We start from the raw sequence: 57,671 nt of genomic DNA on the forward strand, positions 1-57,671 counted from the left end.
TATTGTTTAAAGAAATGTGCTGTCTCTTCTATGGCTCCAGTGATGACACCCCAAAGATTTGGCTACCTGTATCTAGAACCGACATGCGCCTACCCCTCAGAGATAATCGAGAAGCCGTCGGTACGTTGCCGTACTGATTTCGTCGTGCTCGACCGCCTCGTAGACGGCACGTTCGCACTCGGTCCGGGTCGCAATCAGTGCCGAACCGTCGCAAACCTCCGGCAAGAGGTTGAGGACGGCAGCCGTAGTGTTGGGATCAACCCGGAGCGAGGCGGCAACAAGCTCACGCATCGATCCCTGAAACCTGTCGGAGCCCACCAGCGTCGAGAGGTCGCCGTGAGCCTCCCCGAGTGCCCGCAGATCAGAGAGGTAGTCGTCGACCTCGTCCACGCAGCCGGCCTTGAGGCTCGCTTCGGTTGCATACAAGAGTCCCCCAACCAGATCCTCACGGACCGACTCCGTCGGGTGTGAGGTGTGCAAGTCGTCGAGTTCGGTGAGTGTCTCGTCGACTTGTTCCCATTCGGTCGTCTTTGCGTAGCTCGCAATCGCGGCCAGCAGGGCCCGCGAGAGTATGCGCGCAATCTCCGTATTTGGGAAGTCGCCATAGAGTCTCCGGACGTCGTCGAGTGCCGCGTTGAGGTTGTCCCACTGTTCAGTGCGGCGATACACTTCAATCGTGTTGGCTATCGCCTTGGCTGTCGCCTCGGCAACGGCTCCATCCGACGTCGCGTCGTACAGCTCTTGGAGCTTGGAACATACGTGCTCGGCTCTCGTACGGTGATCTGTGCCCACGTAGGCCGTGAGCTCCGCGAGTGCGTCCGCCAACTCGTCGCGGACGGTAGCCTCGTCCGACGAGGCATACAGGTCCTCGAGTTCGGACACCACCTCAGTAGCCTGCTCGAAGTTCTCGTCTCGAGCATAGTGCGAGACCGCGTTGTACAGCCCGATTGCATACTCCCGGCGAAGGGCTGGCGTGGACTCGGACTCCGCCAACGAATCAAGCTCCGAACGATACCGCGTGACGGAGTCGAATTGGTCGCGGTTGCCGTAGTCGGCAATGGCGTTAGCTAACAGCATGCCATAGTATCTCGCGGTATCGGTCTCCGGTCGAGCCCGATAGAGTGTATCGACTTCAGAGCGAATTCGCTCGACCTGTTCGAACTCGCCAACCGCGCCGTAGCCGCCGGCAGCGTTCATCAACCCCATCGCGAGCGCGTCGCATGTCTTGTCGTCGTGGTAGTGATCGTCGAGTACTCGTAGTTCTGCAAGCGTCGTCTCCACCCGATCGAAGGCCCTAGCTCGAGCGTAGATGTTAGCCGCGTTTCCCAGTGCGACCGCGAACTCTGGAGACGTATTCTCGCGTGGCAAGTTCTGGATCGTCGCAACAACGTCGTCGACGGCCTCTAGCGCACCTATGGCACCGTAGTTACGAACCGCATGGGAGAGAACCTGTCCGTACTCGGCGGTGGAAAGTTCTCCCTCGTCGGCGAGGATGCCCATATGCGTCACCCACTCGGTCGCCTCGTCGACGGAGACTCCGTCGCCGACCTCGTGAAGGAGCCGCCCGGCGAACCGGAACGCGTGGTCCCCAAGCGAATCGCTCCGTAGTCCGCCGACTACCTTGGCACGAAGTTCTGCAATGGGTACTGCCGACGGAGCGACGGCCATTAGGTACCGTTCGGCATCCAAAATGGTATTAAGCGGGAGGTCGGCATTTGCGATCTCGCTCGCTAGTTGCCCTGAGACCGCGTGGATCGTCTCTCGAACCTCAGGGTAGAGGTCCAGCAACGGGCTTGATTCGAGGTCGGCGATGCCGCGCGCGACTTCGGTCGCCTTCCGCTGGACAGTGTCGGAGCGAGCGTACGTCCGAAATTGCTGTGCATCGAGCACCTTGATCCGGAGGAAATCGGCGACCACGTCGTACCGGTGGGTGTACGTAAACTCGGGATCTGTCGCCTTACCCTTCCGATCGAGATACCCAGCGTCGGTGAGTGAATCCAGTTGATCGCGACGAGCCAGCCCGCTATCGAGAGCCGGTAGGTCGTCCGTGAGGAGGCTCTCATCGGACGGTTCAACGTACTCGTAGTGGACCGCAATCCACTTGAGTAGTCGTTCAACGACCTGTGCTGGATCGACCTCCGCGACGCGTTGTAAGTCTCCCTCGGTACTCGTCATCTCGCCCACGACGTTGGACAACGCCCGCTCCAGGGTCAGAGGGTCGGCTTCGGTGTCGGCGGCGAGTTTCGCGAGCAGGAGCACGAAGAAGGGGTTACCGTCGGCTTGCTGGACGATCTGGGCGGCGATCTCCTCGTCGGTGTCGTACGGCTCTAGGAGTTGGACAAGCGATCGCTCGGTCGGCGGGTTCACCCAGAGTGTGCGGGTGGTCACGGATCCGAGTCCATCGACGAACCGGGAGACAGATCTCTCGTAGGCAGAGCGGGTCGCGGCGACGACCTGCACGTCAACGTCACGCGTCGACTCGTCGCGGTGCTCCTCGACGGCCTGCCGGATGAAGTAGTCCATGTCGAGTCGGCCAGCGTCGTCAATAAACAGGACGACGTCCCGGTCGGCGGGGAGTGGCTCAGGTTCCGGCGTGTTTACGAAGAACACCTCGCAGTCCGACTGAGCGTCGAGCATCTGACCCGTGGCAGCGAGGAGCCTGCTCTTGCCAGCTCCACCGTCGCCCGAGACGGTGACCACGTCCGTCCCCCCTTCGAGTAACCGAAGCAGTTCCGCCCGAGCGTCCGCAACGCGATCGGGCAAGCGCTCCCGACGCGGGGGTTCCGACTCACGAACGGCCGGCATAGGGACGTACTCCGGTCGGGTGTCGAACAGTGCCGTCACGCGCTCAAACTCGCTCAAGGACTTGTAGACGTTCAGTCCGGCTCGATCATTGGGGAGCGACGCGAGTCGCTCGCGTAGGTCCCGAACGGACGCAAGGAGGGCTTCGTCGGCGAGGTCGGTCCCGGCCACCGCGGTCTCGTACTCTCGCATCGCCGTCCGGTACGCGTCGACCAAGGCGGAGCGCATATGCTTCCTTGGCACCGGCTCGGTTATCTGTGAGTCGACCCTCGCAACCCAAGTGTCCAAGATTGCTTCGATCGCTTCCCTTTCCGTCTGGGTCGTCATCCACTCATGCTCGGCGGAAGCCAACTCGTCGGGCTCCGTGACGGCAGTCTCTAATCCGTACAGGTCGTGGACGAACGAGTCCCACGGCTCGAGCGCATTCGTCAGCGGCTCGGCTCGTTCGTCGTCGACCCGGTCGATGAGCTGGGTTTCGAGTGCTCGCTGGAACTCGGTTTCCACGTCCTCGAGGTCCACCGAGTATTCTGCCAACCGGTCGAGGTCGTTGATCCAACTGTGCGCCCACTCGGACCCCCGCTCTGCTCCAACGAGGATTAACCCAGCGATGAACGAAACGGCAAACGCGCTCACTGCATACGCGGTTTTCTCGGTTACTTTATAACCGTTCCGGAGGTGATGACGACTGCTCCCCGTGCTCGTGCGTCAGTTCGACGAGGGAAAACTCCACAAGCGCGACGAGCGACGCGTGATCACGCGCGCCGGGATTCCAGCTCCGTCTGAATCGCGCAGTCGACACAGATCGGGTGGGTGACCCGCTCATCCTGGCCCCAGGTGTGGGCCTCGCCAGTCTCGGTACCGGGCGGGCATCACAGAACGCACAGCCAGTGAGCGTCTGCTGCATCACTCGCCCTCCGCGTCGGCGTTGCGGCCAGCCGTCCAGCCACGGTGGAAGACGGCCAGCTGCGTCGATGAGTCGAACGTGGTGCCGCTCGGCTCGTGAACCAGAACGTGGTCGTCAGGAACCGGAGTGACGACGGCCGCGTCGACGAGATCGTTGACCAGACGCTGGGCCGTCGCGTCGTCGATGTCCGCCGTGTCGACGCTGGTGGCGTCGCGGTCCTGGGCGAGCTGTTCTTTCTCGAACTGTTCGTAATCGGCACTCGTGTCGTCGTGAGGATCGGGACCAGCCATAATGGGTCACGCAGCACTCATGGTCGCGCGCTGCACGCCCCCTGGCGCCGATAAACAGTCAGCAGCGACAGCGTCAGTCAGGTCGTGGATCTCGATAGCCGATGACGGCGATGTCGTCGATGAACAGGACGCCCTTCATGAAGTCGAGCTTGGTCAGACTGTGCTGGTAGAGGTTATGCCGGTCAAGGTAGTTCACCAACACCACCAGACAGCCGAACTCGATCTTCGGTCGGCCGTCCTTCTGGGTACGGTACCCTTTCTGGAACTTGAGGAGGTCGTCGCTGACGTTCTTCCGCTCGCTTTTTTCGACCTCGATGGCGATGCAGGCGTCGGCGTCGTAGAGGTCGACGCTGTAGTGAAATCCCTGATGCGACCAGAGCTTGCAGTTCGGGTTGTAGCCGCCAGCGGCATCCCCCTCGTACTGCGAGAGCCCGTCGGAGATCGTAGCATCGAATCCGCCGACCTTCGTGTGTTTCGTCGAGCCGTCGAAAATACTGGCCGGGACAGCTTCGACGGCCGCCCGAATCGACGCCAGCGCATCGTCCGGAAACGCTTCGGACGAGGTTTGGGTGCGGCGCTCGCTCAGTTTGGTGACCTCCTCGACGACGACCATACTCGCTCTCGAGGGGTAGCGGCCCGATAAAACCCGTCGCGACGGCCATTCGAGCTGGCCGACGCTAGGATTCACTCACTCAAGGAGTAGGGCGATGGGTGGGGGCGAGGGAGTGGATCCAGACCCAGTATTAACCAACACTGTGTCGGTATTGGTTCAGAATGTTGGTTAATCCCGGCCGCTACGGCGTTCGGAGATCTCGAACTGGCTTCACGACGAAAGTGTCTGGCTCGCTGGCTGCTTCTTCACCTGGCCGCTCCGCCGGCGACGGTTGATACCCCGCCTACCGGGCGCTTATACAGTCTTCTCGAGGAGAGCATCAACTCACGTCTCCCCTATCTCGAGTACATCGATGGCCTCGGCAGGCCCGATGTCGTACTCGACAAGGCGGTTCGCTGCAAGCTGCCACGCCTGTTTAGCGAGTTCGGGATCAGCGTTCTCATAGTGAACACTGAACTCGGTCAGTGCGACTGCGACGAGGAGATCCTCTTGTCGATCGGTGAGAGACATCGCCGATGTTGGGTGCGGCTTTTTGATAAACCTCAGGACTATCGGTGCTTGACTGGTGCATTTGTAGAAGAGAGGGATGGGACACGCTGCCAGGACCGACTCGTGAATATCGTCGAGAGGAACCCGCTTGTCATCGCTGACACTCTGTTCTAGCCTATCCTCTGATTACATCCTCCTGAGCGGCGTCTCGAGCGTCTGCTTGGAGGTACTCATAGCGGACCTCACACCGCTTTGAACAGAACCGGCCAGCGTACCCTGCGTGATCACGGGAGAGTCTCGTACAGGTCAGTATTCGTCATTCGTCGCGGTTAGTCATCTGGCGATACCTCGTTTCAGGAACCGAATCGTCTCAGCGCTGCCGGACGCTATTGCTGTGAATCTGGATTCCATGCATTGTACAGTGGACTGTGTTCGCGTCCCCTGTATCCCTCCCGGGGGCGAGAAACTGTCTCAAATGAGGTGTCCCTTCCTCTTATCGAACGAATGTCCCATCCGGAGCCGGAACGAGCCCGGTTCGAATCTCGAGATCGACACGCCGAAGATGCTTGCAGCCGTCATCTGGCTGGCGCTGCTCGAAATCTGGACAGCTACACGTCTCTTTCTCGATGTCGATCTCGTAGGTATGTCCACTCTCACTCACGACCTCATAGAGAGCACCCACCGTGGCAAAGCGGACGTCCATGTCCTCACTCAATGCACGGCGAGTTCGTGGGTCGTTGATTGAGTAGCTACCTTCCTCGAGTGGGGTCGGTGGTGCTGGTGTTTCACACTGGTCTCTGAACTCGTCGCGACGATTGCGTTCTTGGCCACAATTCCGGCAGCGCCAGTAGCGTGTGCGATACTCGTAACTATCGGTGAGATCGAGATCGTATTGTGTCGGTTCCCTTCCTGGGAGCCACTCATCGATTGCGATGAGTTCATGCCCGTTTAGTCGAGCAACGTCTCCGGAATACCTTTGCTCTCGGTCACTTGTGTTACTGCGGTCATGGTGGGGTTGCTGCTGCTCGCGATGGATCGGTTGATCTGTACTCATGGGTACTCTCGAGGCACAGGTGAAAGCGCCTCACCCGTCAGGCGCGAAAAATACTTGTAGACCGGCACGTAGTGGAGGAGTCAGTCTGATTCGAATGTCCAAGAAGGAGTCAGAGAACGGCTCGCAGATCTATTCTGTGACTACCCGACGAGCGGTAAGTACAGGACAAGCAGTTACCGAATCAGCCATTTATCCATCCGAAATATATCGAAAGTCACCTGCTGAATATAGAGAATGTACCTTGCACGTGACTCCTGACAGAGCTTGGGGACGTAGAGAGTGAGAAGCTTTCTTTGACACGTATAGAGTTCTTGTACAGGAGGAATCGCCAGTTTTCACCGTTCTGAATTCTATCGATACATTGTATTTTTATCATTCGAGTGTGGCATGTCTTGATATGGATGGTGAAGAAGACAGAAATCGTTATCTCTCTGATTCTCCTATCGAAAATGTTGATGAGGACGAGTTCCGGCACCAGGAGTATGTTGATACTTTGGAGCGGATGGTTGAAGACGCAGATCCGCCGTGGAACATCGGAGTGTTCGGAGAATGGGGATCCGGAAAGACCTCAATCATCCGGATGCTGTACTCCCGTCTTCAAGACGCGGAGACCGATTACGTCTGCGTAGAATTCGATGCGTGGAAGCACGCTGAAGAATCGATACGAACTGACCTACTACTGAATCTGGACCAAGCGATCGGAAATAGGACCGGTCAGACTGACGAAGAAGGCAATGATGCCGTACTTGGCGAGGATAAGATTACGCAGAAACTCTACGATATTGAGGAGGAACAACGTGGGGAAGATTTGTCTGCTTGGGAAGAGGCAGAGCGAATCATTACGGAGTCTCCACTTATTGGCGGTACTACTCTCCTCATATTGGGTATCATCATAGTTGGGGCTGTGGTGAATCTACTAAACATTGTAGGTCTTGTTGAGATCGCAGATCCAACGATTTCCTCGATAAACAGTATTCTAAGTGCATTTCTCTTCCCGTTATTCGTCTCCGTGTTCGTCTTTATGGCGGGAGAAGTACGACAGGCGACCACTGCTCTTCGACAAAAACATCCCCGTAAGGAATGGTCGGGGGCGTACGAACAACTGTTTGATGATATTCTTGAGGAGACGGATGCGGATAAGGTCCTGATCTCAATTGATAACCTGGATCGGTGTGAGAGCGATACAGTCTACGATGTCCTAGTTTCATTGAAAACCTTCCTACAGAGCAAAGACTGTATCTACATTGTTCCGTGTGATGACCAGGCGCTTCAGAGCCACATCGAATCGATCGATACTGAAGGAGATTACTTCGAGGTGCAACTTAACGAGCGCGAGTTTCTGCGTAAGTTCTTCCAGACCCACATCCGGATTCCAGACTTCATGGATGAAGATATCGAGGAATATGCCAAATCTCAAAACCGGGAACTAGCGGAGCCATTTGACGACGCCGTCTTAGATGTAATTACGAAGGCGTATGTCCGGAATCCGCGCAGGATCAATCAGTCTTTGAATCGGCTGACAACGCTCCGAATCCTCTCTGAACAGATGGAGGAGGCTAACCACTTGACTAAGGGAAGACTCACCGATAATTTGGACTTCCTAGCCAAGATAATGGTTCTTGAGGAGGACTACCCCTCATTCCACAGAGAGCTACAGGATGATCCACGCCTCTTGGAAGACGTGAATGACTACTTCCGAGGAGATCTACCGAATGGAGATCGGAAGGATCGTATTGAGAAACTATTGGGGAACGGTGAAGAAGGGATGGAAAGTGAGACAGAGTTAGAGCGGTTTCTGCGTTCGACTCTTCGTTGTACGGTGGATAATCCGAAGCCGTTCCTCCAGCTGGGAGAGCCATCGTTCGCAAGCGCGCTTTCCGATAGGGATGCACTGATCCAGAACCTTCGGACCAACCAGGAGGACGAGGTCCGTGAAGAGCTTCAAACCGTAAAAATGGACAACCAACCGTTCACCCCGTATCTTGACGCGATTGAGACTACCTTGGACGATTACACGCGGGAAGGTCGAGAAGGTCCGATCTTCTCTACGATAAACACCTTGGTAGCTGTCTTTGACGAACTCGGGGAAGAAGGTCAAGAGAATGTTGCCGGGGTTCTGGGAGCATATCTTGTTCTTGATCAGGTGCGGGACTTCTACACTGATTTTGATCCAGAGGAGTTCTTCCCAGTGGTCCTCCACATCCCAGATCCGGATCAGAAGATGGTATTCGAACGATTTGCTGCAACTGTAGCCACGAATAGTAAATTGCGGGAAAACGTCTTGGAGGTGTTCGTTGAAAATGCTGAGGATGTCCCGCGAACGGCTGCCAGAAGTTTGTGTTCGTCCCTCCTAAACTTGAGTGATAATGAACTTGAGGGTGCGCTTGATACCTTGAGTCGTGGGGAGGAGTCGAAGAAATTGGCTACGCCGAAGTTGTTGGAGCGTGCCGCAACATTTGTAACGTGGGATGGGAGGCGGAACCGGTTCAATGGAACCGATCACTACAAACAGTTCGATAGTCAGGCCCAGCCGCGTGGACGGCAGTACTTCGTCGAAGAACTTCTCAATCTGGAAGGTGACGTGGATAACGAGAATGAGGATCAGTATTATAACCAGCTCCGGCAGAAACTGAGTCAGTTAGAGGGGCAGGTCACCTTAGCTACCGGTTCGCGTTTGTTCCGTGAGTTGGAACAGAGGGTGTCCTCTTCGGGCCAAGATGTGAATATGGTGAAGGTGGCTATCAATTTCTATGAGTCATATGATGCAGGTACCCGTGAGGACTTTGGTGATTTGGTTGCTGACCTACTTAGTCGATGGAACCAGCGGAACACCCAGCAGATCATCAACCATGCTTCGAATCAAGAAGTGGATATTCTCGACGATAAGCAAGCTGTGGGGAGTGTTCTAGACCGAGTTCCGGAGCCTCTTAGCAATGCTAATTGGGTGGCGGAGACTCTGATCCCTGCTATCCCCGAAGAGTATGATGACCAGCTCTTCGAAATGGTGAAACGGCTTACAGAGGATAATGACCATACGCAGAATCTGATAGCTGCACAGATTTTTTCGGAGTATCCGGACCGATTTGAGGAGGTCCAAGATCCAGTCTTGGAATGCTGTCAGCGCCGGATTAGTAGCGCCAACACCAATCAGACTAAGACTTATCTTCGGGCTGAGGCAGCAGCGTATAACCGGTTGGAGGATCCAGACAAGGAAGGATTCATCAAACGATTGGATTCGCTCTTGTCTGGCGATCAGAATGACCACCAGGCCTTCGAAGATATTTGGAATCAGATTGAGGGTGAGATCGAGCCGGACCGGAAGATGACTGTAGCCAGAAATCTTCGGAGTCAATTGCGGTCGGAGCTTTCAGGGAACCCTCAGCATAACCGACTCTTCCCGTTGGTTGATGTCCTCAGTTCGCTTGTCCAGACGGGAGATGTTGATGAGGATGATGGCGAGTGGGTGGTTGAACGTCTTTCCGATACATTCGAAGGGAGCAATTTGCACAACAACCATGTTTCGACCCTTATCGACAAGCTGGCAGAGTTCCCCGAATACTACGGTAGAGAGGAGCAGACCTTGACACGGCTTGAGAGCCTGATCGGGAACAATAATAACAACCGGATCCACCAAAGCGCTAAGAATCTAATCGACGCCTTGGAGAAAACCGGGGAAGTTGATGGAAATAGGTTGGAAGAGGCCCGAGAACGTCTGAGATCATAGACATAACCATCCAATTGTATAACTACTTCTGCATCTGCCGTTCAGTGGACCCCGTGACGGAAACCGACCGATAGCCGATTTGCGCCCTGTATTCAGCACGACGCTATGAAACTCACTCAAACCTGATAGAGCGCTTGCTGGTCAATAAGCATCTGTAGTTACCGAATCACCCAATTCATACTCACCCAGATATCTGAATAAAGAAACCGCGCTACCAACTACTGGTTGCAAGCGTCCCTCTAGGTTGCTGTATCTGGCTCAGGTATCGATCTCGAGTAACTCGTCTCGCCGACTGCGGAGCGTGTTTGGTGAGGTGCTTGCGATATCGGCGATCCGCTGTTGCGAGAGACACAAGCCGACTCGCTGGGCAGCGAGATAGAGACAGCCCGCTGCGACGCCACTCGGCCGGCAGCCGATCGTCAGTCCGCGTTCGCATGCCCGCTGTGCGAGTTCGAGCGCTCGTCGACGAACATGATCTGGGACCTCAAGTTCTGTCGCAAGCCTCAGAATCCGATCCGTTGCTGCAATCGGCTGTGCCGGTAACTCGAGTTCGACGTTCATCGCGTTGTAGGTAGTGGTGAGTCTCTCCTGATTACAGCGTGCACAGGCTGTGACTTCGGCCCATGATCGTCCGAGCCTATTACACCGAGACGTAGCGTAGACACTGGCTGCGGCCACCGCCTCGAGCGATCGTCCGCGACAGAGTTGTTCGGACTGTGCCGTTCGGAACAGCGAACACGCCTGATCCCGGATACTCTGTGCGAGGCCAAGACTCGCGACGATCCACCGGATTTCACCGAGTCCATAGGCGAGGTTCCGTTCGGCTTTCGACTGCCACTAGGCACGGGACTGTTCGCGACGCAGTCGATTCAATTGTCGGCGCTTCGTACTCGAGAGGGTGTTTCCATTTCCGTCTTGCTTGTAGCCGATCTCGGTGGAGAGGCCTCGATCGTGGCGTGTCGGTGTCAGCGGAGTACCGATCCGTCTCTTGGAACCCTGCTCATCATGTCGACCCCAGTCTAGTCCTCGGTCTAGTTTGGTATCCTCAAGGATACGTCCACAGTCCCCACAGATTGTCTCCCGGTCAGCTGTTCGAACGCTGCCGCCACAGTCTGGACAGTCAGTTGCAGTCGTCTGGACGCCGTCGTCAAACGCAGTCGTGTAGATGTCTCTCGTTGCCATCGATAACTCCGAAGAGGACAACTGATCAGCCCCTTCGCCGCTTCTGGGGGCGATAAACACCACTCTAACACCGGTCAGAGACCGGTGTTTCTCGAGACACCAGATCTCTTTGCGACACTTACTCAGATCCCGCAACCAGTTCTGAGAGGAAGTTCTCACTCAGTCTCGGTGCCGATCTTGGTATTGCCTCGACGGTCTTCGTGTCGACAGCTCTCAGCGATCTCCCGGCACTGCTCGAAGTATGAGCGTCCTATTTGGAGGACACGTCACAGTGGTCGCTGACAATTTTCACGGGAACGTCCTCGCGGAGCTGGTGTCTCGCGGAACTTGTCCCCTTTCCTGTGCTAGACGTGGAGCATCGTTTCGGCACCGGTACCGACAATGTCCTTGGGCGCAACGTCGAGGATCTCGTGTGAACGGAGGCCGCATTGTGCCCCGAGTGCGAACGTGATCCGCTACTGGGTTCTGTTGGCAGAACTCGATTCGTCTCCGGCCGATCTCGAACGTCTCAACCGTGAACTCGAGGAGTCTTCACGTGGAATCTCCTCATGATTGGGGTCGAAGCCGACACTCCGGAGCGCGTTACTCCAGCTTCCGAAGTGTTTGCTGGCTGCTTTTCTCGAATACTGCCCGTACTCGTTCATCTCTTCGACTGTCGGTGGGTGCCCGAGCTGCTCGCTCAGTGATTGAATGGCTTTGACAACCTCCGCTTTCGAGACGGGTGATGGTTTGTTGATTTCTAGACTTGCCTCCCGGAGTGCATCGTTCCAGGTCCCAAATTCGGTGATGTACGCTTTCCGTGTGTACCGCCCCTTTTCGTCTATCTCGCTCATGGTCGGTGAATGGCCCAGGTCTGTTGCGAGTCGCTGTAGTGCGTGTATGAATTCATTCCGCTGCTGGTCTTCTCGATGGTTCTGGGAAATGTGGCCTGCTTTCTTTGGACCTGATTCGAACTCGGTGCCGCAGGACTCGCATTTGTAGCTGTCTGTCTCGTTAGACATACTGGTTCAGCGAACGCGAATTGAAGGCGCTTGCACCCCTTGGTGCGCCAATAAACTCTCAGTGACTCGCGGGTTGACCTGTTGTCAAGGTCGTGGCTGCGCGCGCAGCGTAGCGAGCACGGTGCGGAGGGTGGGGAGGAGGGGTCTGGGTTGGTCTGGCCCGTCCTAAAAAAGAAGGCCGCGTTAGCCAGCTACTCCCACCATCGACCGCGTTCTGGGAACTGAAGGGTCGACCAGCCGGTGACGGCCAGTGAGACACGTCCCTCGTACCAGTTCCGTGCCGCCCCATGAATGCGCACTCGTTCGCCTTCCTCGATCCACGGCGCTCCTGATTTCTCCCAGATCGTCACTCGAGTCTGGCCACTCTCGTCTGCGATGAGCCCGACTTGAGCGATGCTTGGATGCGATGGATCCCAGAGCGTCTCGACACGCCCCTCGATGCTTACCTTCTGTCGGCTCACATCCTCGAGTTTCTCGATCGGGACGATCTGTCCTGGCGCTGTCTGCAACTCCTCGAATACACTGACGACCGCACTCGTGAGATCCTGTCCGTCGACAACCGCCTCGGCCAACCGCCGACTGATCGCCGCTCGAGACCAGCCATCGAGCCGTTCGGCTAACCGCATTGACTGCTCGTTCACAGCCGCCAGTTGCGATCGTGTGAGGCTCGTCCGGGGATCCGGCCGCTCTGGATCCGCCATCCGATCCACGCTCGCTGCCCGCTTCTGGAACCGCTTGCGCCGCTCCGCACTTTGTCGTGCAGCAATCTCTCGCGCTCGCTTCGCTCGTCCCTGCTGTTGTCCGAACGCGGCCTGGGCACTGATCCGCTCGAGTTCTTCCTCTCGAGCCCGAATCCGCTCTTCCTGATCGAGGGTCGCACCGTGAATCCGGTCGTCGTTTGTATCGACGATCCCGTCCGGGTGGTTCGCATCGACCTTTGCTTGGACCTCTTGCTCGACCGTTGCCTCGAATGCTGGCGTCTCGTCGACGACCGGGAAGCTGTTTTCATTGACTTCCTGCTCGTCCGCCTGTTTGAGTGCCTGTTCATCGACCGTAACGACCTTGCTACTCGAGTTGTTACTAGACATTGGAACTCACTAGTTCCGAAGGCGCTCATGCGCCTGCCACCGCGATGCGAGGACATCGCGGTTTTCCGACGACACTGACCGACTAGATCCATCTGCGCGCTCTCGCTCGCGCCTTCGCGAGCGCCCTACTGGGCGCGAGCGAGAGCGCGCCTCAGGGAGGCTACCCAACCAGCACCGCGCGCCGTCCGCCCGGAGCAAGCGGCCAGCACACAAGCCGGTTTCGCGTCCGTCGAGCGAGCGACGTCAGGAGCGAGAGAGACGCAACCGAAAGCGCGCTTGGTGCTGGCGCCGAGGGCACATGCATTTTAGCCCGGCAGCCCGCCCGCGACTGCAGGCAGGCAGCCCGGAATGGTCGGTCGCGAGCGACGCGGAGGTCTCGTGAGCGAAGCGAACGAGACATCGGTGAGCTTTGCTCACCGGCAGGCGGCAGCGGCGAGCGGGGCGGGCCGTTGGGAAACACCGTCTATCCGGATTCGACGCTCGGTCACACAACCGATGCCTAGCGGACTCAGAGAGGGCGAGGCCATCTTGATCACCGGGAAAGCTCTTCTCCCACGGGAACTCGTCAGCCGGAAATCCGTTAATATCGAGAGTCTAGTAGCGACGCACGGGTCTTGATAAACCGCTTGTACTTGCTGCGGAGCGTTTCCCAGCCCTTGGCAGAGCAGTTCATGTGGTTCCGGTACGACCATTGATGGCAGCAAGTTTCCTTAGGAGGAGATGTAGCCGATCAATTGTGTCACGATATCTTCAGTGCGTTCCTCGATAAGAGACGTCATATGAAGTTCGACCTCTGTGGCACTGTTGAGTGTCGCAAGCGACCACGGAAGTACGTGACTCTGTTCTCCGAGTGGATCGCCCTCGTAGTCGTCGTCGCGGAGCGTGAGTGATTCTTCATGATACGCCTTTGTGGAGATTAGGACGGTGATGAGCTGTACACCGTGGTTTGGGAACTGAGGTGTTCCCAGAACGAGCATTGGACGTCCTTTGTCCGAGAGCGGGTCGGTCCCCCAGATAATGTCACCACGTTTCAGTTCATCGAACGCCGTCACCGTACTTCCTCCATCTCGTCAGTTTTCAACTCCTCGAGATGCTCTTCGCCGTACTGTTCGTCTGCAGTCTGGTGGTGCTGGTGAAGTCGGTAGGCGGTTCGGAGCCGTTCCTCGTTGTCTGTGATCGCCCAGTACGGGCGCTTGTGCCGCACAAGACCTCGTTCCTTCAGTCGCGAGAGAATCGCACTGACAGCGTCTGTATCCAGCTCAAGTTGTTCAGCGATCGTCGCCGCCTTCCACGCTCGGTCGTCGTTCTCGTCCAGGAACAGCACGATTTGCTTGGTGTCATTTCGGCCCTCGAATTCGTCGTCGTCGGCGTTCTCGAACTCGTCGATATCGATGGTGCCGCTCGACATAGATTGATGTTGGTGCCGTTGATCCATATCTGTTTGGGATGTTTGTTACAGCGATAGCGAGGAGAAACACTCAGTGTCAAATACATGTTACAACAAAACTCGAGACGGGAAAATCTGTTCGATTCGACCAAGCGCGGCACCCGAGGAAACGGCGTATTCGTACGAGGGAGGCTCCGTCCTCCGATACCCGGTCGAACTAGTTACCCGTCGCTCGAAGTGAATCCACCGACGTACTGGTCTTCCCATTCGCGACGGGCCTCGAGTTCGCGCCGCCCGCGGGCCGTGATCGTGTAGTAGTTCGTTCGCTTGTCGAGTTGGCCTTTCTCAACGAGACCCTTGTCGACGACCTCGTCGAGATTGGGATACAGCCGACCGTGATGGATCTCCGTTTCGTAGTAATTCTCGAGTTCGTCTTTGATCGCAAGCCCGTGGGGCTCGTCTTGGCCGGCAATCGCATACAGGACATCACGCTGAAAGCCAGTCAAATCGTACATATCGAAATTATTGAGGACAGGGTTATAAGCGTTCCGAGAAATGGTGAAAGAAAGCGCGATTCAAGGACAGCATGTGTGGAATGAAATAGTATATACTGACAAAACCATAGCGGACGACTCGCTCATTCGATGTCGAGCGCTGTCTCGACCTTGTCCTCGAGATCGTCCATGGTCTGTGGGCCACATCGAATCTCAACACCGGCCTCAGTGAGAATCTCTGTCATCTCCCAGCGGGTGACATCAGCCCGCTCTGCAGCCTTCCCTAGGGAGATTTCACCGAGTACGTAGAGCCCGATAGTAGTGGCGAACTCCTCAGTATGGTCGATATGGGGGCTGCAACGATCAGTTGTCATGGGTTATAGGTGTGTACTCGAGCGGCAGCGTCATTAGTGTGTCCTCGTCTGACGTCGTCGATTTGAGTTGACTGGCAATTCCTGAATATGCCAGTAACGAGTGTGTTTCGAGAGGCTGCCACTCCATACTACGAGTGCCCAACTCAGCTATCGATCCAAGAAGCGAGGACTATAGTAGCCATTAGAACGTTTCATTCAGGTATTATCGTTGAACTCTCCACACTATGAGTCTCAACAACTTATCAATCATCCGCTGAATATGCTCCGTCTCGCTTCCGAACGCTCTCCACGCGTAAGATGCGTTCTTCCGATCGAAGCCGACACCCCAGTCGATAGGTCCCAACTCGTAACTTCTTGTACGGCGAATTAGTCAATGGCTCAAGGAAGTCAGCTGGCTCGCGCCACTCTGAGGACACGACATCATCGAGTTTCGTGATGATTCGGTCCTGTGTTTCTGTAGGTAACTGCGCAAGTTGGTTTTCTGCTCGAGACGAAAATGCCCACTCCCAATCGTCGTCATTCGTCGTCGGACCCATATGCTGCTTTGATTTCCTCGCTCGAGCGGCTCTCACCGTCATCAAACTGTGCTTCACTAATTGCAAGGTCCTTCCAGAACCCAGCACCCTCCGGATGATTCACTGACTCTCGCAGTGCGTAGCGAATAAACTCACTTCGGCTATTGAATCCCCGCTCGCGCCACGTCTCATCAACGACCTCGCGGAAAGACTGGGAAATCCGAAGGTTGATTCGTTCAATCTCAGGATCACCATTGTTGGTTTCAGCTTCGGACATACGCTTGTACGTTCGTAGTACATACACAAAACAGTACCGTCGAGATTGCTGAAATCAGATTATGGCCACACCTCACAACCGGTCCGTACAACCACGCAATGCGTTGTTCGTCTCCCTGGTTGATTACAGTCATCGTTGAACTCCTCACCCCTCCGGGAGTCAATAAACCCGGCGGGGAGCGATGAATCGGGTTTCAGTCGCCGTCCCCAACGAATTGCTTTGCACGGCCCCAGATCGAGTCGCCTTCATTAGCACTGGCCTCATCCATCTCGGGGTTCGAAGCCTGATCACGACGCTCGAGTGTCTCCTGACAGTCTCTGAGTTGTTCTCGAAGCGCTTCGTTGGTCGCCTCGAGTGCATCGATGCGTTCGTTTTTCTCCTCAAGCGTTGTCTCGAGGTCGTCGACGCGGTCAGTCAACAGTCGATTCTTCTCGACCAGATATGCATGATTTTCCGCTGGTTCGTCACGACTGCCGGTGATCGCCGACTCGTTCTGTCTGGAACTCGCTTCACTCGAGTCGTCTCGAGCGTCCGGATCGTAGAACTCAGACGTGCTTGTAATCGCTCGTTCGATGGTCTTTTCGCCGTACGTCGATCCATCGGCATAGTGGACGTCGTCCCATTTTTCGCGGAGAAGCCCTGACTGCCGGAAGAGTCGATCCATTCGAGTGTGGTCGCCGCCGGTCCAGAACGCCAGCAGACAGCACAGTGCCATATCGGCCTCTGACTGGCTTTCGTACCCAGCAGTCGAGCCACGCCATAATCGCTCGAATTTCTCACCGTTCGACGCATTTCGAGCCTTCTCGAGCAGTTCCTCGTCCTCGAGGTCAACATCAACATCGCCTGCTGTGTCCGTCGAAGCCTGCTCGTCAGTCACACCACGGTACCCTGACTCGGACGCTCCATCGCTCTCACTGTCTTTGACGTATTCACGATGAATCGCCTCGAGTGCATCCTGCCGACGAGCAACGCGACTAGGAGACTCCTCGAGGGTGTCACCAGTCACGGTGAAAAACCGGGCTGTGTCGTACAGTTCAATGCTTCCACGTCGATTCCGTCCGTCCGGGAGTTCACCCTCAATGAGTACATGGAAGCCAGTTCCCGACGGAGAAATCTCCGTATAGGAATCAAGCCGCTCGATAATGTCCACTGCTAGGTCGTCGATGTCCCTAGTCTCCGGATTTCGGCAGTCATCGAGATCCACACCAACGATAGGATCATCGTCGGTAAACACGAACCCGACGCCATCTGCATCCCCCGAATCAGCGTACTCGAGCGCGGTTTCGATCGACACCCATGTTTCGGGATCCGTTGAGGAGGCGAACTCACCACTGCCTGGTGTTACCGGGATTTTTGTTGGCTTCCCATCTCGAGGTTCTTCTCGCCAGCAGACCCACTGGTCACGCTCACGTAACTGCTTGGGGAGTACCGAAACCGTCTGTTCAGACATCGCCGATCCGCCTCGTACTTCGCGTCCATCTGGTCGCATACCACCCATCAGTGTGCTGATAAACATGCCGTAGGCTGGTAGACTGTCCGTGACCCTGTCCAACGGGTGCAACCCGTTGTATACTAGTTGGTTTTGAGCGACGATTTGCCCTGAACACCGCCACCGTACTGCGGTTTTGCCCTGAACAGGTGCCAATTCCGTGACCTGAACGGGAAATTTGCCCTGAACAAATCCAGCTATATGGCGGATCCTGGCAGATATACCAGATACTAATCGGATTTTGGAATTTTGGTTGTGGGGGAGAGATTTTCAGTAGTCCAAGTGCCTGAATTATATTCATTGCTCTGATATTATCTCTCACTCAAGGAACTCTGATCCATCACTGGTCAGATCGATACCGGTGTAGACCGTCACGAGATCGTCACCGTCTCTGACTCGGGTATCCCCATAGTCGACGACATTCGAAAGCTTCCGACCGAACCAGCTCGCGTTTGTTCCATCAATATCGTGCTGGTCGGTCCATCTCGAGTAGGCTTGAAACAGTGCTGCCTTTGGAATCTGTGCCCCATCTGCCTCTCTGATATACATCGCTGCGAACGCCTCAATGCCGTCGCCGTCTGGGTCAACCTCAACTGGCACCGATACTGCTGAACCAGACTTTACTGATGGGGATGACTCCGTTACTCGAGAGTGATTACCTGAAGAGATCCTCGGCCATAGTTCCTCATCGCTTGGCGAATCCGACAAACCGTATGTCTCGCCCTGCTGGAAGAGTACAGGACGCTCATCGTCGGGGAGTATCAGAATGAGGTAGCTCTCCCGTGAATAATCCGAGTTTGGTAGATCAACAGCAGGTCGGAATGGCCGTTTGATCGGCGTCCATTCATCCTCAAAATCCTCTCTCGAGTCATAGACATGGGTTTCGCCAGCTTCGTAGACAGTATACTGCCCGGCTTCACGATCATGGCTATAGTAGGCTGGTACACTGTCTTTCGAGAGTGGACCTTCATCTGGAACACGGGCAAACGCTGTTTCACCGTCTGAAAGGACGATCTCACCATTCTCTCGTATCCAAACAGTTCGATTCGTCTCAAATGTCTTGGGACGAACGGCAGTAACGCCACCGTGAGCGGTCGCACCACCACCGAAGGTCATGACCTCGTCGCAGTTGTAGAACTGTTCAGTGCCATCAGCCCGCTCTTGCAGCGGTGGTGAGATAATATTCTCAACTCGAGTCGCCCACTCCGTCTTGGAGTCACCAGGTCGAACGACGAAGATCGGAATCCGATCTGCTTCGTGGGCTCGCTTGAGATTCTGCAAGACCTTGACGGGTCGCTCTGGCGTCGTTGTCTCAGCCTCGATGTTGAACACGACATCGTGATCTGGATGCGTCGCGATGGCGTCCGGTTGCTCGCTTCCATCCTGCTCGAGGATTTCGACACTGAATCCACGTTCGATGAGTGCTGTTTCCGTCTCGAGGAGGACTGCATCGTGTGTAGAGCCACCGGCAGATCTGACAGTGCCTGTCTCAGGTTCGACCACTGTTTCTCCGTCGTCAGTGAGCCGAGCTACGATGTCGTCGTTTTGCAGCGTCACCTCGAGTAACCGGGATTCCTCACGAACGTCAGGCAACTCTTCGGGTGCAACGTCGATCTCAGGCTCAGTATCCTCGAGGCGGGCTGCAAGTTCCTCGTCGACGGTAGTGACATCGACCCAGCCGTTTTCCGCTCGCACGCGTTCTCGAATCTGAACTGCACGAACGGCTTCCGCCATCGTCTCCTCGAGAATCTGCGTGGGGTTCGCTGCTTCGTTCGAATCGCTATAGATGAGATCCTGCAGGATTTCAGCGTCCGTTAGCGGATCAGTCCCATACCGCTCGAGACTCTGTTTGATGATTCGATCGACAGCATCTGGTTCCCGAAGGGGTGGGTATGGCGGAAACGTCCGGATCAAGACCGGTTCAGAGTAGCGCCCACCCGAGAGCGGGATCCGTGTCCAGACTTTGAACTGGTCGGTCGTGATGAGGTCCTCTGCCGTATAGTCACGGAAGCGTTTCATCAACAGTTCGGCATCGTCACTGTCGTTGACTGAGAACGTGAGCAGGTTATCGCAGTTGTTCTGCATCGCCTTCAGCGTGTCCTCGTCGAACTGAGAGGGATACTGCGAAGCCAGAGTCACCGACAACCGCATCGACCGAGCACGGGCGAGCATTGACTCGATATCGAGATTGTCGCTCGCGATATCGTCGAACTCATCACAGAGAACGAAGTAAGGTTCTGGCTCGGTATCGAGTTCGTATGAGCGCCGCTGAATCGCACTCCACAAATTCCGCATGACGCCGAGGGTAACCATCTTCTTGATGTCCGTATTCTCGACCGGCGTTCGAACGATAACGATCCGATCGTTGTCGATGATATCGCGGAAGTTGATTGTACTCTCGCGATGGGCGATAATCCGGCGAATCACCGAGTTCTCGACCCAGGACTTGATCCGTTTCAAGAGTGGGCGGACCGTCTCCTCTTCCATATTCGCAATCTCGAGACAGAATTCTCGGATATAGGGATCCTCGACATCGAGTGCGAAGTCTTCGCGACGGTCGGCATTCAGTAAGATGAAATACATATCGATGACCGAAAACGGCTGCTCGGATTTCATCATCGCCCGAGCCATCGACTCGGTGATCGCTTCCATGTTGATGCCCCAGTAGTCGGAGGTATCGAAGACCGCTTTCAGGTTCTCGACCCGGTTTTCGATCTCGTTCTCGAGTTCCTCAGTCGTCTCGCAGTCGGGCACCTCGAGGAAATTCATCCCGACCGTGTTCTCGTGGGTGGTCGACCCGGGCTCGATCCAGACCACGTCCTCGAGACGGTGTTTGGGAAGCATCCGGAGGAGTTCTCGAGAATCACGGCCCTTCGGGTCGAAGTACGTGAAGCCGTAGCCCGAATACGCCCACTGCACCATCATATTCAAGAGTTGAGTCGTCTTTCCGTAGCCGGTCGTCCCTGCAATCCAGTTGTGCCGGAAGAGCGAGTCAAATCGGAGCGGAGCCTCACGAAAGCCAGTCTGGGGATCCTCCGTATAGCCGACCCAGAGTGGGGTCGGTGCGTCGTACATTCCAGCTTCAAACATTTCGCGAACGAACGGGCCAGCAACCGTGCCTTCGTCGACCGTTTCGGTGAGGATCGGCTTGCCACCGACACGGGTCGTGTCTTGGTCGACGACATGATATTCCTCACCAGCCATTGATTGCTGGTCAGTGGACGACTCAGTGCCAGCATTCATGGATTTATCGTCTACTGGCTCGGACTCATTGCTTTGATCGCCGCTCGAGGCCTCCCCACCGTGTCCGAAGAACCGATCAAATACCATCGTACCCCTCCTGATCGTGAGTAGGGCCATCAACGGGAACTGCTGCCTCGTCGGGGACACTGGATGTCTGTCCACCAACCGGTGACTCCTCAGCATCGTATCGAGCCCCATCCGATGGAAGCCGGTCACCACGCTGCGTGTATCGCCAGTCGATCTTCGGCGTCTCAATTTCCGCATTGGGAATATGTGCGACGCCGGCGAGTTCGTCGACGGTCATGATCATACGGCGATCGATCCACTCGCGGTCGCGCATTCGAGAGAGGAATTGTCGGAGTCGTTTAGCTCGTTTCCGCTCTTTGCGATGCCAGACTGGAGTATCATCGAGTCCCTGCTCCGTAACCGCGTTGTAGTACTTCCTGAACATCCCCGCAACGCCGCGGGCTCGAGCCTCGGCTTCAGCCTTCTCTGATGACGCAGCGAGTACGCGGATATTCACGTGGAACGCCTGTTGCCCGCGTTGCTGTTCGATCGTCTTTGCGGCCTGCTTGTCCTTGGCGCTCGCTGGTCGTGTTCGGGGGCTGAGCCACCCCACGGATGTCCCTTGGCGAAGTGCGTGAGCGAGTTCATCGACGCTGTTGTGCTTGAAGCGGTCGCCATCAGTCCACGACTGCTTTGCAGGCCGGAAAATAACCTGTGTGACGACTGTATTCTCGTCGAGTGACAGCATTTCGCTCGTTATCTCGCCGTAGGGATCCGTCTCGAAGCCTTCGCTGTTGTGATGGCGAATCGGATAGTACGGAATTTTCTCCATCTCGAGCCACGCACCGGCAACGTACTGGTCAGAATCGATGACCGGGAACGTATGGCCCTTTTCGACAGGGAAAATCTCACTGTTCGCGTAGTTGTTCCCGACACGCCGTCGGAACTTGTCTGCGGCTGCCTCGGTAGCAGCGTGCATATAGAACGAAATTTTGCCCTCATCGAACCAGACCTCGAACGAATGGTGATCACTCGTATTCTTCCCGCGGAAGTTCGTCGTCACGTCGTGAACTGATTGCAGGACGCCGGCCCCATCCACGACACCATTGTTCTCCTTGTAGGGGCGGATCCGAAGGAGCAGTCCTGGCGTATCTGCTTGCTGCTGGACGAACGATCCCTTCTCTCCAAACTCGAGTTGCGTCGCCTCGTACTGGGGCGACGAACCGACCAGTTTCGTGAAACGATTGAGCGTCGTCATGGTCTTAATTGTCACATTCGGGGTCGGTTGTGCGCTGGTCGGGAGCTGACGCTCCGCCATCGGTCTGGATCGGTGCCTCTTCGGTGTCCGTCTCTGTCTCAAGAGCCTGTTCGACGACTGCATCGAGGATTTCCGTTTTGCTGAAATCTTCTTCGAGGAGTTTGCTCGCCGTCTCAGCAGTGATATCGAGGCGGGTCGCAAGCGCGTTTTGTTGTGCTTCGGTTTCGACGAATTCCTCGAACGCGAGCAGTTCCGCTGAATCGTCGTTCATCGCCTGCTGGATGAAGGCCTGATCCGCTGGCTCGTAATCGATAACCCGCTTCTCGAACTCATCTGCGACCACGTGCAAGGGATAGGTGCCGTGTTCCTCAACGCGAACGAGTGCCTGACTGTAGCCGAGGTCCGCTTTCCCGGCGTCGGCACCTCTGACGTACTGGCGCTGTTCTTTCGTCAACCCGATTTTGTCGGCTGTCCGATCGTCAAGTTCAGGGAGTTTGTGGAAGACTTTGATCGGACACATCCCAATGATCTTCTCGGCCTGCTCGGTCTCATAGAACTCCTGGGCCGTCTGAGAGAGCAAGACCATCCGGAGGCCAGCGTGGCGTTGGTGGCGGAACGCCGTCTCGAGGAAGTCGAGATTGGCCTGATCCTCGAAGAGGTAGTGTGCCTCGTCGATCGCGAGTTCGACGTTCCGTTGGGTGTTCTTCGCCTGCTGGTAGATCGTCGATAGCAGTAGTTGCATTAGGAACGTCTGGCGGTCAATCCCCGAGGCGCTCCCCTCGATCTGACCAAGATCGATGTAGACGACCTTGTTGTCGCCCTCGAGGATATCGATCTCCGAGCGGTGGGAGAGGTTTTCGTAGGAGCCACCTTCGCGGAACGGCTGGAACGCAATCGCGAGTTCGTCCGCGTACTGTGCGGCACGTTCGCGAGCGGATTCGGATGCTGCAATGTTGTGTTCGTCCGGGTTCTCAGCGATATCACAGAGGATCCGGTGGATGTCCTGCATCGTCGGCGAGTTCTCTGATGTGTGCGTCGAGACGTCGTCCTCAACGATCCCTTCCTGTCGGTAGGCTTCGTCGATCACATACGAGAGGACACCAGTTTCGGCCCCGAGTTCGATATCACGAGCGTCGAGGAAGTTCTCGAGAACGGCGTAGACCTCGTCTTTCTTCGCCGAAAGGGGAGAGACCCCATCGCTGGACTCGAACACGTTCTGGGGCGTCTGACGGATCTCGAGGGGATTCAATTTCGTATCGCCCCCGACGGTGATTGTCTTCGCGTTCAGGGCATCTGCGATACCACGGAAGCCGCCGACTGGATCGACGAGGACAAGCATCGTGTCGGTGCGCCGCTTCATCATCCGCAGGTGGCGCATAATCCCACCGAACGTCTTTCCAGCGCCGGGCATCCCGACGACGAGTTCGCTGTGGCCCGTCTCGAGATTCCACGGATTGATGCGGATTGGAGAGCCATTGTGGCCGTGATAGCCGTACTCGATTCCGTCGTCCATCATCTGGTAGTTCGACGAGAACGGAAACATCGCGCCAATGGCCTGATTGGTCAGCGTCGACATTCGATCGCGACCGAGTTCGTTCCGACCGAGCGGTGAGACCGTTGCGAGTCCTCTCTCCTGCCATCGACTCGCGACTTTCAGCGTACAGTTGGCTGGTGCGTCTTTGATGATCGAGCGTAATCGAGTCGTCTGATTCTCGAGTTCCTGCTGACTCTCGGCAGCGAGGCGAATGAACACACCACCCCGATAGAATGACGCTTTGTTCGCTCGGACGAGCGACCGCATGTACTTCGCCTGGTCGATATCGTCCTGCAGATCTTCGGCTTTGAGACTGTTCGAATCATGCTGGTTGATCTTCAAATCCGAAATCCAATCTGCCATCATGTCTTGGGCCGACTGACTATCGAACGGATCGAGATGGATGCTGAGATCTGTCTGCAGATCTGTCTCGAGTAAGAGTCGCTCGAGAAGCCCATCGGATGGTTCCTCAGGGAACTGTTCGATCCAGAAGGTGCGAACGAACGTCTCGTCGTTGATCACGGCGTAGGTCGTCTCCCAATCGATCGACGACGGAGCAACCACTGACTGGTGCATCGTCGACGTGTCCGGCAGACAATCGGCGTCGGAAACCGACGGTTCGTCAGCAGTGTCTTCTTCATCGAGATCCTCGAGGGAGTACTCCCAGTCCGCAGTTTCGTCACTGCTGTCGTCCATCGCATCGATGACATCCTCTGGATCTGGCGTTGCTGGCACACCATCGCTGATGCCGTGAGAGACGACTGGGAACGTTCCGAGTGCGTTCGTGATATCGGCGTAGTCTTGCGATTGGCACGTCCAGTACTCCTTCGTGACTCGAGCGAGGTCATACGCGTCGACGGGGCTGATCGAACACCGATAGAGCGACGATCCACCTCGGCGGAGTTGTGCGAGTCGCGATTCGAGTTTCTCTTCTTTGAGTTGGTCGCGCTTGGACTCACTCAATTCCTCAGACTGAAAGCGACCGAAGAGTCGCCCGAGAACTGGTACATCTACGAGATAGGACAGTACACTATCACCGGTTTCATCGAACTGTTCGATGTCGCTGTCGGTCACCGAAGTGATGAGATAGTACTCTCGGATTGTCGTCTTTTCAGAGTCGATATCCCCATTTTCAGTCGTGTTGGAGGAGACGTACTCCTCGAGGAGGCGCTTCAGGACTGGCCGCGAGCGAACGTCAGTATCGCCAAGTCGATTCTGGTGTTCGCGAACGACGTCGTCTTCGTCGATTTCGCGGCTAGTGATGTAGATCTTCACGGGGAAGTCGACAGTCGAATTGACGAACTCTGAAAATGACTGCACGGCATTCGCCCAAGCCTCGTCGTCCTCGAGGGCCATATTCGCCGGTTCGACTTTCATCGCTCCGACGAGTGCGCCATCGGTTCGTTCGATGGCGTGTGGATACACCCGATTGAGACGGGTCAAATAGCGAACTTCGCTGTTGTCCTCGCCACCATGTGTGTACTCCTTGTTCTTGATCGCCCAGCCGAATCGAGCGATGAGCCATTCGGTGAGCCAGAGGTAGTCGGGTTTGACTTTGTGGAGGAGGAAGAGAAGGATAATGAGCATGATCCCGAACCCGAGAATAGGAATCGTCAGTGCAGAGGGGACGAACGTTGCTGCGATGACGGTGACGAACGCCACCGTGAGAAACAACATGAGTTCGCCGATCGTGTAGCCTTGGAAGAACGCTGTCGTGCCACCCAGTGATTGATGAATTTTCCGTGCATTGTACTCGCTGTCTGCTGTATTCGAACTCATCTGAATCACCACCTCGAGACCTTTTCTTTGGTGTTTCTGAGTCCTTGCTTGGCTTTGATCGACGTTTTTCGTGTGACCTGTTTGGCGTCGTCTTTGGCTTTGTCGCGCATCCGGCCCGAATCCGATTTCCGGAGAGTGTTATACTGGCGTGCATGGGCTTTCGTCGAGTTCGCTGATTGACCCAGCTTGTACGCTTTCGAACTGCCGCTCTCGAGTTTCGTCTGGCCGGTTTTGGTCACCGGACCGTACTTTCCGTTTGCGTAGCCCCGGTGGACGTTTCGGGCACCACGCACAGCACTCCCAGAGGCAGCTTTTGCTTTGCTAGCTCCAGCAGCAGCCGATGCCGGATTCGTGGCGGTAACACTCTTCTGGGCGATCGTCCGGACAGCAGGGCTGCTCCAGTAGACGGTCATGATCATCGCAATGATCGCGGCAGGAATCAGCGTCAACCCAATGAATAGCGCGAAAAGCTCATTTTGGCCGAGTGTCTCAATCCCACCGACTTCCCATCCAATTCGGAAGAGAAGCGCCGCTGGAACCCCAGCAAGTATGAGTCCGGGGTAAATCCCTGCTACTCGACGGGCCATATTCGCTGCTGGCGTGAATGGCCAGACTTCAAGAGCCCAGATAACGCCTAGGAGCGGCATAGTGACCGTCAGCACGAAAATTCCGATCCACCGGAGAGCAACGACGAATCCAGCAACAACTAGGAAGAAATTCGAGATGACAACCATTGCGAGAATCACAAACGTACCTCCAAGAGTCGCTTGAATAAGCCCACCAAGGCCTGCAGACATATCATCAACCGGAGCAATAGTCGTACCAATTGCGTCGACAAATTGCAACGGGATCGACACCAACGGGAACCAAACGAAGGTTCCCATAAATACGATCCCTAGCCGCCTCAGAAGGCGTTTTCGACGGTAATCACTCATCGAACCTGCTCGAAGGCCAATGAACGAGAAACAGATAATTACCATCATAATCGCTAAGGGCATGATATACGCCAGATACACATCCTGATACAAACTTGCCCAAGGCTCCCCACTTGGAGTCCCAACAACAATATACTGCGAGTCAGATTCCGGTGCCGGAACGCCGATAATAGGCTCTAAGAGTGCTCCGTAGATATCGTTTACCAGCCCAAGAATTGCGTCAGTGAACCTCTCAATAACGTTTTCAATCCCATCTTCGACTTGGTCCTGCAGCCATGGCATTTAGTTCTCACCACTAGTAGAATCCGAGTCAGTTGGACTGCCCTTGACAATCGTAAGGTCACAAGATTGGTCATCACCATACTCGATTTGCTGTGTGTACGACGGATCTGGTCCCACCTGAACGACAGCTGTCACTGTCATCGGTTCAGTACCTAACCTGCTACAGTCCACCGAACCTCCTGCACCACTCGTCTGGTAGATTTGGCCAAACGAATAGACAGTCGTCTCTCCGGGTGGCAAACGTATCTCATGATGATACGAGACTGTGTCGTCTCGACCTAACTTGGCGGCTGGTGCGCCTTTCCACTGAAGTTCGGTGAGTAGGGATGGAATCGTTCCCTTGTTCTCTATGACAACTGCCGCATACTCATCCCAGACTGGTGAGTTCTTGTCCCAGTCCATGTCTGGATTCTCTGCCGCCCAGAACACGTCGGTGATTCTGCACTCTGCATCGATCGAAATCGTCGTCGAGTCGAGTGGATCCTCGCTCTCGAGACTCTTGAGAGCGATGAGTTCGTACTCGCCAGTCGGAAGGTCGTCTTCATATCTGCCGAGAATCTCGAATGAGGCTTCAGTATCGTCTTCCTCGAGACGGGATTGGTCGAATAACTCGCCATTCGGATCGACGAGGTTGATGAATTCGGTTGCACTCTCCCCAGTGACTTCGACCTCGAGATTCTTCCCGTTCATCTCGACGTTCGCGAAGACATCACTGTCCTCGGTGTCGAGTCCAGAGCTATCCTCTGTACTATTGTTCGACGGACTCGTGGAGGAGTTTGACGTACAGCCAGCAAGTGCGGCGGTACTCAATCCGATACTGACAAGCACTGATCGGCGAGCGATACAACTCTCGTAAGTTGGATTGTTATCTGTCATCGGTATCTGTGAGTCCAAGGAACGTGCCGCCAGTCAGGTAGTCAAACCCGTAGACGGCTAGGACAACTGGGAGGAACCAGAGCAGCGTTACGAGCGCTAACTGGACGAGTTGAGCGAACTTCGGATACTTCGGTGGGATCTTCGCCCGATCCTCTGCAGTAGCGTACATCGTCTCTGCACGCCACCAATCCTCAGCAACGTATGTTCCGTCGACTACGAGCGATGGCCGTTCTTCGAGGTGGAGTCGAGCCATGCCACTGGCGTTGAGGGGAGCCGACTGGTTGCCGACTTCCACACGCCCAGTCGTCACTGGCTCTCCAGTTGCATTTTCCGTCACTGTTGCTTCGACGACTGCTCCCGAGGAATCGGCCTCGAGTACGGTCAGATTGAGATTGGTTTCGCGAACGATGCCGTCGTCCGCGAGCGAGACTGTTTGTGACTGGCCGCGAACAATGCCGTGAACGGTGACCGTGTCAAACGAATCGGCTGTAATCGATTCTGACTGCAGCGCCACGGACGATGAGTTTACGTACTGATCGACAGGGGTAACGTCGATTGCCTCAGCAAGGGACGGCCCAGCATGTTCACTCCCCCAGGCGTCTTCGATCTCGAGCGGTGGTTCGACCGTCTCCGTCGAGCCGCTCGAGACGTCCGGCTCCGCCTGCATGGGGACCGCGTAGAGCTGTGCCGGACGCACTGTGGAATTTGCTCGCGTCGTCTCGGTCTCTGTCCGTGAGACCATCGTGTGCCAGCCGGCGTCGCCGGCGGAATAGAAGCGCCAGTTCCCGCGAACTCGTATGTCATCGTTGGTCTCAATTGCCGACCAGACAGTACCTGGGTGAACGACAGCGCCCGTCTGCTCATCATCGGTTTCGAATGTCGTCTGGGTTCCAGTGGCAGTGTCGAATCGGTTGACAGTGGTGTTGCGCGAGTCGGTTACTGTGAGTTGTTCGAACGGATGGGTGAGTTCTGTCTCCCACGAGCCATCACAGGAGTCTGTACTCTGATTATACTCGTCACACGTCCGCCGTTCGTGGCGGAGTTGAGCAGAGATATCCACTTCAACTGTCAGCGTTGGGTCGCCTGACAGGCCGCTATACTCGAGGGTTGACTGGTGGCTGGTGTTGGAATCCAGTTGCTGACCAGCGGCCCGAAGCTCAACCTCTTCGAGTTCCGCTTCCTCGAGGGACCACTCCTCACGCACTGGGCCGCTCTCACGATCGTCTGGAACCGCGACTCGATAATCAGCTGTCGCAAGTACCTCGCCTTTCGGTGCGATATATGTAGTCGACTCGGTACCCGACTGGAGGACCGTCGATGGCTGAACAGCGAAGATGCTGGTGTGTGCGTCTTTGATGTACTGGCCATCCTCGAGGTCAGCCGACTCCGGATGAACTGACGTTGCTGCATCACCAGCAGCATACTCACCGAAATCGCCACGGTTCCACTGCTCGACATCCTCGATCGGGTCGTCGAACAGGTAGTCCGTCGACCTCGAAAGGCGCTGTGTGAATTCTGCAGACGACGACGCGTTTACATCGAAATCGTCACTCGAGAGGTTTTCCTGCTCTGTATCTTCTGACCACAGCAAATAGAACCGCGACTCGTTGACGCCGTTATCAGGCCCACTTGTAGGGACTGCTGTACTCGAGTGTGAATCCGCTGCGAGAATTGTGGTACTCGCAAGGCCAGCCACGAGACTACTCGTGCCGAGGAGGGCGACCACAACGAGCATCGAACGGGACGGGGCCATATGTGAAGGGGTCAGAATGGCTGCACGCAACTCGAGAACTCGAATCCCATCTGACTTCCAACATTGTCGATGAGTTCGGGCGAGATGAGCGCAAGGACGATGATGCCAAATCCAACACCCGACATCACCAGTCGCTCTTTGGCGGTGTTCTTTTTCTCAGGATTGCCGCCCGCACGCATGTACGAGAGCCCCGCTCGACAGACGTAGAAACCCGTTGCAGGGAGTCCAAGCCCGGCAATCGCCCCAAAGACGATCGTGATCCCTGTTTCGACGCCAGTTCCACAGTAGACATCACCGACATCCGACTGGGCAGCCGCTGAGCCAGTCATAATGACGAGGAATGAGATCCACATGGCGACTGGGGGAGCCTTCGACGTTGCTCGGGCAGACAGGGTTCGGAGTTGACCCGAAAACATGGATTGCTCATCAGGGCGTTTGGCAGACTGTTCAACGGAATCGGGAGTGGGACCATTATTCATACGGGGAAATATTTGCGTGGGGTGCGTCAGGCTGTGGCTGGTAGGCCTCATCGTTGGATAGCGATGCAATCAGGTCCTCGAGGTCGTACGTTGTATCACGACTCACATCGGCAACCAGTACGTCCCAGTCTCGAGGGGTGCTCTTGCACCCGATCAATCGTGTAGTCAGTGTGTCTCGAACCGACCTGGAGGCAGTAGTACTGCTACCCAACCTGAGGAACACTGCGTTGACGGATATGATTGGAATTCGTGTGTGGGAAGTCTTGCACAGCATTATTTTGCGTCTTAATGTAAGCACCAAAAACTCCTTATCGGTGCTACATAATAGTTACTATTGGGTCGTATTATTAGTAATTAAAGTATGAATGGCGTTCATCTATAGACATCGACTATTGTATTTGGGGTGAGCGATCTTTCCAATACAGCGGTCACCGTGGGGGAAGGGTGATCTACTATCCAATCAAATTAGAAGAAATAATATGATACAATACAAATATGGTGTTTTGATATGAGGTCTTGGACTTCAACCGCACAGCGAAACGATGGAAGATGGTGAAACGATTCCAGAAGATGTGAAAGCAGATCTGAAAGAAGTGATCGACGAGGCGGCTCGCTGCGAGCTGCCACGCTGCTCGCGAGAGTTCGGGATCGGCGTTGTCGTAGTGGACGCTGAACTCGGCCAGTGCGACTGCGACCAAGAGATCCTCCTATCGTTCAGTGAGCGCCGCCGGCGTTGGCCGCGGCTCCGTATTTAAAGAACAGTATGTGAAAAGTGCCGTGTGGCCCTCTCGTGGGTGCGTGACGATGACTGTGCCTCGAAGGCGTTGGGTCCACAACGACCATTACGCCGGCGCAACATCAGGCGAGTGCTGGCCGATTGGAATGTCGACATCGATCTCATCGTACCAGACGACCGGCCGCTTTGCACGGCCATTCTCCTCAAGGTCGACAAGGCCGCAATCGGCGAGTTCAGTGACGTTATCAGTCACTTCCGGCGGGTGACGGTCAACGGTCCGGGCGAGTTCACAAATGCTCTCAGGCTCATGGTCCGCGATTTCCTCGAGCAGTTCAAGGTTCGTCGGCCGGAAGATCCGGCCGAACGTCTCGAGGTCCGCAACGGAGAGCGTCGACGGCTTCGGGTCGACACCCTCATCGGCATCGAGAGCTGCAAGCGTGTCCTCGGGGTCGCTGCGGTCGGACGACGAATTGATTCGGATATGGAGTGTTTGGTCATGGCTTGGGATAGGGTTAGGTCGGTCACCAATCGGTTCGCTTGTCGAACAGAAGCGCCGACGCTAAGCATGATACAGTATCTGTAATCCCGGATAGTCGGCTTCGAATGTCCGTGAGCCGAGGTGCAGGTAGACACCGGGGTCATTGTTGAACCGGATTGATCACAGCAAGACGACATTCGGAATTGAAATTTAATTTAAGCAGAATCTATCTCGTTAAGGGCTTCCGTAGCAACATCGCCCAATTCGCCGGCCTCAATATGCGAATACCGTTCCCGCACCATTTCCTCGGAGTTATCAAGGTACCGGGCGGCAGCAGTGTATCCGAATGCCCGGACAAGAACTTCACCCATCCCACGGCGGCCGCCGTGGGGTGCGAGATAGTCGTGTTTCGGATGATCAATGTCGATCTCTGCGATATCTGAGAGTCGTTGGAGAATCGACCGTGCGCCATCCGTCGTAATCGACGGTGGCCGAATATCCTCGTCGAGCGCCAACAAGAGGTCTCGAGCAGACTCCTCTCGTAGGCCATCGATTGAATCTGGGTGTTCCCCTCGATCGGCTAGCTCTTCCTGCACGAGTCCCGCGAGCGTCCGCTGGTCGAACGTCGGGAACACCGGCCAGCGCTCGGTTGGTGGGTTCATGAGTTTCCGGTAGCTCCGCAGCGGCGAAATTACCGGGTCAGGGAGACTCGCTGCGTCCCACTGCTGTTTCTTCCGGTAGACATCCATACTCCCGTCCTCGAGCGAGATCTCCTCCCAACGGATCCCGCGCCGGCGCGGGTCGTTCGGATCTCGAAGCAGTTCCCCGACACGAACAGCTGTGTACGCGAGGACGAACACGAGGGTTCGGTCACGAGACGCCTTCAGCGCCTCGTATCGCGCTCGCTGCCTGTCAAGTGGATCAACATCCTCCGGAAGCGTCGTGTACGTCTCAATGGCGTTGCGGGCTCGCTCGTCGACATAGCGGGTGAGTGCGTGACGCTGTTCAGACGTCCAAGCCTGCTGGTCACCGGGCTTACGGCCGTCATCCTCGGGAAGCGGCGCCATCGCACTCGCCCGCTGGGCATAGTGGACTTCGAGGTAGCCCTCATTGACGCACCAGCCGCACCATGCAGAGATATAGCGGTAATAGGTTTGTACAGTATTCTGTTTGAGTCCTCGATCACCGGCGAGGTGACGAGCGTACTCGCGGAACACGTGTTCGTCGAGGTCCTCAAAGATGGGTTCTCGGTCGATGTCGTCAGCAACGATTCCGGTCCAATCGTCATCGCCGCGGTCGCCGGCGGCCCACCCAGAGAACCGTTCGAGTTCGCGTGCTGCGTTTCTTCTGTAGTTCCCGCCATCGCCACCGCGGCCCTTCCCTTTGTCTTGCAAGTAGCGATCGAAGGAACTGGCGAGTGACCGCCCGGTGCCTTCTCTAGATACTTTCTCGGAGGTCATGGTTCCCCGTTTGCGTATTGGTAGGTCGGACGGATCTCCTGAAGGAGGTCTTCGACGATTTCCCAGAGGATTAAAGAGGGTGTTCCGTGTTCGAACGTGATTCCCCACCGATCATCCTCCTCGGCGGCTGCATACTGGAAATGTGCCCGGCCGAGATCGGGGTGATCCTCGTCTTGGTGCCATCCAGCATGAAAGCCTGTGTTCGGGTCGGTGTAGTTGATACGGAACCAATCGTGGGGGTCCTGTCGGTACCATTTGATGGTTAGTTCCGGTGATTCAGGACCGGTAGGAGGATCAAGGAGGGTCGGATCGAAAATCGCCCGCAATTGCTTAGCCTCGATATCGTCTGGAACGTACTCGATTGCCGTGATCTGTGGGACACGGTCGAGGACATCCCGCTTCAGCTGGGCATAGAGATTCGCGTTCGGGTCACCACCGGGATGCGGGACCGACATCCGTTAGCTGCTGGCCTCAGCGGGCTCTGTCGTTGGGGACAGGAAGTCCCACTCGCGGATGGCGAACCCGACGATTTTGATGCGGCGCTGGAGATGCTCCCACTCACGAGCGATCTCACGTCGATAGTCTTCTTCGTCAGCGTCAAGGGTCTCGTTGGCGAGCGTCCCACGAAGCTGGTTCGGTGACTCGACATCGAACTTATCCTCCCAGTCACGGATTTGTGCCTTCATATCGGCGAGCCGATCCGTGAGTTCCTCGACAGTGTGACCGCTATCTCGAAGGCGCATTGCCTCTTGCATCGCCTGACGACGGTAATCGGGATAGTACGTAGTATGAGTGCCACTCTCATCACGGTGAAGGATCCCGTCGTCGACGAGTCGCTCGAGGGCGCGCTTGGTGGGTTCGTGTGACCAGCCCGCTTCAGACGCGATCCAGTTTGCCGTCCGCGGCTCCGACAGCTGCCGTGCGACCATCCGTACACGGTCTTCACCCGTGGTCTGACGGTCCATCAGGCTCTCAGAGTTTGATTTATCTTCGGTCATAAGCGACAGTTCGTGCCTTGTCTTAATATAGGTTGAGGTTGTTCGTTATATATCGATATAAGTTTCCAATCATTCTGTCGATGCACGCTAACTAAATTCAGAGCAAGGTGGCACCCCAGTCATAGCGTCTCTACCCGGGGAAGCGGCCTCACGAGGCGATTGCAGCATTCGTGCTTCACCGACGGCGGCGGGGTACTTCAAAGTGGTCGTGATTATTGGTGTAATCACGTCCAGACGCTTATTTGCCTAAAGTTCCGAATTCTGGCGGTAGTAGTGTTAATAGCCAAGAAACCGAATTTATAAATTATATATCGCTATATCAAAACTGAGCCGGCGGTCTCCACAACCTCGGAGGATGGGCTAGTTTTGGGTCAAATCTCCGTCGACTCGTGATGCTTCCCACTGAACAAGCGTCGATTTCGGACCTTAGCGGCCGTGTCTATCAAGCGAGCATGGGAAATTACGCGGATTCTGGCGCTGCTGAACGGTGTTGCCACTCCCGAGTGGCGAGCCCAGTGCGGAATCGGTCGCTCAGTCGGGTGGTATCAAAGCCGAGGCGACGATCTCGACACACTCACCGGCCGTCAGCACGGGCGCGTAATTCATTTCGCCGTCGACGCCCGCTTTCAGGAGAAAGTCCGTCAGCCGCCAGATATTATACAGTAACACCGCGAACACGAAATAGAACAGTCGAACTCGATAGTCCTTTGAGGACGTTTTCGCCAGAAAATCACCCTTGATACTCTTGTACTCGTTTTCGATCTGCCACCGATGGCTATACCGCCGACAGAAGGTTTCGGCCTCATCTGGCCCGGCTCGGAGGTTCGTTGCGAAGACAGTAGTTCCCTCACCGCTCGTTGACGGAACGTACAGAAACCGCATCGGATGCGAGCCGGCCTCGACGTGGACGGACGCGGATTCAACAGCGACCTCCTGGTTGTCCTCGTCCATCCGATCGATTACCTCGCGCTCGGAGCTGGTGATGCGCTTCGGGATGAGGTAGTTTACGTCGAGATTCGAGAGGGTCTGAAACACGCGCATGGAATCGAACTCGCGGTCGCAGAGGACCGTCTCGATGGGGACGTGCTCTTTCGCCCGCTTGACAAGCCGACGGACGACCCGGTGAATCCGGTTCGGCGGGTTCTCGTCCCATGCTGAACTCTCACGCACCGGCTCGACAGCCAGGACGAGCGGGATATTCCATCCGACAATCGAGAGTGTGGCGAATTTGAACGCCCGCCCCTCGCCGTCTTTCGTCCCGCTCACCATCGGCATCTCCTCGACATCCCCGTAGTAGGGAATGGTCGTGATGTCGATCGCAGCGGTCACTGGACGGTGGAACGAGGCTTCCGAGGCGATGACTGAGAGCAAGCGGTCCGTCGTCTCATTAAATCCGTTCACGAGATATTTGGGCTCGAATTGTTTGACGGCGCGGAGGTGGGTGTCGCCATGTGGGCCGTAGTCCTCACCACGCCGATACTGGAAGCGCGCGGCTCCTTGCGCGGTACCGCACCGAACCATCCCCATGAAGGTCTGCAACTCGAAGAACCGCGTGTCCTCGTAGGAGGCGTTCGCGGCACGGCCAGACTCGAAGTAACCGAAGGCGTGATCACGGGCGAGTCGCGTCGTCTGGACAATCTCGTCCTGTGAGAACGATTCATCCTCCGCTGAGTCCTCCTCTACTGGAGGCTCGTCGACGATCTCTGCTTTGGGTCGAATCTCAGGCGCAGGAATGTCGAAATCATGGACTTCCTTGACGACGAAGTGGGCCGCAGTCTGCACGTATTCGTGGACGGCATCGTCGAATCGATTCCGCCACGCCCGCGAAAATGCTGATGCGTCAGGGACACGGCTGAATCCCAAGAGAGTGGCCACCTCTGGTTGCCGTGATAGTCGTCGAGTGAACGCGGCGTAGGAGTCGCCCGTAATCTCCATGAAGACGAACGCGAGGACCATCGCGTGAAAGGAGAGTGGGGAAGGATGCCACGCTGGATAGCCATCTTCGATGGTATCAATCGAGTGATCTAGGTTCTCAAATATGGTGATGAGATCAGCATCTTGGAGATCGTTTCGGATGGCGATCCCAAGCTGGTACGCTTCACACAGATAGCGCGTTCGCGGACTCTCACTCGGGTGCGAGTTGCCAGAACCACTCATGTAAGGTACTGCGGAAGTTTACAAAATCAACGCTTCGAGTGTGGTGGGGCCTTCACCTGTAGATAGTCTGTGACCGACCGCCACAACAGATCACTTGAGTAGCGGGTTTCCGATACCGGCGGAATACAGTAGTGGCAACGATATTGCTGAATTGGTGTCATTCACGGTTATGTCCTTGAGTCCACCATCTTTGTCGGAACTGAACGCGGTCGAAGGATGCTGGAATCAACTGCTAGACTGGTTCAAACACCCGCTCATACCTAACCTGTCCACGCTGAAAGAGCATATTTTGAGAGGACTCAATGTGGTCAACGAACTATACCTCTGGACGCATTTGACTGGTAAAGAAATTCGTCTTAATCACTATCAGAAGTCGTGTTCGGCCGGGCCCGCGTCAGTCTTTTGTATGATGATCGTGTCCTCTCGGACACGGACATACACCTCGTCGCCGATATCCATCCCCGCGACCGCTAGCTCGTCCTCGTGAAGGTTGATGTGCACGTTGTGGACGTGCCCATCCTCGTCCTTCGCGCCGCTGGGACTAAGCGTCTTTTTGCGTACCATCGCCGTCTCCTATACGCCGAGTTGGCGTGTTGCGTACATAACTGTTCCCCACGGCCGCTGTTTCTCTTGAGGTAGTCTGCCGGCCTTGGGTAACGGCCCGGACCTGGACCTCATCCTTCCAGCCGATACTAACGTCATTTCGAGGTTCTCTGTAGCAGTAGATAGTAGCGCCATTTCTTTATTTAGAACTGGTAGTAACTCCGATAATAGCACAGGTAGATGATTGAGTGCTCGGCCAGGTGAACGAGGGCGTCGTTAGGGTTCGAGACGTAGAGTTCCTCGGCGTCTGGGTCCCATTTCACGTCGACGTTATAGACGGGTCGCCACTCACCGTACTGGTTGGTGACACGTACGAACCACTCACCGTCGTTACTTTTGGGCCCGTCGTAGGTGTTCTTCTTATGCACGTTGATGAACTGCGTTTCTGTGTAGTACGGCATGCTGGAGTAGGGTTTCCACTCATCCTGGATGGGAATCGCGTTGTAATCGGAGAGGTTCGTGATGTAGACACCGCTTGTTGTGGAATACCGAAGCGATTGCGAGGGTGACAGTGTAGCCCGCCCGAGGTCGACTGGGTAGGCCGGGTAGTCGTTCTCGAAGTAGCCAGTGTAACTGACATCCGCGGGATCGACATCCACGTCGTTGTTCGCGAGGACACGATAGGTTTCGTCGTAGGTCTTATCAACACCAGGCTCGGCGCTCGGAATGTCATAGATTAGGTCGAGACCCGCGGCGTAGACAACGGTGATGGGTGCGATAACGAGGCTGGTCGCTAAGAGGACGGTCACGAAGAGACTGAATCGCTGTGACCGGCCCCGGAGAGCGTTCGCGAGGGGACTCGTTGTAGGACAGAATTTCAGCGAATCGTGGTGGTCGGTTATTTAATCCCAGATCCGATATTGGCTAACGATGGGAACGGAGCAGGGAGATCGATCACCGGCTACGAGTTTAGGGCTGCTGGACGCGACGATGGTCGGCATCGGCGCGATGATCGGTGCGGGAATCTTCGTCCTGACCGGGCTCGCTGCCGACATCGCAGGCCCAGCTGCGCTTCTCGTGTTCGCCCTCAATGGGGGTGTCACCACCTTCACCGCGTTGTCCTACGCTGAACTGGCGAGCGCGATCCCGAAGAACGGGGGCGGGTACGCCTTTGTCCGCGAGACGTTCTCCTCGCCCGTCGCGTTCGTGATGGGGTGGACCCGGTGGTTCACGTACACGGCCGCCGGTGCGCTGTACGCGCTCGGCTTCTCGTCAAACTTCGTCGGGTTCGTCCACCTCTACTGGACGGGGCTGCCGTCAGGGCCGGTCTGGTACGTCGGCTACGCACTGCTTGCTGTCGTCTCGTTCGTCGCGCTGAACGCCCTCTCGACGGAGGCCAGCGGTGGCGCGGAGACGCTCGTGACGCTCGTGAAGATCGCGATTCTCGGGGTATTCATCCTCTTCGGCATCAGTGCCGTGTCGTCGGCGACGTTCTTCGGCATCGACTCGGGAACAACGCCGAGTCTGTCGGATTTCTTTTCGAACGGGGCGATGAAGGTTCTGCCGGCAATGGGGCTGACGTTCATCGCGTTCCAGGGATACGATCTCATTGCGACGGTCACCGAAGAAGTCGAGAACCCACGGAAAAACATCCCACGAGCGATCTTCATCAGTCTCGGCGTGACGGTTCTGATCTATCTCTTGGTCGTCGGCGTCGCTCTCGGGACGCTCGGGGCGCCACGAGTGGGTGAGGCCGGCGAGCAGGCGGTCCTCGAGGCTGCGATCAGTTTCATGCCAGACATCGGCCTGTTTGGCGCCTCGATTGGGGCAGCGCTCATCGCGTTCGGCGCCGTCTTCTCGACGATCAGCGCGCTCAATGCCGTCGTAATCGGCTCCAGCCGCGTGGCCTTCGCTATGGGTCGAGAAGGACAGTTACCGACCCGGTTCGGGAATATTCACCACAAGTACGGGACGCCGTTCGCAGCACTGATGGCGAGTGCGGCAATCATGCTCGTGGCGACAGTCTTCGCCCCGATCAGTCTCGTCGGCAATCTCGCGAGTCTGTTCTCCCTGCTCGGATTTACTGTCGTGAACCTCGCGGTGATCAAGCTCCGCCGAGAGCAGCCGCATCTCAACCGGCCGTTCGAGATTCCGTTCTATCCGATTCCACCGATCCTCGGCTGCGTGCTCAACCTTCTCCTTGCTGCGTTCATTTCGCCTCTGACGTGGGCTATCGCGGTCGGATGGCTCCTGTTCGGTGCCGTCATCTACGTCGGGCTCAACCCAGCGCAGATCCGTGGGATCCTCTCAAGAAACCATCGACTCGGTGACTGAACCCAGTACGGAGTCGGATATGAGAAAGACACGTACTATTTTTGTGATCCGGATTCAAACTCAGCTATGAGCAGAGACCTTCGCATCGTCATCGTCGGTGGTGAGCACGTCGGGTACCATACTGCACAGCGATTAGATAATCGCGGCCACGACGTCATAATCATCGAAAAGGACGAAGACCGTGTGGAGTTCCTGAGCGACCAGTATATTGCCTCCGTGATCCAGGGGGATGGGGGTCGCCCGAGCGTTCTTCGAGAAGCGCGCCTAGAGCAAAGTGATGTCATCGCGGCGCTCACAAGTTACGGTGCGATGACAAATTTAGGGATCTGTATGACGGCCCAGCGGATCGCCCCGGATATCAAGACGGTCGCCCGGATCGACCACGGCGATCACGAGGAATACGAGGAGATGATCGACGCAGTCGTGTACCCCGAAGAGTTGGCCGCCCACGCAGCAGCCAACGATATCATCGATGTTAGCGGCGGTGGTGTGCGGACGATTGAGGAGGTCACTAATCAGTTGGAACTGATCGAGATTGAAGTCGCCGAGGGAGCGCCAGCAGCTGGAAAGTCATTAGAGGCAGTTTCGTTCCCCCGAGGATCACTCGTCGTCGCCGAACAGAGCACGGGGTCGTTCCCGGGGCCGGATATGGTATTTGAACCCGGCATCCAGTACATTTTAGCAGTCCGAACAGACGTGACTGACGAGGTAGTTCGACTTCTCCGGGGATAACGGAGGGAGCGACGCACAGCATGCACCGCACGTCGAAACTGCTCCGGAGAGAGCCGGCTATACGCTCGGTCGACAATAATGCTCTGGATGCCTTGTTCGAGAATCCCGACAGACATCTTTTGATGGCTTAACGGTGGATAGCTCAAACGTACAACAGCGGCACCATCACTACGCCCCCGACAAGGGCTCCACCTGCGAGTTCGCGGTAGCCGCCGTGAGGAAGGTCGACACCGGTTTCGAGGGCTTCGGGAATAAATTCCGTGAGGACAAGGTAGATCATTGCACCCGCAGCAAAGCCAAACCCAAACGGGAGGAACGCCTGAGCCCAACTCACGAAGGCGAAGGCGATAACGGCACCAATCGGCTGCGGGAGGCTCGAAAACACTGCTGCGCCGACCATACGCCACTTTGATAGTCCCATCTCGCGCATCGGAATCGCGATTGCAGTCCCCTCAGGGATGTTGTGAATCGAAATAGCGAGCGTCATAAAGACGGCCAACAGTGGTATTGCGACGCCGAAGACATCCATCCCGCCCCCGATGCCGAGTTCTGCAAAGGAAACGCCGACGGCGACACCTTCGGGGAAGCTGTGGACAGTCAAGATCCCGAGAACTAACACTAACGTCTTCAGGTCGCCGTCAGCAAACGCTTCGGCTTCCAACCGGGTATCGTCGTCATCCTGATCGCTTGTAAGATCAATTCGGTCGAGTACACGTTCGGAACCTTCGACCAGGACAACCCCAGCCAAGAGACCAGCTAGCATCAGCATCGGAAGTCCCTCGTCGGTGTACTGCAACCCCTCGCTAATCAGGCCGAACAGCGACGCTGCGACCATGATGCCAGAGGCAATCCCCCAGAGGCCAACATTCCATCGGTCACTGAACTCCTCGACAAAAAAGAACGGAATAGCCCCCAACCCAGTGGCCAGCGCAGTTGCGAGACCGGCAACGAACACGAGCGTGATGTTGCTCAAGAACCCCATAGTGGATATGTACTTATCTCGGCAAAGAAGCTTTGGAAACACAATATCTGTTTTTGACAATCCTAAAAATCTGTTATAGAGACTATTCTCGAAACGTTACGAGTCGGTCAGGAGCTGTCGAAGGACGTAGTGCAGAATACCGCCGTGTTCGACGTATCGCACCCCAGCAGGGGTCCCAACCTGGGCCGTCACCGGGAACTCCACAGTCGATCCGTCCGAGCGCTCTGCGGTAACCGTCAGTTCGGCCATCGGCTCCAGCCCGTCGTCCAATCCGCCGATGGTGAATACCTCCGAGCCGTCTAGGCCGAGGGATTCCCAGGTGTCGCCCTCGTCGAACTGCAACGGCAGGACGCCCATGCCGACGAGATTGTCCCGGTAGATGCGCTCGTAGCTCGCGGCGATGGTCGCACGAATCCCGAGGAGGTCGGTTCCCTTCGCCGCCCAGTCACGACTCGACCCGGTCCCGAACTCTTCGCCCGCCATCACGACGAGGGGCGTCCCATCATCGCGGTAGCGCTGGCTGGCCTCGAAGACGGTCGTCTGCTCACCCGTCGGGTGATGAATGGTGTAGCCGCCTTCGACGTCGTCGAGCATCTGGTTCTCGATGCGGACGTTGGCGAACGTCCCACGCATCATCACCTCGTGGTTGCCCCGGCGAGCACCATAGGTGTTGAATTCGTGGGGTTCGACGCCCTGCTCCTGAAGCCACTCGCCGGCGGGTACGTCGGTGCTGAACGGGCCGGCTGGACTGATGTGGTCGGTGGTGACGGTGTCACCGAGCGTCATGAGACTGCGCGCGTCCTCGACGTTGTCCACGCCGGGCTTCTCGATGGGGAAGTCCTGGAAGAACGGCGGGTCGCGGATGTACGTCGACTCTTCGTCCCATTCGTAGACGTCGCCGGTCGGGGCCTCGAGGGCGTTCCAGTTCTCGTCGCCTTCGGTGACGGCGGCGTATTTCTCCTGGAACATCTCCTTGTGGACGCTGGCTGTCATGACCTCGTGGATCTCCTCCTGGTCGGGCCAGATGTCCGCGAGGTAAACCGGCTGGCCGTTGGGATTGTATCCGAGCGGGTCCTCTTCCATGTCGATGTCGACGCGGCCCGCGAGACCGAACGCGACGACCAGCGGCGGGCTGGCGAGGTAGTTGGCGCGGATCTTCGGGTGAATGCGCGCCTCGAAGTTGCGGTTCCCGGAGAGCACGCTCGTCGCCCAGAGGTCGTGTTCGTCGATGGCATCCTCGACGGAGTCGGAAAGCGGTCCGGCGTTCCCGATGCAGGTCGTACAGCCATAGCCGACGACGTGGTAGCCGAGCGCCTCGAGGTCGCCGAGCAGATCCGATTCCTCGAGGTACTCGGTGACGACCCGGCTCCCGGGGGCCAGGCTGGTCTTGACGTGCGGCGGGACGTCGATGCCGGCCTCGACGGCGTTCCGGGCGAGTAGCCCGGCAGCGATCATCACGGAGGGGTTGGAGGTGTTCGTACAGCTGGTGATGGCGCTCACCGCGATCGAGCCGTCGCCGAACTCGGTCGTCCGACCGTTCGGCATCTCGATCTCGTATTTTTCGTCGAGGTCGCCGTCGTCGACCTCGTCTGCGAGTAGTTTGCGGAACTGCGTTTCCATGTCGCCCAACGCAATGCGCTGGTTCGGTTCGCTCGGCCCCGAGAGGCTGGGCTCGATGTCGCCGAGGTCGAGTTCGACTTCCTCGGTGTATTCGGGGTTCTGCTCGCCGAACAGTCCCTGTTCGTCCAGGTACTGCTGGACGACATCGATGTGGTCGGGATCGCGCCCGGTGAGTTCGAGATACTCGAGGGTGGCCTCGTCGACCGGGAACATGCTGATGGTCGATCCCTGTTCGGGTGCCATGTTCGAGATGGTCGCCCGGTCGGCGACGGTCAGCTCGGAGACGCCGGGCCCGTAGAACTCGACGAACCGATCGACGACGCCGACCTGCCGAAGTCGTTCGGTGACGTGAAGGACGAGGTCAGTCGCCGTCGCCCCGTCGGGGAGTTCACCCGTGAGTTTGACGCCGACGACCTCGGGGAGGGTCATCGTAATTGGCTGGCCGAGCATGGCCGCTTCGGCTTCGATGCCGCCAACGCCCCAGCCGACGACGCCGATGCCGCCGATCATCGGTGTGTGGCTGTCGGTTCCGACGAGCGTGTCTGGGATCAGCCAGTTCTCGCCGTCCTGCTCGCGCTCGTGGACGACCCGCCCAAGATATTCGAGGTTCACCTGATGGACGATGCCCGTTCCCGGCGGGACGACGCTGAAGTCCTCGAAGGCGTTCTGGGCCCACTTCAGCGCCCGATACCGTTCGCTGTTGCGCTCGTATTCGAGTTCGACGTTTTTGTCGTAGGCGTCTTCGCTGCCGAAGTAGTCGACCTGGACGCTGTGGTCGATGACCAGATCGATTGGGACCTCGGGTTCGACGAGGGTTGGGTCGCGGTCCTTGCGTTCGACGGACGACCGGAGTGCGGCAAGGTCCACGACGGCGGGGACGCCGGTGAGGTCCTGGAGGACGACCCGTGAGGGTTGGAACGGGATGTCGGCGTCGGACACGTCCGGTTGCCAGCCAGCGAGGCCACGGACATCGTCCTCGGTAACGTCCTCCCCATCGACGTTTCGGAGGACGGATTCGAGCAGGATTCGGATGCTGACCGGCAGGTCATCGAGGTCACAAAGGCCCTGCTCTTCGAGGACCGTGAGGTCCGCTATCTTGTAAGTCGTTCCGTCGGCTTCGAACTCGCGGATCGCCTCGAATGGATTCATAGCTTGGAAGATAGTTCAGTGGGTGTCTCTTTATAACTGTGGATACCGCGGTGCAGCGGGGTCACGCTCTCTCTGTTCGGAGTCACACTCTGTTCGATGTCACGTGATGTTCGGGTCGAGGCGCTCGCGCTCGATTGGCCCGAGAACGACGAGAATCGGAACGAAAAGCAGGCCCGCAACCACGAACGGCGACTAGTACGCCACCGCGACGTACAGCAGCCCAGCGACTACTTGACCGAACGTTCAGGCGAGACCGCTGGCCGATGGCGTGAGTCCGAACGCCCCACCTTGGGCCTCGACAGTCGCGTTCAGCGAGACGTTCGTGAGCGCGTTTTCGACCGCGAGCGGTGTCGAGATCACGGCGAGTGCCACCGCGCCGGACTCGACCGGACCGATTGACGGAACGAACGACCACGATAGCGAGAACGGAACAAGTACGAGCGTCACAACCTGGATCGCCGCGCCGGCGAGCGCGAGATGGTATTCACAAGTCACAAGGGCGGTTGCTCGGTAGTTGAATGAGGAGTGTAAGTGTTGAATCGATATCCAAATAGAAGCCAGCTCGCTCACTCTCATGGCGAACGTTCGCTCGCCCACGTTCGAACGATTGGGACTTGAAGACAGCTCAGAAATCCAAGTACGGATTCCGCAAGATTCGAATCACTTGATTCCGGAGCTCGAGTAGTTTCGAGGAGAGTACTGACCGATTCGCGTCTTGGCGAAGTACTTGGAGGAGAGAAGCCTATGCATTGAGACGATCAGCCTCAACTTTTGGTATTACTTGGTTCGTCGTCGAGGACTTCTATCAGATAGACGATCGGAGCGGCCCGGTTCACAGACGACATGTTGTGATTCGTGGTTAACTATCACACAATGCCACGAAATCCCCGAATCGGGTGTATTGGGAGTCTCGGTGCCATCGTTTTTTAGTTGATCGCGTACTCTGCTCAGTCATGTATGTGTTAGTGCCGATAGACGGATCCGAATGTAGTCGTCGTGCCCTCAGGCACGCAGTCGATGTTGTCACAGCTCGTACTGGTAGAATCGATGTGGTTCATTTCACGGATATTCGTACCGAGGCGACCGACGACGTTATCGAGGCTGCGGAGGAGATTTTTACGACGGCCGGTGTCGAGGGCGAGACGGAGATCATCACGGACACTCAGGTGAGTAAACCCCGATCCTCGACACACATCGGGAAGCGTGTTCTGCAGCTCGTCGATGACCGCGAGTACGACCACGTGATTATGGGGCATCATGGGACTGGTGCCGTAGGAGAACTCATTCTTGGGAGTACGGCGAAAACCGTGATTGAGGCTGGTACCGTTCCTGTCACTGTCGTGCCCTGAGTGGATGTGGGTACTCACGAGCCGCGGACATAGAACCGCTTAACTGACGGGCTACAGAACGCTGAGATGATGATCGGTGGCACTCTTGAGCTACCCTTGTTGGTCAGCTTTCGGGTTATCGAAAATCTTGGATTGCTTATCACGTCATTCCTCCTCTTGTTACTCGGCGCCGAGATCTTCACGAACGGTGTCGAGTGGCTTGGACATCGACTGGGTGTCTCGGAGAGCGCAACGGGTTCGATTCTGGCAGCGGTCGGGACGGCGCTTCCCGAGACGATGATCCCGGTGATCGCTATCATCCATGGGTTTCTGACGGGTGATACTGCAGCTGCAGACCATGTCGGCGTTGGGGCAATTCTTGGAGCACCGTTTATGCTCGCAACGATTGCTATGTTTCTAGTTGGGGCAAGTGTTCTGTACTTCTCGGAACGACGCCTTCACGGTCAGGAGTTTCACTTTAATGCGGCCGCAACGCGCCGTGACCTCCGATTCTTTCTCATTGGGTTCTCTCTGGCGTTGCTGGCCGCTGTTCTCCCGTCGAACCTGTCTCTTGGACCAGTCCCTGTTACCGTCGGGATCGCAGGGGTGCTGGTCGGACTCTACGGTCTGTACGTGTATCGGTCGCTCCAGCACGGCGAACTTATCGCAGATGACGGACTCGACTCGCTGTATGTCGGCCGCATCGTCGAACGAAGCGAGGATCTTCTGTCGGATACTGCTTCATCAAGCAATCACGGTAGTGACCCGCATCGCGGGCTGGTCTTCGTCCAGACGCTTCTCGCACTGGTCATTATCGTCGCCGGCGCCCAACTGTTCGTAACTGAGGTCCAGTATTTCTCAGTCACCGTCTTGCATTTTCCCCCTGCCATCTTGGCGTTATTACTCGCACCACTCGCCACCGAGCTCCCCGAGAAGTTCAACAGCATCATCTGGATTTCGCGGGATAAAGACACTCTCGCGATCGGGAACATCACCGGGGCGATGGCGTTTCAAAGCACCCTCCCTGTGATGCTCGGGGTTCTGTTCACATCGTGGAATCTCACATTTACGTGGGGCACGACTGGCTTTTTGAATGCCTTCTCGGCTATCTTGGCGCTACTGAGCGGGGCGATTCTGTACCACCGAGCGGGGTCGGTCGGGGATGCAAATATGCAACCGTTGCCCTTTTTCGTAGGCGGAATCCTGTATCTCATCTTTATCATCGTCGTTCTATACCATGTTTTTTATCTGGGTATCTCCGTCAGTTGAGATCCTCACTGATTGGGATACGGTACAGCACATATGAGACCGATTCAAGCTGAACTTCATCTCGTCCGAGACAGGTCGCGGCGATAGCTCGTCGATCCAAAGAGGGAGAGTGACCACGTTTATTAGCGGGCAGACCCTGTCTTCCGGTAGAACAAAACAATGGGATGCAAGGTCGACCCCATCATCGAACGCCACTCGCTGACCGTGCCTGATCCGGGCTACGAGTCGGTCGACGAGTATCTGGTGGCGCGATGGACTGGTGCTGACGGGCGGTCTTCTGTCGGGTACAAAACACTCACCGAATGGTTCAATAAACGGCTATTGAAGCGGTTATACGAAGATCACAGTCGAGACACGGTAAGTGCACACCTCGATCGCGAGTACGAGCTCATCACCGGCGACGAGGACCTCCAACGGGATGAATTGGCGGCGGATATCGCGACGGATGGTTTCGATATCGACGAACTCGCCACGATGATGGTATCGTGGAGTACGATGCGGCACCACCTCAAGGACTGTCTCGGAGCCGAGAAAGACACGTCCACCGCAGAGACGGATTGGGAGTCGAACACCGTCCAGATGGCCCGAGAACGAGCGACAGAGAAAGCCCAGTCAGTCCTCTCGTCCCTCCATTCGAAGAACCGCCTTCGGGACGCAGACCAGGCCGAGGTCGATGTGCAGGTCAAACTCCGCTGTCCGGAGTGTTCGGTCCGAGTGCCATTCGAGGATGCAGTTGAGCGCGGCTACGTGTGTCGTACGCACGCCGAAACTCCGTCTGAAGAACCGGAGAGGGAGCGCGTTCAGAATCAGTATTCGTCGCTGGCACTCTCGTACGTCGCCATAGAGGCGCTTCAGGCGGTGGTCTCTGGAGAACCGTTCCTCCTCGAAGCTGCCACGATCGCTGCTTTCTAATCATGACGTGGCATCTTTCCCTGACGAACATCGCCGGGATCCGACACGGTGAGGCCCATATCGAGTCAGGCATTAATGCTGTCCGCGCCAGTAACTGGCAGGGAAAGTCCAGTTTCCTCGCCGGTATCCAGACTGCATTGGGCACAGCAACACCCCTGACTGAGGGACAGGCCTCCGGGGAGGTCAACTTGCAGACCGACGCGGACGAAATCACGATCCAGTTGGAACGGACCAACGGGACCGTTTCTCGCTCCGGACAGCCCTATCTGGCAGAGGAATACGATCGTGTCTGTGCAGAGCTGTTCGCGTTCCTGGACGAGGACAACGAGATCCGGCAGGCCGTCCGAGCTGGCGAGAACCTGGAAAACCTTCTCACACGCCCCCTGGATTTCGAGAATATCGACGAACAGATTGCCGATCTCCGTCACGAACGTGAGCAGGTCGAGCGGGAACTCGATCGAGCGGACAAGGCTGCTGATCGACTCCCGGATCTACAACAGCAGGTCACGAGCCTCGAAGACGATCTCGAAGAATTGCGTGCCGAACGTGATGAACTCGAGGAAGACCCTGCCGGCGACAGCGATGCCCGTGAGGAACTGAGCGAGTTGCGGGCCGAACGCGACCGCGTGACGACCAAGATCAACCGTCTCGAAACGACTGCCGAACGCGTTCGTGACACACTCTCGGAGAAACAGGACGAACTAGAATCGCTCACGATTCCTTCAGAGACCAACATCGAAGGCGATCTTGAACGTCTCCAAACCGAACTGCGTGATCTCGAACGTGACAAGGAACTACTGCAGTCGGTCTACGAGGCGAACAAACGGGTCCTCGACGAAGGTCGTGTCGAACTTCTCACGAAGGTATCGCACGATATGCTATCGGACTCGGTCGCCTGTTGGCTCTGTGGAAGTGATACGGAGCGCGAGGAGATCGAGGGACAGCTCGCGGCACTCGATGAGCGAATTAGCGACCTCCGCTCGAAGGCAGCCGAGAGCCGCGAGCGTGTCGAAGAGCTCGAATCAAAGCGTGACGAGATTTCACAGGCACGACGCCGGGAAACCGAGTTGACCGATCGAATTGGGGAACTCAGGTCCCGTCTCGCTGAAACCGAGGAGAGTCTCGACACGGCTCGTGACCGCCGCGACGACCTCGAGTCCCGTCTCGAGGATCTTGAGGAGGTCGTCGACACGACCGAGGACCGACTCACGGACCTCGAAAGCGAGATCAAGTACACTGAAGCGGAGTTAGCCGATGTCCGTGACGAACTCGAGGAGACCGAGACGTTTGCAGCACAACGGGATGGGCTTGAAGACGAGTACGAGTCGTTGACAGACGACATTACGGATCTTCGCACCCGGAAAGACGAGATCAAGCAGCGAACGCGTGATGCCTTTTCTACGGCGTTGGCGGATCTGCTGGAGGAGTTCGATACGGGCTTCGAGACGGCTCGCCTCACGAGTACGTTCGATCTCGTCGTTGCCCGAGAGGGACGAGAGGCACAGCTAGACGCGTTGAGTGAGGGTGAACGGGAACTTCTCGGAATCGTTGCGGCACTTGCTGGCCACGAGGCATTCGACGTCGGTGAGCGCGTCCCGGTGATGCTCCTCGACGAACTCGGTGGCCTTGCCAGTGAGAATCTCCAAATCCTGGTCGAGTACTTGGCGGCGCGAACTGAATATCTCGTTCTTACGGCGTTCCCAGAACATGAGGGACTCGAAGCGAATGTGCTGTCGCCAGCTGATTGGCAAGTCGTTTCACATGAGCCGGACGTCGAGGCGGCGTAGTCAGGCCAACCCGCTCCACAGTGTCTCGGAGTCTCTCAGACCGACCAACCAGACAAGAATGACCTTATTCCGTGAGTGGAAGCAGGATCCCAAATATAAAGGGTGAAAGAAAAAATGCCCCTCGCCTCGGGCGCGTATACACTATTTGCTGACCCTGACGGTCGCTACTCCTCGCCACGCAAGTTTGTCGGCGGGATAACTGCTGGCGCACTCAGCGGCTGGCTCGCCCTCGAGGTGAGCGCACGAATTTGGTATCTACCCCCGCCCGAACAGTTGCAGGTTCACGCCAGTGCAGCTGCGCTCGGAATCTTTCTCACCGGTGTCGTAACATGGGGGCTGTCGCTGGAAGAACCCACGGCATTCTCGACTTCCCTCCTCGTCCTCGTAACTGGCGCCGAGCGGCTGACGTACGTGACCGGAATCGTGGTCTCGAGTCTCCTCGTCGCCGGTGTGTTCGTGGTCTGGCGACGCCGCGTCTATCACGAACGGGCACGCTACCTGTTCCAATCCGCCCAGAGCGACGATCAGATTCTCGTCCCGGTTCGCGGCGATGCTACTGATTCAGTAGTCCTGTTCGCTGCACGGTTGGCCGCTGCTCACGATGCCGGAAAGATCGTTCTCATGAAAACGGTCAGTACGGAGACGATCGAAAAAACGGAAACAGAACTGGAAGCGACCGGACGAGAATCTGTTTCTGGAGACAGTGACGAACCGTCAGAGGACTCCGTCACCCAGGCGGCTGAAGAGCACCTCGCCGAACAGCAACTTCGCGACCTTGAACGACTCCAGGATCGGATCGCCTCCGTCGTCGACGTGCCCTGTGAATTCGTCGTCGCCGTCGAAGATGGTTCTGCCGGCGAAACCGTTCTCAGGACTGCAGAAACCGAGAATTGTGATTTGATCGTCTGCCCCTATGAAACTGCTCTGTAGGATCGCTAGACGGCGGGGCCACGGCTACGCTATATTGGTAGAATGCGAAGAGGCGGGTGTATGTGCTCCGAAATCCGCCTCTTCACTCGTGAATCGGTGGCGAGAGCAAAAGACGTTGTCGCGAACCCTGCCGAACCGGCCGATCCAGTGGGTGGCGGCAGCTACGCCGAATGGGCGATGCTGACGGTGAATGCCCTCCGGGTTGAGTTGGGCAAATCCTACCGCGGGACGTGTGATTTGCTCGCGGAGATGCCCGGCATTCTGGCCGAGATCGGCCTCTCGCGCGTGCCACACTTCACGACGGTCCACGCGTGGTTCGTCGAAGTGCCGACCGAGCGCTGGCGGGCGTTTCTGGGCGCCTCCGCCCAGAAACGCAGCGGCCACGCCGCGCTCGACGCAACCGGCTTCGACCGCGACCATCCCAGCCGTCACTACGCCCAGCGCGCGCACTACCACCTGCGCGCGCTGAAAGTCACCGCGCTCGTCGACGTCGAGACGCTCTACATCACCGATATTCACTCGGCGGCGGGCAAACCGTCGGACTTCCGGGTCGGCCCACAGGTCGCCCGGCGCAACGCGGGCGACCTGCGGAGCCTCGCGGCCGATTCGGGCTACGACTCGATGGCGTTCCGGGGCGGACTCCGTGAAAACGGCGTTCGACCACTGATCAAACACCGGATCCTCGCGCCGTTCGACCACGCCCACAACGGTCGGATGGACACCGACGCGTACAACCAGCGCTGGATGGCCGAAACCGCCTTTTCCAGCCTCAAACGCACGCTCGGTGCCACTGTCCACGCGCGCAGCTGGTGGCTGGAATTCCGCGAGATGACGCTGAAAGCGACCGTCTACAACCTCCGCCGGAGCGTCAGATATTCGTGAAAATCACGCAGATGCCGGGCGATCCTACAGAGCATATGAAACCGAGGAGGACGATCCGAGCCCATTTGTTCGACGGATCCTGAATGGAAATTCGGATGCCATCGTGTTCCGGTCATCGAACGGGCGGACGAACTGGCAGCGCATCCTGGTGATGGTTCGCTCGTCGGGGGAGCTCGCCAACGCAATGCTCGATTTCGCCAATCGACTTCTCCCCAGTGGGGGAACAATTAGTGCGTGTACCTGTGTGTCCAAGCGACGCGAGCGACGAATGGCCGAGATAATGCTCGAGAATCTCATCGAGTCGTTCACGGCACCGATTGAGACGCGAGTCGATAGCGGCTCGGTCGAAGCGTTCATCGATCGCAACGCGTCCCTCTACGATTTGGTCGTTATCGGGGCGAGTACCGATCGAAGTGCTGTCTCACGTCTCGTTTCTACGCCGACATTCGAACGTATCCACGAGGTTGACTGTGATGTCGCACTCGTCCACCGGGCATAGATGGCTGCGTGGTCCTGATTTCAGGAATCGATATAACTATCGTATGGACTGTTGTATCGACCGCGAACGGTGAAGAGAATCGACTCTCCTTGTAGTGATCTGTCTGGGTTCTTCCGTTGTTGGGTCCGATACCTTATTGCTGCTTGAACCAGTTGTCTTTTATAAGACGATGCGAGCCAGTACATGAGTCGCCCCATTCAGTCACCAGTACCTATGCAAACACGACAGCTAGGTCAGAAATGTAGCGCCCTGACGCACAGTAGACACCGAGACATTCATCGAGTGCTATGAGTAGTCTTACAGCACCCCTAAAAATAGAGAACGTGGTGGCATCGACAGGCGTTGGCCAGGAACTCAACCTCGAGGCACTTGCTGATGATCTCCCGCATTCAGAATACAATCCGGGTAATTTTCCAGGGATGGTCCATCGGATTCAGGACCCGAACGCGGTCACACTCCTCTTTCGGTCGGGGAAGATCGTCTGTACCGGTGCCCAAAGCACTGCAGACGTGACGGATGCGTTGAATATCCTCTTTCAGGACCTGCGTGATCTCGGTATCGACGTCGTCGACCAACCGGAGATAACTATCCAGAATATCGTCTCCAGTGGGGACCTGGGTGAACAGATCGATCTCAATGCCATTGCGATCGGGCTCGGATTAGAACATACCGAGTATGAACCTGAGCAATTCCCCGGCCTCGTGTATCGATTGACGTCACCACCGGTCGTTGTGTTGCTCTTCGGAAGCGGGAAACTAGTGATTACAGGCGCCAAGACGCGGGATAATGCACAGAGCGCGCTTGAAACGGTACATTCTCGACTCAGGGAGCTCGATTTGCTCAACAATCCCTGGGACGGTCTCTATCAATAGCTGAGTCAGACAGAGGAAACACAGGTCTTTTGCTACTTGCCCTCGCACGCTGAGGGGAATGACCTACGACAGAGTCGACGTTCCCGATAGCGGTGAGAAAATCACGATCCAGAACGCCGAAACCGACGAGTTATCCGTTCCAAATAATCCGATTATCCCGATCATCTACGGTGATGGCATCGGTCCAGACGTTGCCCCTGCAGCCCAGACGGTACTTTCCACGGCAGCAGAAGAAACGGGCCGCGAAATTAACTGGATGCGGCTCTATGCCGGCGAGAGTGCCCGCGACAAGTACGGTGAGAATCTCCCCGCAGAAACCATCGACGCAATCAGGGAATTCAACGTTGCCATCAAGGGGCCGCTTACGACACCGGTCGGCGCCGGCTACCGCAGTTTGAACGTCGCGCTGCGTACGGAACTCGATCTCTACACGAACGTCCGGCCGACCTATTATCTCGATGGCGTCCCGTCGCCTGTCAAGAACCCGGAGCAGATGGACATGGTCAACTTCCGGGAGAACACCGAGGACGTCTACGTCGGTATCGAGTGGGAGGCCGGGACTGAGGAGGTCCAGCAGGTTCGCGAGTTCGTCGAGGAGGAGATGGGCTACGACGAGATGATCCATGACGGGCCCGTCGGGATCGGACTGAAGCCCATCTCCGAGTTCGGTACCAAGCGGCTAGTTCGGAAAGCCATCGACTACGCCCTCGAGAACGACCGCAATTCGGTCACCCTCATTCACAAGGGCAACATCATGAAGTACACCGAAGGGGCGTTCCGTGACTGGGGCTACGAGGTCGCAGAAGAAGAGTACGGTGACGAGGTAATCACGGAAGACACGCTCTGGGAGGAACGCGACGGGGAGGCCCCCGAAGACGCCGTGGTCGTCAACGACCGCATCGCCGATAACATGCTCCAGCAACTGCTGACTCGGACCGACGAGTACGACGTCCTCGCAATGCCGAACCTGAACGGCGACTACCTCTCGGACGCGTGTGGTGCTCAGATCGGTGGGCTCGGTATCGCCCCCGGTGCCAACATCGGCGATGGACGAATCCTGGCCGAACCAGTTCACGGGTCCGCCCCGAAGTACGCCGGTCAGGACAAGGTGAATCCCTCAGCGATGATTCTCTCCGGACGCATCATGTTCGAATACCTCGGGTGGGACGATGCTGCCGATCTCATCCGCGACGCTGTCGAAGCCACGATCTCGGAAAAATACGTCACGTACGACATCCACCGGCAGATCGACGGCGGTGAGAAGGTCGCCACCAGTGAGTTCGCCAATCGGGTTGCTGAGCACATCGAAAGGCTAGCCTGATCCCATACCCAACAAATGGTGAATCCCAGTTGTTGGTGGTGACGGCGGATGAATAACGGTTAATCGGAGCGGTTGAACGCTACAATGGAACTCAAGCTTCCATCGGGGTGGAGCCAGCGACCCGATGAGGAGCAACAGCGCTCAGCTCTGGTGGAATTTCAGTGCGCTCCGTCCACCACGACGACGTTTGTCGTATCTCTCCTTCAGCGATCAGCGGATGCTGAAGAGTACACGCTCCAACTCTCGACGATCAATCGAACAGCAGCAACCCATATCCGTCACGACTACTCACTCGAGGAATACCGTACACAGGATGCGGCACTGACAGCAGCTGAATCCCTCATCACCTCTCTCGATACCCGATTCCGCGACGGAGCCATCTCGCCCGCAGATCCCACACTCGAGGAGATAGACGAGATACTCCAGGAAGCCACGGAATCCCATCGATTCCCGCGCATCCGACGGTTCTTTCGGCGCCTCGGTTGAGATGAGACCAGCAGAGTGAATAACGCGGTAAATACGGGCAAAACGCCGGTATAGCCATCAGAGACGGTTTCAGCTGACGATAGGCGGCAGACGCGGGATTTATGCTCCCACACTCTCGACGACTATACGTATGGGACAGACGCTCACAGAAAAGATTCTCGACAACCATCTCGTCGACGGGGAACTGACTCCTGGCGAGGAAATTGGCATCGAGATTGATCAGGTACTCACACAGGACACGACTGGGACGTTGGTCTGGCTCCAGTTCGAGGCGCTCGACCTCGACGACGTCCAGACGGACCTCGCCGCACAGTACTGTGATCACCAGACGTACCAGTTCGATTTTAAGAACACGGACGACCACCGCTTCCTGCGTTCAGCCGCGGGTACGTTCGGCGCGCACTTCTCGCGCCCGGGCAATGGTATCTGCCACAACGTGCACAAGGAGAACTTCGCCGCGCCCGGCAAGACGATGCTCGGGTCGGACTCGCACACGCCGACGCCTGGCGGCCTGGGCGAACTCGCGATCGGTGCCGGTGGGCTGGACGTGGCTGTCGCCATGGGCGGCGGCGCGTACTACATCGACATGCCCGAAGTCGTCAGCGTCCGCCTCGAAGGCGCGTTGCCGGAGTGGGCCACAGCCAAAGACGTCATCCTCGAATTGCTCCGTCGCCTGTCGGTCAAGGGCGGCGTCGGCAAGGTGCTCGAATACACCGGCCCCGGCGTCGAGACCCTGACCGTCCCCGAACGGACCACCATCACCAACATGGGGACCGAACTCGGTGCGACCACCTCGATTTTCCCGAGCGACCACCAGACACGGGACTACCTCGAACGCCTCGGACGCGATGACGACTTCGTCGAAATCGGCCCCGACGAGGACGCCGAGTACGACGACGAGATCGTCGTCGATCTCGCGGATCTCGAACCGCTCATCGCCACGCCGTCGATGCCCGACAGCGTCGTTCCGGTCTCTGACGTCGCGGGGACTACGGTCGATCAGGTCATGATCGGCTCCTGTACGAACGGCGGCTACGAGGACATCCTCCCTGCTGCGAAGATGCTGGACGGACGAACCATCGAGAAGAAAACCGAGATGATCGTCGCGCCGGGCTCGAAGAAAGCCTCCGAAATGTTGGCGCGGCAGGGCTGGACGGCGGAACTGATGGCTGCTGGCGTCAACTTCTCGGAATCCACGTGTGGTGCCTGTATCGGTATCGGCCACGTACCCGCCTCCGACTCCGTCTCGCTGCGAACCTTCAACCGGAACTTCGAGGGGCGCTCCGGTCTCGAAGACGACTCGGTCTACCTCTGCTCGCCGGAAGTCGCGGCCGCAGCCGCGATCAAGGGCGAAATCATCGATCCACGAACGCTTGCCGAGGAGCTGGACGACCTCGAAGCTCCCGGCGTCGAGTTACCCGAGACATACATCGAGAGTTCCGACGCCGATCTGATCGCACCCGATGAGGCGGTCGACGACGAGCTCATCAAGGGGCCGAACATCGCCGACGTGCCACTGAAAGATCCGCTAGAGACAGCGGTCGGTGGTGAAGCGTTGTTGAAGATGGGAGACAACGTCACCACAGATCACATTCTCCCGGCGACCCAGGACGTCCTGATGTACCGGTCGAACATCCCGAAACTCTCGGAATTCACGCTCTCGCGAATCGACGAGACGTTTTCCCAGCGTGCGCTCGAGGCTGATGGCGGCGTCCTCGTTGCTGGGGAGAACTACGGACAGGGATCCTCGCGCGAACACGCCGCTCTCTGTCCGATGTATCTCGGAATCGAGACTGTTCTCGCCCAGAGTTTCGCCCGCATCCACAAGGCGAACCTCTTCAACTTCGGCATCGTCCCGCTCGAGATCGACGAGGACACCTACGAACGAATCGAGCAGGGCGACGACATCGAAATCGTCGACAATGCAGCCGACGCTGTTCGCTCCGGTCAAGAGAAGTTCACCATCCGTGTCAACGGCGACTGGGACGCGTCCGGGCACCTAGACGCATCCGAGCGTGAACGAGAGATTCTCGCGGCCGGTGGGAAACTCTCGCACACGAAGATGCAACACGACGAGGGCGGCGCCGCTCCGGCCGACGACTGATTCGGTATTCCCTGGGTCGTTCTTTTGTGAGGTACGGAACTCGCGCGTAGTCTTCCATTGACCAAACTACTAAGCCAACTCTAAATAATCAATAGACACCAGGAATGCCTCACCGACATCAGACGCTTGAAATCAACGGACAACTCATCTGGGGCGGTCAGTCTCTGTATCATACTCGAACGAATGAGGTCTTTTGGTATATGGGTGTAGAGGATAGCCAGGTCAAGTTAGAAGGCCTCCAAGATACACTCGAGCTATCGTTGGCTGTCTTCCGAGAGAAAGTCTCAGTCGGTGACTTCGAAATCGAACGATGACAGAATGGTAATCGTCCCGTTGCGTCGATTCGAATAGCGAGCTGTCTCCACCTGTCGTGTCGCCCAGACCACACAGAAAATTGGCCGAACGAGGTGGGTTCATCCTCTTGCATTCGTCTGCTCGAATTGTGCTATGAGGCTATCGATGACGTCGCGAGCAGCGTCGGATACCTCACAGTCTTCCGTGGTTGGCTGATAGCCACTGCAGACGTCATATACCATCTGAATGCTTTCGGAGAGCGTATCGAGGCTGTAGCCGCCTTCGAGCACAAATCCCAAACCAGCACCGGTGCTGACCGCAATCTTTCGAACCTGCTGGGTCAGTAAGCCATACCCATCGGTTGAAACGGACATCCGCGAAATTGGATCATGTCTGTGTGCGTCGAAGCCGGCACTTACCAGAAGCAGATCAGGATCGAACGCGAGTAATTCGGGGCCGACCACCTCGTCGATCGCGGTGAGATAGCCATGTTCAGTCGTTCCAGGTGGAAACGGCACATTCAGTGTCGTCCCCGTGCCGTCACCTGTGCCGGTTTCTTCAACGAAGCCGGTGCCCGGATAGAGTCCGTCCTCGTGGAACGAGACGTAGAAGACGCTGCCGTCGTCGTAGAAAATCTCCTGTGTCCCGTTCCCGTGATGGACGTCCCAATCGATGATTGCCACCCGCTCAGCGGTCCCGACATCGATGACGGACTGGGCAGCGATTGCGATGTTATTGAAGAAGCAAAAGCCCATCGCGTCATCTTCGACAGCATGGTGACCCGGCGGCCGGCCGAGTGAGAACGGAGGAAATTGCTCGGTTCGTTGGTCAAGGGCCGTTTTGGCGGCCCACTCGGCAAGACCAGCGCTGGCAAGGCTTGCCTCCCACGTGCTCTCAACAGCGACGGTATCAGCATCCCAGTTTCCTCCGCCAGACGCACAGAACGATTCGAACTCGGCGACGTAGTCCTCGTCGTGCACCGCAAGAATACGATCACGTGTCGCCGGAGCCGCGTCGACGTACTTGACGTCGTTGTAGTCTGTAAGTGCCCGCCGGATGGCTCGCAGTCTGTCCGAGTTTTCGGGATGACGTGGCCCGGTTTCGTGGTCGAGGCAGACTTCAGAATACCCGAATTTCATACATGACTAATTTCGAAACGGGAATGATCTCCGTGATATGAGTGGGTTCGTCCATCGCGCCTCTGGTTCACCGATTTGGTCAGTACATCATTGTGCACCCGCCATCGTGATTTCCCGTACGTCGGTTGGGTACTCTGCTGGCTACCGACCGTGTGGGGAGTCTCCCCCTCTCGCCGGGTTCGCGAAGCTGATAACTCAGTGCTCATAGTACCAATCAGGCAGATAGCCTGCTTAAGGGTTTCCGAACCAGTTACAGGCCCAGTCTCTGCGATGAAATCTTCGGTCACGATCGTCGTATTTGGAGGGAGATCTCTTGCCCGAACACCACGGTAATCCCATGTAGGGATCTGTCGCCACGTGAAGCGGTCATTGCGTCAGGCGCGGCTGTGTACTGTCGGATATACCGCTAGAACATCGCTCAAAGAATCAGTCGGCAGTTGGAGCGACCGGTTCGGTTTCTGAATCTATCTCCATGTCGGAGGTGATATCTCGTGCGAGTGCAAACATAGCGGCCTTGTGGTCGTCTTTCGATTTGTGGATCGATGTTGGTCGGGTATCGAGCGTCTCGTACTCGTCGAGTTCAAGATCGCCTGATATCCGTGATTCGTACTGTTCTGATACTTCTGCCAGGAGACCATGGAGGTGCAGGAACGCTTGCTTGTTCATTACCAAATTCCGCTTTCGATTCCAGACTTATAGTAGTATTCTGTGTCGCGTTGGTCGTGTTTAGTTAAGGATGAAGAGTGAGGCGGGGTGATTTCTTGGTGCTCTATGCCAAAAATCAACCGCCTCAGCGGATGTACAGACTGGATTGATTTGGATTTTGTGGAA

48 protein-coding genes and 2 pseudogenes (1 of these 50 only partly in view) are annotated in these 57,671 nt (G+C 56.8%); 15 read left to right on the forward strand and 35 right to left on the reverse strand.

Annotated elements, in window-relative coordinates; translation table 11 throughout:
* Nucleotides 1-96: 96 nt before the first annotated feature.
* The 6 genes and pseudogenes from NATPE_RS20520 to NATPE_RS23175 all read right to left on the reverse strand — a co-directional run bounded on the left by NATPE_RS20520 (nucleotide 97) and on the right by NATPE_RS23175 (nucleotide 6,152).
* Entirely contained in the window at nucleotides 97-3,435 is a 3,339-nt protein-coding gene (locus NATPE_RS20520; protein WP_015299329.1) for a hypothetical protein, read from the reverse strand.
* Between the two features lie 25 nt (nucleotides 3,436-3,460).
* Nucleotides 3,461-3,706 (reverse strand): annotated as a pseudogene (locus NATPE_RS23515) (DUF7558 family protein).
* Complete coding sequence (locus tag NATPE_RS20525; RefSeq protein ID WP_006182410.1) at nucleotides 3,706-3,996, reverse strand: hypothetical protein; 291 nt, start codon at nucleotides 3,994-3,996, stop codon at nucleotides 3,706-3,708. Before NATPE_RS20525 ends, NATPE_RS23515 begins: the two are co-directional and overlap by 1 nt.
* A gap of 73 nt (nucleotides 3,997-4,069) precedes the next feature.
* Entirely contained in the window at nucleotides 4,070-4,609 is a 540-nt protein-coding gene (locus tag NATPE_RS20530) for a hypothetical protein (RefSeq protein WP_015299330.1), read from the reverse strand.
* 324 nt (nucleotides 4,610-4,933) lie between these two features.
* The gene (locus tag NATPE_RS20535; protein ID WP_006182411.1) at nucleotides 4,934-5,119 is read right to left on the reverse strand and encodes a hypothetical protein; all 186 of its coding nucleotides are present in this window, start codon (nucleotides 5,117-5,119) and stop codon (nucleotides 4,934-4,936) included.
* Between the two features lie 472 nt (nucleotides 5,120-5,591).
* Nucleotides 5,592-6,152 (reverse strand): hypothetical protein, encoded by a 561-nt coding sequence (locus NATPE_RS23175; RefSeq protein WP_015299331.1) that lies wholly within the window; start codon nucleotides 6,150-6,152, stop codon nucleotides 5,592-5,594.
* Nucleotides 6,153-6,549: 397 nt separating this feature from the next.
* Here NATPE_RS23175 and NATPE_RS20545 point away from each other — a divergent pair, with 397 nt between their 5' ends.
* Entirely contained in the window at nucleotides 6,550-9,876 is a 3,327-nt protein-coding gene (locus NATPE_RS20545; protein WP_006182413.1) for a KAP family P-loop NTPase fold protein, read from the forward strand.
* A gap of 258 nt (nucleotides 9,877-10,134) precedes the next feature.
* On the opposite strand, the pseudogene NATPE_RS21910 reads toward NATPE_RS20545, so the two are convergent.
* From NATPE_RS21910 to NATPE_RS20620, 17 genes and pseudogenes are all read right to left on the reverse strand, one after another.
* A pseudogene (locus tag NATPE_RS21910) lies at nucleotides 10,135-11,058 on the reverse strand (transcription initiation factor IIB).
* A 455-nt stretch (nucleotides 11,059-11,513) separates the two neighbouring features.
* Nucleotides 11,514-12,059, reverse strand: a complete 546-nt coding sequence (locus tag NATPE_RS22910) for a homing endonuclease associated repeat-containing protein (RefSeq protein WP_015299332.1) — start codon at nucleotides 12,057-12,059, stop codon at nucleotides 11,514-11,516.
* 191 nt (nucleotides 12,060-12,250) lie between these two features.
* Complete coding sequence (locus tag NATPE_RS20555; protein ID WP_006182415.1) at nucleotides 12,251-13,147, reverse strand: SOSS complex subunit B family protein; 897 nt, start codon at nucleotides 13,145-13,147, stop codon at nucleotides 12,251-12,253.
* Nucleotides 13,148-13,857: 710 nt separating this feature from the next.
* A complete protein-coding gene (locus tag NATPE_RS20560) occupies nucleotides 13,858-14,199 on the reverse strand; it encodes a hypothetical protein (RefSeq protein WP_006182416.1) in 342 nt (113 codons plus the stop codon).
* A complete protein-coding gene (locus NATPE_RS20565) occupies nucleotides 14,196-14,555 on the reverse strand; it encodes a MarR family transcriptional regulator (protein WP_006182418.1) in 360 nt (119 codons plus the stop codon). Before NATPE_RS20565 ends, NATPE_RS20560 begins: the two co-directional genes overlap by 4 nt.
* Before the next feature lie 200 nt (nucleotides 14,556-14,755).
* Nucleotides 14,756-15,049, reverse strand: coding sequence for a PadR family transcriptional regulator (locus NATPE_RS20570; protein WP_006182419.1), 294 nt, complete (start codon nucleotides 15,047-15,049; stop codon nucleotides 14,756-14,758).
* Between the two features lie 122 nt (nucleotides 15,050-15,171).
* A complete protein-coding gene (locus NATPE_RS20575) occupies nucleotides 15,172-15,402 on the reverse strand; it encodes a UPF0175 family protein (RefSeq protein ID WP_006182420.1) in 231 nt (76 codons plus the stop codon).
* A gap of 242 nt (nucleotides 15,403-15,644) precedes the next feature.
* Complete coding sequence (locus NATPE_RS23180; RefSeq protein WP_006182421.1) at nucleotides 15,645-15,938, reverse strand: type II toxin-antitoxin system RelE family toxin; 294 nt, start codon at nucleotides 15,936-15,938, stop codon at nucleotides 15,645-15,647.
* Nucleotides 15,919-16,194, reverse strand: a complete 276-nt coding sequence (locus tag NATPE_RS20580; protein WP_006182422.1) for a ribbon-helix-helix domain-containing protein — start codon at nucleotides 16,192-16,194, stop codon at nucleotides 15,919-15,921. Before NATPE_RS20580 ends, NATPE_RS23180 begins: the two co-directional genes overlap by 20 nt.
* A 193-nt stretch (nucleotides 16,195-16,387) precedes the next feature.
* Nucleotides 16,388-17,644: a phage NrS-1 polymerase family protein gene (locus NATPE_RS20585; RefSeq protein ID WP_015299334.1), complete on the reverse strand. Its 1,257-nt coding sequence runs from the start codon at nucleotides 17,642-17,644 to the stop codon at nucleotides 16,388-16,390.
* Nucleotides 17,645-18,001: 357 nt separating this feature from the next.
* Nucleotides 18,002-20,926: a TraM recognition domain-containing protein gene (locus NATPE_RS20590; protein WP_015299336.1), complete on the reverse strand. Its 2,925-nt coding sequence runs from the start codon at nucleotides 20,924-20,926 to the stop codon at nucleotides 18,002-18,004.
* Nucleotides 20,927-21,002: 76 nt separating this feature from the next.
* Complete coding sequence (locus NATPE_RS20595) at nucleotides 21,003-22,190, reverse strand: hypothetical protein (RefSeq protein ID WP_006182425.1); 1,188 nt, start codon at nucleotides 22,188-22,190, stop codon at nucleotides 21,003-21,005.
* A 4-nt stretch (nucleotides 22,191-22,194) separates the two neighbouring features.
* Nucleotides 22,195-25,503, reverse strand: a complete 3,309-nt coding sequence (locus tag NATPE_RS20600; RefSeq protein ID WP_015299338.1) for a VirB4 family type IV secretion system protein — start codon at nucleotides 25,501-25,503, stop codon at nucleotides 22,195-22,197.
* A 5-nt stretch (nucleotides 25,504-25,508) separates the two neighbouring features.
* A complete protein-coding gene (locus tag NATPE_RS20605) occupies nucleotides 25,509-26,720 on the reverse strand; it encodes a hypothetical protein (RefSeq protein ID WP_006182427.1) in 1,212 nt (403 codons plus the stop codon).
* Complete coding sequence (locus NATPE_RS20610) at nucleotides 26,721-27,548, reverse strand: hypothetical protein (RefSeq protein WP_006182428.1); 828 nt, start codon at nucleotides 27,546-27,548, stop codon at nucleotides 26,721-26,723.
* A gap of 37 nt (nucleotides 27,549-27,585) precedes the next feature.
* Nucleotides 27,586-29,331 carry a hypothetical protein gene (locus tag NATPE_RS20615; RefSeq protein ID WP_006182429.1) on the reverse strand — a complete coding sequence of 582 codons (1,746 nt, stop codon included), beginning with the start codon at nucleotides 29,329-29,331 and terminating at the stop codon, nucleotides 27,586-27,588.
* A gap of 29 nt (nucleotides 29,332-29,360) precedes the next feature.
* Nucleotides 29,361-29,702 (reverse strand): pilin, encoded by a 342-nt coding sequence (locus NATPE_RS20620; RefSeq protein WP_006182430.1) that lies wholly within the window; start codon nucleotides 29,700-29,702, stop codon nucleotides 29,361-29,363.
* Between the two features lie 668 nt (nucleotides 29,703-30,370).
* Between NATPE_RS20620 and NATPE_RS22505 the strand changes: the two genes are divergently transcribed.
* Complete coding sequence (locus NATPE_RS22505; RefSeq protein ID WP_157557371.1) at nucleotides 30,371-30,583, forward strand: hypothetical protein; 213 nt, start codon at nucleotides 30,371-30,373, stop codon at nucleotides 30,581-30,583.
* Between the two features lie 87 nt (nucleotides 30,584-30,670).
* Here the strand turns inward: NATPE_RS22505 and NATPE_RS23185 are convergent, their stop codons facing one another.
* From NATPE_RS23185 to NATPE_RS20660, 7 genes are all read right to left on the reverse strand, one after another.
* Nucleotides 30,671-31,072 (reverse strand): HVO_A0114 family putative DNA-binding protein, encoded by a 402-nt coding sequence (locus NATPE_RS23185; RefSeq protein ID WP_081597664.1) that lies wholly within the window; start codon nucleotides 31,070-31,072, stop codon nucleotides 30,671-30,673.
* 185 nt (nucleotides 31,073-31,257) lie between these two features.
* Nucleotides 31,258-32,502, reverse strand: coding sequence for a phage integrase SAM-like domain-containing protein (locus NATPE_RS20635; protein WP_006182433.1), 1,245 nt, complete (start codon nucleotides 32,500-32,502; stop codon nucleotides 31,258-31,260).
* Complete coding sequence (locus NATPE_RS20640) at nucleotides 32,499-32,957, reverse strand: hypothetical protein (protein ID WP_006182434.1); 459 nt, start codon at nucleotides 32,955-32,957, stop codon at nucleotides 32,499-32,501. The genes NATPE_RS20635 and NATPE_RS20640 overlap by 4 nt, the downstream gene beginning before the upstream one ends.
* A gap of 3 nt (nucleotides 32,958-32,960) precedes the next feature.
* The gene (locus NATPE_RS20645) at nucleotides 32,961-33,500 is read right to left on the reverse strand and encodes a DUF7342 family protein (protein WP_006182435.1); all 540 of its coding nucleotides are present in this window, start codon (nucleotides 33,498-33,500) and stop codon (nucleotides 32,961-32,963) included.
* Nucleotides 33,501-34,031: 531 nt separating this feature from the next.
* A complete protein-coding gene (locus tag NATPE_RS20650) occupies nucleotides 34,032-35,657 on the reverse strand; it encodes a transposase (RefSeq protein WP_015299341.1) in 1,626 nt (541 codons plus the stop codon).
* A 366-nt stretch (nucleotides 35,658-36,023) separates the two neighbouring features.
* Nucleotides 36,024-36,221 carry a hypothetical protein gene (locus NATPE_RS20655; RefSeq protein ID WP_006182437.1) on the reverse strand — a complete coding sequence of 66 codons (198 nt, stop codon included), beginning with the start codon at nucleotides 36,219-36,221 and terminating at the stop codon, nucleotides 36,024-36,026.
* Nucleotides 36,222-36,403: 182 nt separating this feature from the next.
* Complete coding sequence (locus NATPE_RS20660; protein WP_006182438.1) at nucleotides 36,404-37,009, reverse strand: hypothetical protein; 606 nt, start codon at nucleotides 37,007-37,009, stop codon at nucleotides 36,404-36,406.
* Between the two features lie 121 nt (nucleotides 37,010-37,130).
* Here NATPE_RS20660 and NATPE_RS20665 point away from each other — a divergent pair, with 121 nt between their 5' ends.
* Both NATPE_RS20665 and NATPE_RS20670 read left to right on the forward strand, forming a co-directional pair.
* Complete coding sequence (locus NATPE_RS20665; protein ID WP_006184178.1) at nucleotides 37,131-38,534, forward strand: APC family permease; 1,404 nt, start codon at nucleotides 37,131-37,133, stop codon at nucleotides 38,532-38,534.
* 66 nt (nucleotides 38,535-38,600) lie between these two features.
* Complete coding sequence (locus NATPE_RS20670; protein ID WP_006182440.1) at nucleotides 38,601-39,266, forward strand: potassium channel family protein; 666 nt, start codon at nucleotides 38,601-38,603, stop codon at nucleotides 39,264-39,266.
* A 142-nt stretch (nucleotides 39,267-39,408) separates the two neighbouring features.
* On the opposite strand, the gene NATPE_RS20675 is transcribed toward NATPE_RS20670, so the two are convergent.
* The 3 genes from NATPE_RS20675 to NATPE_RS20685 all read right to left on the reverse strand — a co-directional run bounded on the left by NATPE_RS20675 (nucleotide 39,409) and on the right by NATPE_RS20685 (nucleotide 43,512).
* The gene (locus NATPE_RS20675; RefSeq protein ID WP_006182441.1) at nucleotides 39,409-40,248 is read right to left on the reverse strand and encodes a ZIP family metal transporter; all 840 of its coding nucleotides are present in this window, start codon (nucleotides 40,246-40,248) and stop codon (nucleotides 39,409-39,411) included.
* 96 nt (nucleotides 40,249-40,344) lie between these two features.
* Nucleotides 40,345-43,017: an aconitate hydratase AcnA gene (gene acnA, locus NATPE_RS20680; protein WP_006182442.1), complete on the reverse strand. Its 2,673-nt coding sequence runs from the start codon at nucleotides 43,015-43,017 to the stop codon at nucleotides 40,345-40,347.
* A gap of 243 nt (nucleotides 43,018-43,260) precedes the next feature.
* Nucleotides 43,261-43,512, reverse strand: coding sequence for a hypothetical protein (locus NATPE_RS20685; RefSeq protein WP_006182443.1), 252 nt, complete (start codon nucleotides 43,510-43,512; stop codon nucleotides 43,261-43,263).
* Nucleotides 43,513-43,970: 458 nt separating this feature from the next.
* Between NATPE_RS20685 and NATPE_RS20690 the strand changes: the two genes are divergently transcribed.
* The 10 genes from NATPE_RS20690 (at nucleotide 43,971) to NATPE_RS20740 (ending at nucleotide 55,407) form a co-directional block, all read left to right on the forward strand.
* Entirely contained in the window at nucleotides 43,971-44,366 is a 396-nt protein-coding gene (locus NATPE_RS20690; protein ID WP_015299343.1) for a universal stress protein, read from the forward strand.
* A gap of 66 nt (nucleotides 44,367-44,432) precedes the next feature.
* Nucleotides 44,433-45,614 carry a sodium:calcium antiporter gene (locus tag NATPE_RS20695; protein WP_006182445.1) on the forward strand — a complete coding sequence of 394 codons (1,182 nt, stop codon included), beginning with the start codon at nucleotides 44,433-44,435 and terminating at the stop codon, nucleotides 45,612-45,614.
* 159 nt (nucleotides 45,615-45,773) lie between these two features.
* On the forward strand, nucleotides 45,774-46,526 hold the full coding sequence (rdfA, locus tag NATPE_RS20700) for a rod-determining factor RdfA (protein ID WP_006182446.1): 753 nt from the start codon (nucleotides 45,774-45,776) through the stop codon (nucleotides 46,524-46,526).
* Nucleotides 46,527-46,528: 2 nt separating this feature from the next.
* Nucleotides 46,529-48,313, forward strand: a complete 1,785-nt coding sequence (locus tag NATPE_RS20705) for an archaea-specific SMC-related protein (RefSeq protein ID WP_015299344.1) — start codon at nucleotides 46,529-46,531, stop codon at nucleotides 48,311-48,313.
* A gap of 114 nt (nucleotides 48,314-48,427) precedes the next feature.
* Nucleotides 48,428-49,243 (forward strand): universal stress protein, encoded by an 816-nt coding sequence (locus tag NATPE_RS20710; RefSeq protein WP_081597665.1) that lies wholly within the window; start codon nucleotides 48,428-48,430, stop codon nucleotides 49,241-49,243.
* Between the two features lie 60 nt (nucleotides 49,244-49,303).
* Nucleotides 49,304-50,125: an IS5 family transposase gene (locus NATPE_RS20715; RefSeq protein WP_015299345.1), complete on the forward strand. Its 822-nt coding sequence runs from the start codon at nucleotides 49,304-49,306 to the stop codon at nucleotides 50,123-50,125.
* Nucleotides 50,126-50,911: 786 nt separating this feature from the next.
* Nucleotides 50,912-51,496 (forward strand): TATA-box-binding protein, encoded by a 585-nt coding sequence (locus tag NATPE_RS20725; protein ID WP_015299346.1) that lies wholly within the window; start codon nucleotides 50,912-50,914, stop codon nucleotides 51,494-51,496.
* A gap of 58 nt (nucleotides 51,497-51,554) precedes the next feature.
* The gene (icd, locus tag NATPE_RS20730) at nucleotides 51,555-52,817 is read left to right on the forward strand and encodes an isocitrate dehydrogenase (NADP(+)) (RefSeq protein WP_006182452.1); all 1,263 of its coding nucleotides are present in this window, start codon (nucleotides 51,555-51,557) and stop codon (nucleotides 52,815-52,817) included.
* Between the two features lie 84 nt (nucleotides 52,818-52,901).
* A complete protein-coding gene (locus NATPE_RS20735; protein WP_006182453.1) occupies nucleotides 52,902-53,303 on the forward strand; it encodes a hypothetical protein in 402 nt (133 codons plus the stop codon).
* A 130-nt stretch (nucleotides 53,304-53,433) separates the two neighbouring features.
* A complete protein-coding gene (locus NATPE_RS20740) occupies nucleotides 53,434-55,407 on the forward strand; it encodes an aconitate hydratase (RefSeq protein ID WP_006182454.1) in 1,974 nt (657 codons plus the stop codon).
* A 413-nt stretch (nucleotides 55,408-55,820) separates the two neighbouring features.
* Here the strand turns inward: NATPE_RS20740 and NATPE_RS20745 are convergent, their stop codons facing one another.
* Nucleotides 55,821-56,840, reverse strand: a complete 1,020-nt coding sequence (locus tag NATPE_RS20745; RefSeq protein WP_006182455.1) for a histone deacetylase family protein — start codon at nucleotides 56,838-56,840, stop codon at nucleotides 55,821-55,823.
* Nucleotides 56,841-57,266: 426 nt separating this feature from the next.
* Nucleotides 57,267-57,506 (reverse strand): UPF0058 family protein, encoded by a 240-nt coding sequence (locus NATPE_RS20750; protein WP_006182456.1) that lies wholly within the window; start codon nucleotides 57,504-57,506, stop codon nucleotides 57,267-57,269.
* A 105-nt stretch (nucleotides 57,507-57,611) separates the two neighbouring features.
* Between NATPE_RS20750 and NATPE_RS21940 the strand changes: the two genes are divergently transcribed.
* On the forward strand, nucleotides 57,612-57,671 hold the start of the coding sequence (locus NATPE_RS21940; protein ID WP_006182457.1) for an IS6 family transposase. The gene runs 576 nt beyond the window's last position; 60 of the gene's 636 nt are visible here — the first part of the coding sequence; the start codon lies at nucleotides 57,612-57,614; its stop codon lies off the right edge, out of view.

Origin of the sequence: Natrinema pellirubrum DSM 15624 (assembly GCF_000230735.2) — an archaeon.
GTDB lineage: Archaea > Halobacteriota > Halobacteria > Halobacteriales > Natrialbaceae > Natrinema > Natrinema pellirubrum.

What these genes read in the sequence shown, in the direction of transcription:
- NATPE_RS20575 (WP_006182420.1), bottom strand. Translation starts at nt 15,402, where the DNA reads ATGACAACTGATCGTTGCAGCCCCCATATCGACCATACTGAGGAGTTC.
- NATPE_RS20710 (WP_081597665.1), top strand. Translation starts at nt 48,428, where the DNA reads ATGCCCCTCGCCTCGGGCGCGTATACACTATTTGCTGACCCTGACGGT.
- NATPE_RS20750 (WP_006182456.1), bottom strand. Translation starts at nt 57,506, where the DNA reads ATGAACAAGCAAGCGTTCCTGCACCTCCATGGTCTCCTGGCAGAAGTA.
- NATPE_RS20530 (WP_015299330.1), bottom strand. Translation starts at nt 4,609, where the DNA reads ATGGTCGTCGTCGAGGAGGTCACCAAACTGAGCGAGCGCCGCACCCAA.
- NATPE_RS20675 (WP_006182441.1), bottom strand. Translation starts at nt 40,248, where the DNA reads ATGGGGTTCTTGAGCAACATCACGCTCGTGTTCGTTGCCGGTCTCGCA.
- NATPE_RS20545 (WP_006182413.1), top strand. Translation starts at nt 6,550, where the DNA reads ATGGATGGTGAAGAAGACAGAAATCGTTATCTCTCTGATTCTCCTATC.
- NATPE_RS20745 (WP_006182455.1), bottom strand. Translation starts at nt 56,840, where the DNA reads ATGAAATTCGGGTATTCTGAAGTCTGCCTCGACCACGAAACCGGGCCA.
- NATPE_RS22505 (WP_157557371.1), top strand. Translation starts at nt 30,371, where the DNA reads ATGGAAGATGGTGAAACGATTCCAGAAGATGTGAAAGCAGATCTGAAA.
- NATPE_RS20715 (WP_015299345.1), top strand. Translation starts at nt 49,304, where the DNA reads ATGTGCTCCGAAATCCGCCTCTTCACTCGTGAATCGGTGGCGAGAGCA.
- rdfA (WP_006182446.1), top strand. Translation starts at nt 45,774, where the DNA reads ATGGGATGCAAGGTCGACCCCATCATCGAACGCCACTCGCTGACCGTG.
- NATPE_RS20645 (WP_006182435.1), bottom strand. Translation starts at nt 33,500, where the DNA reads ATGACCGAAGATAAATCAAACTCTGAGAGCCTGATGGACCGTCAGACC.
- icd (WP_006182452.1), top strand. Translation starts at nt 51,555, where the DNA reads ATGACCTACGACAGAGTCGACGTTCCCGATAGCGGTGAGAAAATCACG.
- NATPE_RS20665 (WP_006184178.1), top strand. Translation starts at nt 37,131, where the DNA reads ATGGGAACGGAGCAGGGAGATCGATCACCGGCTACGAGTTTAGGGCTG.
- NATPE_RS20655 (WP_006182437.1), bottom strand. Translation starts at nt 36,221, where the DNA reads ATGGTACGCAAAAAGACGCTTAGTCCCAGCGGCGCGAAGGACGAGGAT.
- NATPE_RS20740 (WP_006182454.1), top strand. Translation starts at nt 53,434, where the DNA reads ATGGGACAGACGCTCACAGAAAAGATTCTCGACAACCATCTCGTCGAC.
- NATPE_RS20600 (WP_015299338.1), bottom strand. Translation starts at nt 25,503, where the DNA reads ATGAGTTCGAATACAGCAGACAGCGAGTACAATGCACGGAAAATTCAT.
- NATPE_RS20735 (WP_006182453.1), top strand. Translation starts at nt 52,902, where the DNA reads ATGGAACTCAAGCTTCCATCGGGGTGGAGCCAGCGACCCGATGAGGAG.
- NATPE_RS20690 (WP_015299343.1), top strand. Translation starts at nt 43,971, where the DNA reads ATGTATGTGTTAGTGCCGATAGACGGATCCGAATGTAGTCGTCGTGCC.
- NATPE_RS20590 (WP_015299336.1), bottom strand. Translation starts at nt 20,926, where the DNA reads ATGAATGCTGGCACTGAGTCGTCCACTGACCAGCAATCAATGGCTGGT.
- NATPE_RS20580 (WP_006182422.1), bottom strand. Translation starts at nt 16,194, where the DNA reads ATGTCCGAAGCTGAAACCAACAATGGTGATCCTGAGATTGAACGAATC.
- NATPE_RS20535 (WP_006182411.1), bottom strand. Translation starts at nt 5,119, where the DNA reads ATGTCTCTCACCGATCGACAAGAGGATCTCCTCGTCGCAGTCGCACTG.
- NATPE_RS20635 (WP_006182433.1), bottom strand. Translation starts at nt 32,502, where the DNA reads ATGACCTCCGAGAAAGTATCTAGAGAAGGCACCGGGCGGTCACTCGCC.
- NATPE_RS20695 (WP_006182445.1), top strand. Translation starts at nt 44,433, where the DNA reads ATGATGATCGGTGGCACTCTTGAGCTACCCTTGTTGGTCAGCTTTCGG.
- NATPE_RS20570 (WP_006182419.1), bottom strand. Translation starts at nt 15,049, where the DNA reads ATGTACGATTTGACTGGCTTTCAGCGTGATGTCCTGTATGCGATTGCC.
- acnA (WP_006182442.1), bottom strand. Translation starts at nt 43,017, where the DNA reads ATGAATCCATTCGAGGCGATCCGCGAGTTCGAAGCCGACGGAACGACT.
- NATPE_RS23180 (WP_006182421.1), bottom strand. Translation starts at nt 15,938, where the DNA reads ATGGGTCCGACGACGAATGACGACGATTGGGAGTGGGCATTTTCGTCT.
- NATPE_RS20725 (WP_015299346.1), top strand. Translation starts at nt 50,912, where the DNA reads ATGAGTAGTCTTACAGCACCCCTAAAAATAGAGAACGTGGTGGCATCG.
- NATPE_RS20620 (WP_006182430.1), bottom strand. Translation starts at nt 29,702, where the DNA reads ATGTGGATCTCATTCCTCGTCATTATGACTGGCTCAGCGGCTGCCCAG.
- NATPE_RS20595 (WP_006182425.1), bottom strand. Translation starts at nt 22,190, where the DNA reads ATGACGACGCTCAATCGTTTCACGAAACTGGTCGGTTCGTCGCCCCAG.
- NATPE_RS20605 (WP_006182427.1), bottom strand. Translation starts at nt 26,720, where the DNA reads ATGCCATGGCTGCAGGACCAAGTCGAAGATGGGATTGAAAACGTTATT.
- NATPE_RS20525 (WP_006182410.1), bottom strand. Translation starts at nt 3,996, where the DNA reads ATGGCTGGTCCCGATCCTCACGACGACACGAGTGCCGATTACGAACAG.
- NATPE_RS23175 (WP_015299331.1), bottom strand. Translation starts at nt 6,152, where the DNA reads ATGAGTACAGATCAACCGATCCATCGCGAGCAGCAGCAACCCCACCAT.
- NATPE_RS20555 (WP_006182415.1), bottom strand. Translation starts at nt 13,147, where the DNA reads ATGTCTAGTAACAACTCGAGTAGCAAGGTCGTTACGGTCGATGAACAG.
- NATPE_RS20585 (WP_015299334.1), bottom strand. Translation starts at nt 17,644, where the DNA reads ATGTCTGAACAGACGGTTTCGGTACTCCCCAAGCAGTTACGTGAGCGT.
- NATPE_RS20640 (WP_006182434.1), bottom strand. Translation starts at nt 32,957, where the DNA reads ATGTCGGTCCCGCATCCCGGTGGTGACCCGAACGCGAATCTCTATGCC.
- NATPE_RS20670 (WP_006182440.1), top strand. Translation starts at nt 38,601, where the DNA reads ATGAGCAGAGACCTTCGCATCGTCATCGTCGGTGGTGAGCACGTCGGG.
- NATPE_RS20650 (WP_015299341.1), bottom strand. Translation starts at nt 35,657, where the DNA reads ATGAGTGGTTCTGGCAACTCGCACCCGAGTGAGAGTCCGCGAACGCGC.
- NATPE_RS20565 (WP_006182418.1), bottom strand. Translation starts at nt 14,555, where the DNA reads ATGTCGAGCGGCACCATCGATATCGACGAGTTCGAGAACGCCGACGAC.
- NATPE_RS20615 (WP_006182429.1), bottom strand. Translation starts at nt 29,331, where the DNA reads ATGCTCGTTGTGGTCGCCCTCCTCGGCACGAGTAGTCTCGTGGCTGGC.
- NATPE_RS22910 (WP_015299332.1), bottom strand. Translation starts at nt 12,059, where the DNA reads ATGTCTAACGAGACAGACAGCTACAAATGCGAGTCCTGCGGCACCGAG.
- NATPE_RS20705 (WP_015299344.1), top strand. Translation starts at nt 46,529, where the DNA reads ATGACGTGGCATCTTTCCCTGACGAACATCGCCGGGATCCGACACGGT.